We start from the raw sequence: 57,292 nt of genomic DNA, 5'->3' as shown, positions 1-57,292 counted from the left end.
ATAACTAATCAGAAATTGAGGTGCCACCTGACTGATCTGAATCAGGTGTTGTGCATATTGTTGTCTCATTTCATAAGGCAAGGCAATCAGCGCAGCACGATCATAAATCGCGTCGACTTGTCCCAATTGTTTGTGAGTCAGATCAAAAAAGTCACCGATGAAAATATCGATTTGTGGATGTGAATAATGAATCAAATTATTTTGTTCTGACATTTCAAAATCAAATCCAAAATCTGTGCTGAGTTGTTCAATTAAAGCAACCACTGCAATTTGGCTGAGTTCAACTGCAATCACACGAAAGCCTTGTTGGAGCAACCAACGAATATCGAGTGTTTTACCACTTAAAGGCACAAAAACACGTGAATTAGGCTTTAAATTTAATCCATTAAAATATGAAACCATGAGCGGACTTGGCATAAATTGGTGAAATCCGATTCGATTTTCCTGCCAGCGCTGGTGCCAAAATTCGTGTTGCATAGTTACCTCGGTTTAATTTTATAAAATTTACGATAGAGCCACCATGCACAAAAGCATAAGGTAATCGCTAAAATGATATAGCCAACGCGGTGCATAATCGTAAACATCAGTTCTTGATTTTCACCAAAATAAAAACCGATGCAGGCTAAAAATGTGGTCCAGATAATGGTACCTAAACTGCTATACAGCATGAACTTGCTAAAAGGCATTTGACTCATGCCGGCAGGAATACTAATTAAAGAGCGAACCGCAGGAATCATTCGCCCCCAAAACACGATACGATGTCCATATCGTTCAAACCAATTCAGCGCTTTCTCTAAATCTTTTGAGTGAATAAATAAGTATCTCCCGTAACGATCGACCCATCTAAACAGTGCTTTTTTTGGGATTTTACGACCAATGGCATACAAAACGGCAGCAGCCAATATCGACCCTATACTGCCTGCAATAATCACCCCGACGATCTGAAGCTGCCCACGAGATGCAGTATAGCCCGCGCTCGGCATAATCACTTCTGAGGGGATGGGAGGAAAAACATTATCCAGAAACATCAAAAAAGCGATGCCGAAATAGCCCAGACTCTCAATGATCTGGATGATCCAATTGTCCATAAATATATATTGGTAAATACATTGATATTAAAGATTAAGTCTCTGTTTTTAAATCTTTCTTATGTAAATAAGCGTATGTAATTTTTTCTATACATTTCCCTACATAATCAGGCATGTAACTTAAAGCAGCATCGCTTAGGATGGAATGATGATAATAAAAGGATCAGGCTATGCAACTTGGCATTACCATGTTCGGAGATTCGCGTTTTGATTTGGCGACCAATCAAATTCAGTCTCCTGAAATTCGGATGAAAGAAATTATTGAAGAAATTAAATTGATGGATGAGGTGGGGCTCGATTATTTTGGCATTGGTGAACATCATCGGGCGGATTATGTGGTTGCAGCGCCCGAAATTATTTTGGCGGCAGCAGCAACTCAAACCCAACATATTATTTTGGCAAGTTCAGTTTCGGTGATCAGTTCTGCTGATCCTGTAAAGCTCTTTCAGGATTTTGCCATGATTGATCTGTTATCTGATGGACGTGCCGAAATTATGGCTGGACGTGGCTCATTTACCGAATCATTTCCCTTGTTCGGTTATGACCTCGATCAATACAATGAAATTTTTGAAGAAAAACTCGATTTATTATTAAAAATTAATGCGAATGATCCGATTACTTGGAAAGGTAAATTTCGTCCAGAACTCAACAATCAGGAAATTTATCCACGGCCCAAACATGGAAAATTACCGATTTGGATCGCTGTCGGAGGCACCCCGCAGTCTGTCGAACGTGCTGCACGTTTAGGTTTACCTGTCATGTTTGCGATTATTGGTGGTCATTATCATAACTTCAAGGCTTTATTTGATTATTACCGACAAGCGTATCAGGCCTATGGTCACGATATGCAGAATTTTCAGGTCGGCGTACACATGCATGCTTTTTTTGTCGATGATAGCCAGCAACTCATGAACATTCATTATCCCACTTACGCCGCACAAATGAATCGTGTAGGCGCGACACGCGGTTGGCCCAGTTATAAACCCAAACAATACGAGCAGGGACGTAGTCAGGCAGGTCACCTGATCGTAGGTGATACAGCCTATGCGGTGGATAAGATTATTGAAGTCATTGAGACTTTTGGGCTGACTCGATTTGCGGCTCATCTAGATACTGGAGCGATGGAGCATCAGCATATGATGCGCGCTATTGAAATTTATGGAACAAAAATAGCACCAGAAGTGAGAAAAGCGGTGAATAAATCCGTTTGAAAAAGGATGCATCATCAACAAAAAAGTGAGGCAGGGACATGACACCGATCAAAATTAGGCAAGCGACTCAGCAAGACAAAGACTGGATGATTGAGCTATACCACCATAATTCAAAACAACAGCTTCATCAAAATGGACGAAATCTGGATGCGGGTTTTGTACAGGACAATCCACATTTTAATCAATTAACGCAACACTGGATTGAGCTATCGGCTATTTCTGTGGCTGAAATAGAAGAGCAAGCTGCTGGTTTTTTAGTGATACAACGTGAAATTGAGTCTGAAAGCCCAGAGATTTTGGCGTATATCCAAGAACATGCCAATATTTTAATTTTACAGGAAACCCCTTTGGCAGATTTACGCTATGCAGCTTATGGTCCGATTTTGGTCGATGATCAGTTTCGTGGCAAAGGCGTTGCCAAAACCTTACATGATCAAGCCTTAAAAGAACTAAAAGCTCAAGGATTCGATGCCATTGTGGCTTTTATTGATGCGGATAATCCTATTTCGCTTAAAATTCATGATGCTTTGGGCATGCAAGTTTTAGATAAAGTGGTTTTGGCTTCGGGACAATTTTTTATCTTAGGGCAAATGGCGTAAAACCATAAAAAAGCCGAAATACGAATTTCGGCTTAAATCTATTCGTGAATGCATAGAAATCTTAAAGGCGTTTACGTTTTGCTGCGGCAATTTGTGACTGACGCATACGAAAACCTTCTTTTTGTTTCTCAGAAGTTTTGTCGATACAGTACACGCATGACACGCCATGTTCATAACTTGGTAAAGCTGATTCTTCAGGGGTTAAAGGCCAGCCACAGGCATGACATTTGATATTCTGACCTTCTTCCACGCCATGTGTCACCGCAGTACGACCATCAAATACAAAACATTCGCCTTCCCATAAACTTTCATCGGCAGGTGTTTCTTCCAGATATTTTAAAATACCGCCTTTGAGATGATAAACCTCGTTAAAACCTTCTTGCAAAAGTAAAGAAGTTGATTTTTCACAGCGAATTCCGCCCGTACAAAACATGGCAATTTTTTTGTCTTTGTGCTGTTCCAGATTTTGTCTGACATATTCTGGAAATTCACGAAAAGTTTCAGTTTTTGGATCAATCGCGCCTTTAAATGTTCCCGCTTTATATTCATAATCATTACGGGTATCGACTAAGATCACATCGTCACGGCTAATCAGTTCGTTCCATTCTTTGGGATCAAGATAATGGCCGACTAAATCACGTGGTTTGACCTCAACACCCAAGGTCACAATTTCTTGTTTAAGTTTGATCTTCATTTTACGAAACGGTTTTTCAGAGCTTAGTGACTCTTTGTATTCCATCGCCTGAAAACCTTCATTCAATAAAAACTGACGAATCGTATCGATGGCCTGACGATCACCCGCAACCGTACCGTTAATTCCCTCACTTGCAACGATTAGAGTTCCACATAGATTAATGGTTTTGACTAGATCCAGAAGACGTTGCTGTAAATCGGCAGCATCATTAACTTCTTTAAATTGATATAGCGCGGCAACAACCCAATCAGTGGTCGCTTGCTGTTCTACAGGTGCAAGCTGTTCTACAGTAGCGTTCATGGAAAACTCCAAAAGATGAGAGAAAAATTCTGGCGCGTATTTTAGCGCGAAATATAGAATTAGGCGAGAAAGTAATACATTTCATAGGGATTATTTCAAAATCTAAAAAAGTATTTAGCTCATCATAAAATCTTTCTGATTACAGTGAGATATCAGCGGTGTGAAGATATACATCAAATAACTGTCGTATTTCTATTCAAAATACCAAGTATTGTGGTTAAAATTTCATTGCATACAAGATATAGTATAAGCAGATGACCTAGAATAAACGAAGCTCCATTTGATTGGGGCTTTACGCAGAGAGACAAATTTTGAGTAATGATCGCCGCATCCCCACAATAACCCCATGTGCAGGACGTTGTTCGACCACGTTCGGGGACAACGTATGTCGTGGCTGTCGGCGTTTTAATCATGAAATTATTCGTTGGAATACCTTCACTCCCGAACAGCAGCTGACGATATGGAAACGCTTGGATTCGCAATTGGATCAAATTTTGATTCCGATGTTGCCAAATGCCAATTTAATTGTGGTGATACAATTTTTAGAGTTAAAGCGTGTTCGTGTACTTGAACATGCTACAACTGGACGTAAGCTTTATCATGCACTGAAATTATGTGAAAAAAATAAGCATCTGGCTGATGAAAGTGGACTAGTAATTACGAGTGATCAGGTTAAACCGTTATGGCTGGAGTTTGAAAGACGAATTCTGTCATTAGCACAGGCCAGTTATGATTTTGCATGGTTACGTGCAGACGGGATGCGGACTCATTTTTTGAAAATAGTTGAAGAGTCCTAAAAAGCCCCTAATAAGGGGCTTGAAGTCTTAAATATGATGTTCCATTCGATATTGAACTAACTCTTCAATGGTAATCACGGTGAGGTGATGGGTTTGAGCATAAGCTAAAACCTGAATACCTGCTGCCATTGTCCCGTCTGGATTCGTAAGTTCACACAACACACCTGCTGGTTTTAAACCTGCTATTCGAGCTAGATCAATAGTTGCTTCAGTATGCCCCCGACGTGTTAAAACGCCACCATTACGCGCACGTAAAGGAAATACATGGCCAGGACGATTGAGGTCACTGGCAACAGCTCCATCTTTAATCGCGGTATGAATTGTAGTGACGCGATCCTGTGCAGATACACCCGTAGTTACGCTTTGAGCCGCTTCAATCGTCACAGTAAATGCAGTATGAAACTGACTTGAGTTATTTTGTACCATTGGCGGTAAGTCTAAATGGTCGGCAAGCTGTTCCGTTAAGCAAAAACAGACAATTCCAGAACCATCACGGATCATGCGTGCCATGGTGTCTACATTTAATGTTTCTGCGGCAATGATCAGATCTGCTTCATTTTCGCGGTCAAAATCGTCCATCACCAAAACAGGTTTGCCTTGACGTATATCTTCTAAGGCTTGTTGAATTCTTTGTTCGGCAGGGGATAGAGCTGAAAAGAAAATTTCAGGTTGAATTAAACTAGACATGTGAAATGCTCTCGTAAAGTTACGGTTAAACATTTCAGGACTGATGCAGAAATAGGGTCGTGACAATAGAACAGAAATGTTCTACTGTGAAACGTCGTCTTCTTTCATCCGGACTATACCGTCGGCTTTGGATTTGCACCAAATCTGCGTTTGACCAGATACAGCCAAGCGCTCGCGGGCTTACTCATGTTGAGTTTACCGCCGGTGGGGAATTACGCCCCGCCCTGAAGCGATGTTCAATAATTATAGTCTTTTTCAACTAAAAAACGAGTACTTTTTTAGAACAATAGGTTCAAAGCTTATTTCAAATAGGCATAAAAAAGCCCGCAAATGCGAGCTTTTTATTCATTTCTAATTTTTAAGCCACTTGCACTGGGATACAGTTTGCAGTGTGATTTACAGTGTTATCTGGATTCGCATAAACTAAACGTGGTTTATGGGCATTTGCTTCGGCTTCAGTAAAGTCCCCAAATGTTGCAATAATCACAAGATCACCCACATCAGCCTGATGTGCTGCGCCGCCATTGACTGAAATAATACCCGAATTGTCTTCACCACGAATCGCATAAGTCGCAAAACGTTTACCGTTGGTGACGTTCCAGACATGAATTTCTTCGTATTCGCGAATTCCTGCTAAATCCATTAATACGCCGTCAATTGCACAAGAACCTTCGTAGTGAAGTTCGGCATGCGTAACCACTGCACGGTGAATTTTGCATTTTAATAAACGAGATAGCATGGCTAGCGTCTCCTGAGTTGACCTAAGCGTATGATCTTATGGTTGAAACCTAATCTGACTTTTTGAGTCGGCATTTGCATGCGCATTTTGCTCTTAAAAGATGCGTATGGCAAGCAGCAATATTCGACAAATCATATTAATTGGGTTTATAGGCGTTGATTTGATTCATTGCCTGTGAAATTTGTCCATCGACCATCAATTTCACTTTGCTTAATGCATGATGAATTGCATCATCCATCAATTGTTGTTCATCTTTAGGGGCTTTACCCAGTACATGTCCTGAAACACGTTCTTTCGAACCAGGATGACCAATACCAATGCGTAAGCGATGGAAATTTGAACCAATATGCGGAACAATGTCACGCAGACCATTGTGACCACCATGACCACCACCACTTTTTAGGCGAATGACACCAGGATTCATATCCAATTCGTCATGAGCAATTAAAATGGATTCGGGGGCAATTTGATAGAATTTGGCAAAGGGAACAACACTTTGACCAGAGCGGTTCATGAATGTGGTTGGAATCAATAGACGGACATCATGTCCTTGTATTGTACCACGCCCAGTATAACCGTTAAATTTTGGATCTTTTTTGAGGGTAATACCATATTGATCTGCAAGTTGTTCAACAAACCAGAAACCTGCATTATGGCGGGTTTGAGCATATTCCGCACCGGGATTGCCCAAACCAACAATTAGCGAAATATTTGACACTAATTTACGCTCAACACAACTTACGCGCGTTTAAAGTCTGCGTGCATTGGTGTGTTTTTAGCAGGATGACGTTGCAACGCTTGGATTTTAACGTTTTCAACTTTGTCACCAATTTTGATTTCAACAACTTCTTCAAAGAATGAATTGTTTTCTAACGCTTTAACAAGTTCACGAAGTTCTAAAGTGACTGTTACAGGCTCTGCATTACCACCATAGATGATAGCAGGAATTAATGCTTCACGACGAAGGCGGCGGCTCGCACCTTTCCCTTGTTTGTCGTCAGCACGCGCTTGAGCGTTTAATACGAAATTTGCCATGAGTAAATCCTCATTAAGGTTTAAATAAACTAAACTTGCGACCAGTTTAGTGATAGAAAACCCCAGCCAAAGCTAGGGTTTAGAAAAAAAAGCTGCGCTATTATAGATAACTATCGAACATTGCGCTAATAGATTCTTCGTTATTAATACGACGAATTGTTTCAGCAACCATGCCCGCAACTGAGACTTGACGAATCTTGCCTAAGTTCTGCGCTTCTACAGAAAGAGGAATGGTATCTGTCACAACCAGTTCATCAATCACAGAATTTGTAAGGTTTTCAATCGCTTTACCTGAAAGAACAGGGTGAGTGGCGTATGCAATCACACGGCGCGCACCAAATTGCTTAAGTGCATCGGCTGCTTTACACAATGTACCTGCTGTATCGACCATGTCATCAACAATGACGCAATCACGGTCTTTTACATCACCAATCAAATGCATCACTTGCGATTCATTGGCTTTTTGACGACGTTTATCGATAATTGCTAAGTCAATGTCACCCATTTGCTTGGCTACGGCGCGCGCACGAACAACACCACCAACATCTGGCGAAACGACCATTAAGTTGTGATGCTGTTGTTGACGTAAGTCAGCAAGCAATGCAGGAGTACCATAAATGTTATCGACAGGAATATCAAAGAAGCCCTGAATTTGGTCAGCATGTAAGTCAATCATTACCACACGGTCAATGCCAACTGTAGTTAACATATCTGCAACTACTTTTGCAGTAATGGGTACACGCGTTGAACGTGGACGACGGTCTTGACGAGCATAACCAAAATATGGAATCACAGCCGTAATACGTCCCGCACTGGCACGACGCAAGGCATCTGCCATCACCAGAATTTCCATCAGGTTATCGTTGGTGGGTGCACAGGTAGGCTGAACAATGAAAACGTCTTTGCCACGCACATTTTCAGTAATTTCGACAGTGATTTCACCATCAGAAAATTTACCTACAGCAGCGGCTCCCAGAGGGATGTGCAAATGACTAACGACTTTTTGAGCAAATTGTGGATGAGCAGTTCCACTAAAAACGACAAGATTGGGCATGAAGCACCTGAGCGAGGATTACGTGAAGCAACGCTTCACCCGAGCGCAAGGGAAAAAAGCATGATTTTCCAAAGGGGTAAAGCAATGCTTTGCCCGAGCGCAAAAGAAAAATGTTTCATTTTTCTAACGGGTAGTTTAAGGAACAATCTGTTATATGGCAGGGGCGGCTGGATTCGAACCAACGGATGCCGAGATCAAAACCCGGTGCCTTACCACTTGGCGACGCCCCTAATGCGGCAGAACTTTAATATTTTTACCTGTTTATGTCAAGAAAATTCAACAAAAAACAAAGTAAAAACCAGTCTGACTTTCATGATGTAAATGGCAGGGGCGGCTGGATTCGAACCAACGGATGCCGAGATCAAAACCCGGTGCCTTACCACTTGGCGACGCCCCTAATGTGAAATCTGTAATGGCAGGGGCGGCTGGATTCGAACCAACGGATGCCGAGATCAAAACCCGGTGCCTTACCACTTGGCGACGCCCCTAATACAGAAATCTCAGATGTAATTGGCAGGGGCGGCTGGATTCGAACCAACGGATGCCGAGATCAAAACCCGGTGCCTTACCACTTGGCGACGCCCCTATCTTCAAAGTTGAAAATCATAGAGTGGAGATTGTTTTAAACTATTCACCACATAAGCTTTACATGGCGCATTTTCAACAATTTCAGCAATATTCATTTCAGCATTGATATCAGTAAAAACACAAGCACCTGTTCCTGTAAGCTTTGCCTGACCAAATTGATCTAAATAATGCATTGCTTCATCAACCTGTGGATATAGACTTCTAGCGATAGGCTCAAAGTTATTTCCAAAGCTGGATGGCTTTAACTGATAGGCGCAAAATGTAGTAGGCTTGGAATCTCTTGTCAATGTTTTTTGCGAAAAAAGTAATTGAGTGCTGATAAAACAGTCAGGTTTTAAAATGATGTATTGTTTTTGAGCTAAGTCTATGAATGATAAATGTTCACCGACACCTTCTGCCCATGCATTTTGACCATGCACAAACACAGGAACGTCAGCGCCCAACTGTAATCCAAGCTCTGCCAGTTGCTGAATATTGAGACCACATTGCCAGAGTTGATTGAGCACGATCAGCGTTGTGGCAGCGTTGGATGAACCTCCACCTAGCCCTGCACCCATCGGGATATTTTTCTCGATTTCAATCTTTAGGCCGCATAATTTTTGGGCATAAGGTTTTAATATTTCTGCGGCACGATAAATTAAATTATTTTTCAGATCGACTTGTTCAAGCCCTGCGATTTCTATGGCTGAATCATCATTTGGATAAAAGTTCATCCAGTCATATAAATCAATCAACTCAAAAATGCTTTGCAATTCATGATAACCATCTGCGCGACGACCTGTGATATGCAAAAACAAATTAAGTTTGGCAGGAGAGGGAACCCGAATCATTATCTTCACTTGACTTAACGATTTTGAATGACCATTGTAATACGGTTTTCTTTATTATCTTCAAGTGGCTGCTTTAAAATAAGTTTATTCGGTAATTTTTGCTCTGCATCATAGCTGAGATCAACATTCCAATCATCTTCTTGGATATGGTTTATTCGACCATTGGCATCTTGAGTGGTTTGAGCCTGTGTAGTTGCAGGTCTGGCTTGTACCCAACTAATAATGTGGGTAATCGGAGCTTGCCATCCTGTTGCACGTTCAAGTAACTCTTCTGGAGAGGATGCTGTAATAAGTCCCGTTTTTGCACTATTCAGAGTAACTTTGCCATTTTTTCCCTGAATTTGAGTTTTACCCATCCCCAAAATGCCAGTTAATTCGATATCAAAGTTTTGCTGTTGTTGTGCCCACGTAAAAAAAGCGCTGCCTGTTTGTTGTGGGGTTCGTACGCCAATTTTACCTTGTAGGTTAAATTGATTTTCGCTTTCTTGAGTGCTCTTTGGTAGTTGTGGTTGGGTAAAATGCTGACAACCTGTTAAAAACAACGCGCTGGAACAACAAAGTGCAATACAGGTTTGAGAAAGCGTATTCATAAATTAACTCTTTTTGGTACTTAACGGTAAGATTAATCCATCAAGCTGTTGTAATTGTGGATCATTTGCATGCTTTTGTTTCAGCTGTTGTAACACTTGAGTGTATTTGTCCAGATCACCTTGCATGTACAAGGCTTTGGCAAATCGAACTCCGATATTGACGTTCTGACTTAAGTTATATGCTTTCCCCAATGAATCAGCCGCGGCAGGAAAATCATTTTGTAAAAAGGCAATATAGCCCAGCGTATCCAATATTGAAGCTTGTTCAGGTGCATATTCCAGTGCAAGTTCAGCGTATTCTCTGGCTTCGTTCAGTCGGCGATTTTGCAAGGCAAGGGTATAGGCATAGGCATTTAAATAGGTCGGGCTATTGGGTTCAATCTGTAATAATTGCTTTAATGCCCGATCAAGTTTATCCCGATCCATATTCGGATCGAGCATCAGCACTTCGGCGTAGATCAGTTCAGGGTCATCTGTAATGCTTTTGATCGCTTCATCTAATAGGCGAATGGCTGCTTTTTTATTGCCCATTTTTCTGAGAATTTCAGCCTGAGCCTGATATAAAAAACTGGCATGTTGTGGGTAATTGACGCGTTCTTGAGTGAGAAAGCGTAAACCATCATTTAGGTTATTTTGTTTTTCAAAAATGGCAATCATATTGCGACGTGAAACGACATAGAGGCTACCATCGACCAGCCGATAATAGGCTTTTGCTGTTTCAAAATGCTGTTTGCGTTCAGCATTCACAGCCAGATAATAATAGGCTTCATTTTGATATTTGGCTGAATAGCGTAAATCGACCAGATATTGCTCGGCTTTTTCGTATTGTTTTAAATCAATGCTGGTTAAGCCTGCAATAAATTTGGCTTCTTCTGCATCTGGCCAGTCTTTAATAATGCTTTGTAGTTTTTCCAGTGCCAGTTCTGGTTCATTGTTTTTGACTAAAAAACGTGCTTCAGCCAAACGAACCTCCAGATTATCCTTGTGACGTCTGCTTGATTTTGCATACCACTGTTGAGCGCCTTCCAGATCATTTAAGCCAATCAATAAATTGGCTTTCATTAAAATAAAACCTGTGACTTTGGGGCGTTTTCGCAATGCTCGATTAATGGTCGTAAGCGCCTGATCGAGTTCGCCATTTTGTGCTTGTAATCCTGCGATCAAAGCCAACACCGAAGGGTTATTTTTCTCTTTACTAAAATTCAGAATATTGAGTAAGTCAGCACGATCGGCAGCTGACTCGGGTGAAATGCCCGCGACAATTTGTTCCAAATCCGCATTAGGATCGATATTTAAAATTTTATCCAGTGTATCTGCTGCAAGCTTGTATTCATGTGCTTTTAAGGCAATATGGGCCAGATAAAACAGTGCGGGAACATCTTCTGGCTCTTGTACCACCCAATGCGTGGCAATATCCAGTGCCGCTTTCATGTCATTATATTCGAGTGCAATATCCAAAGCCCGTTGTTTAATGGCGGGTGAATTGCTCTTAATGGCTAAAACGGTGTAGTTATGGATTGCGGTTGGAATGTCGTCATAAGCCAGTGCAAACTCAGCAATCATACTTTGCTTAAGTGCTTCTGTATTGGGTTGAATTGGATAAAAATCAGTCACAGCACGTACATGCGCTGATGATGCCATGCTTCCTAACAGTAAGAATGTGGTAGAATATTGTCTAATCGACGTACCATTAATTCGGCAATTCATTTGACGCAATTTTAGTAATCCATTTTTCCGTAATCTAAGTATGCTTTTTATGACACCGTTATTGCACAATAGCATAAATTTAGCGAAATGATGATCTGATATGTCCTTCTTTGCATTGGGTGTCAATCATCAAACAGCTTCCGTAGAGTTGAGAGAACAAATCGCTTTTAATGCAGAGCGATTGAGTGCTTTGCTTGCCGAGCAGCGAGATCATCACCATTTAAATGATATGGTGGTGGTCTCGACCTGTAATCGTACTGAAGTGTACGCCATCGCAGATAATGCGGACATGGTACTAGACTGGCTTGCCCAATCAAATGATATTGAAGTAAAACAATTACTTCATCATGTTTATCGTTACGAAAATGCGCAAGCGGTTACACATCTGATGCGGGTGGCCAGTGGGCTTGATTCACTCATGCTCGGTGAGCCACAAATCTTAGGACAAGTCAAAAGTGCGCTGAATTTGTCTAAAGAAGCGCACACCATTTCACCTAGTCTAAATCGAATTTTTGAATATGCGTTTTATGCTGCCAAGCGGGTGCGTACAGAGACCGCGGTGGGTAGTCATGCGGTGTCGATGGGCTATGCCGTTGCCCAATTGGCTTTGCAAGTATTTAGTCATCCTGAACAGTTGACCGTGATGGTGGTTGCTGCTGGTGAAATGAATAGTCTGGTGGCTAAGCATTTGGCAGAAATGGGAGTTGCGAAAATTATTATTTGTAATCGGAGTCGTGAACGTGCTGAAAACCTATCACAGGAAATTGCTCAGCAGGTTGATGTCGAGATTATAGAATTTAATCAGTTAGCAGATCATTTGCATCGCGCAGATGTCGTGTCGAGTTGTACGGGTAGTTTGCATCAAGTCATTCATTATAAAGATGTCCGTGCTGCGCTGAAAAAACGTCGTTACAAACAGATGCTCATGGTGGACTTGGCTGTACCACGTGATATCGATCCGAAAGTTGAAAGTCTGGATGGCGTTTATCTGTATGGTGTCGATGACCTGCAAAGTGTGATTGATGAAAATCTGGCACAACGTCGTCAGGCAGCAGTTGAAGCTGAAGTGATGGTCAATCAGTTGGCGACTCAACTGGTCACACAGCAAAAAATTCAGCAGGCAGGGAGCACCATACAAGCGTATCGTGAGCATGGCGAGGCACAACGTCGGTCAGAGCTTGCACTTGCGCTTGAAGCCTTAAAAACAGGGCAAAATCCAGAAGATGTGTTAAAAAACTTTGCACATCGTTTAACGCAAAAAATGCTGCATCCGACTTCAATTTTATTGCGTGAAGCGGCGCAAAATGAAAGTCCTGATTATTTTGAATGGATACAGAATGAATTGGCTGACGTGTTTGCCAAAGAACGAAAGCCTAAAAAATAATCTATTAATATCGCTAAGATAATAATCTTAAACCAATCTGCTTGGTGAGTTCATTGAGCTGTTGACGTAAGTTACGCGATTCCAATAGAGAGATCGGTGCTTTTAATTTTTGCCGCAAGTATTTCTCTTGTAATCCTAAAGAATATTCTTTGGCAAGTTTATCCGCAATTTCGGGAGCTTGTGTCAGGCTTTCGATATTGGTTCTTTGCATGATGTCTGCAATTTCATGACAATAGGCACTGCATGCGCCCAGCACATAATAAGTTGCCAATTCTTGATCATCGGGTAATTCATCAAAAATACGATCGAAAATAGCCAAAGTTTTGCCAAGCAACTCATTGGAATCGATGACTGCGCGGAGGGCCTCAAAGTGAATATATAAATAAGGATGGTGCATCAAAATCGCCAGTGCAAAATCTTCATCTTTGGTTTGAATATTAAAAGACAAAGATGCATCATGGCTGATTTGTGGCGTCCATTTGCGCCCTAAACCTAACTTTTCTCTAAATGACTGGGTAAGCAAATAGCGAAACGAGCCATGTTTAGGTAATAACTCAGTCAGTGCTTTCAGTTCGCCCATCACCAGACTTTTACCTTCTGGACTGGAAATGTCGTGCTGTCCTGTTAAATGCGCAAAGACAAAGTCAGACAATAACGGAGCCTGATCCAGTAGACGATTAAAACTTTCTAAGCCTTCACGACGAATCAATGAGTCTGGATCGTGTTCATGGGGCAATACAAAAAATTTAAGTTCACGTCCATCATTTAATAAAGGAAGTGCAATTTCCAGCGTGCGTCGAGCGGCTTTTTGACCTGCGGCATCTCCATCAAAGGCAATGGTAATCCGCGGATTTTGCTTAAATAAGGTCGTGAGATGATCTGCATTACTGGCAGTTCCAAGTGTCGCAACAGCACCATAAACGCCATATTGTTGTAAGGCGATGACATCCATATAACCTTCAACCATCAACCAGTCATGGGCTTTGAGTTTTCGTCCTTCATAGAGTCCATAGAGCAATTGATTTTTATGAAAAATATCGGAGTCTGGTGAATTGATATATTTGGGTTTGATTTCATCATTCAGCGCACGGCCGCCAAAACCCACTACACGACCCTTTTGATCACGAATCGGGAAAATCACCCGTTCACGCAATAAATCAAAATCCCGTCCGTTATCACTGGAACGAATTAAGCCGACTTTTTTTAGACCGTCAATATCCTGTGGAAATGCTTTTTCCAGATGTTGCCAATCTTCAGGTGCATAACCTAACCGCCAGAACTGAATGGTTTCAGTTGTTAATCCACGTTGCTTAAAATAGCTCTGTGCTTTTTTACTGTGAGGAAGTTGTCGTTCATAAAACTGCGCTACATTTTCAAGTAAGTCGTATAAATTTCCTTCTTGCGGGATATCCTCAAAAGGAGAAAGGGTGCTATCAAACTGTGCAAAAGGATCATCTAAATAGACAGGCATTGCCAGATTTGCCGCGTCGGCAAAAGCCTGATTGGGATCTTGGTCTTGCTGTGTAATTGCTGGTGATGTGACTTCTGGTGCAGCAATCGCTTTGGGCTCAAGTTTTTGTGGTGTGCGTTTATAAGACAGTTTTTTATTATCAAAATTATCTTTGGGTAATTCGATTCCTGCTTTGCTAGAAAGCTCCTGCATAACATCGATAAAATTACGGCTATCAATATCCATTAAAAAGCGAATCGCATTGCCATTGGCCTGACAGCCAAAGCAGTGGTAATAGCCTTTGTCACGATAGACGTGGAAAGAAGGGGTTTTTTCCTGATGAAATGGGCAACAGCCCGAATAGCTTCGTCCAGTTTTCTTAAGCTTTACCCGCTGACCAATCAGTTCGACCAGATCTGTACGATCCAGAATTTGATCAATCGTATGTTGTGGAATCGCCATAATAAAATTACCGTGTCTGGACGAAAAATATTGCTGTCATTGAGACCACTTTACATGATGCAGTCTAATGGTGATGATTTCAATGCGCTCAAAATGAAAAAAGGCAAGTCAGATGAACTTGCCTTGCTGTGTAACGAAACCAGTTTAGTTGGCAGCATCATCATCATTGGTTTGTGGCGCGACCGTATCTGGTACAACACTCATACTCGGAACAGTTTGTTGTACTGGTGGTGCGGAAATAGGCGCAACTTCATGTTGTTCAGGTTTATCCAGTAAACCAAAACTCAAACGATTGGTCAGGCTGCGTTTTTCAGTTGGATGATCCGATGTTGCTTCTTCAACACCTGAGGTTTTCGATCCACGACCTAAAATACCCAGTGTTGCACGATTCCACCAGCTTCCCTCATGACGCGCTGCGCGCAAATCAACTTTACCATTAGATTTCACTAAATCTGGGTAGTTTAGTTTTAATACATTGGTGTATTGTTGACTAAGCTCTTGATCACCTAATTTGTCATAGGCATACGCTAAAGTTGCGAGTGCTTCAGGAGTTTGCGGTGTTTGTGGATAATGTTCAACAACCCATTGTGCGCGTTCAGCCGCCGCAAGCCAAGCCTGACGTTTTAAATTAAAACGTGCTACATTAATTTCATTTTCAGCAAGTTCTTGCTGAATATATTTCATGCGCTGTGCTGCATCGACCGCATATTCACTACTTGGGAAACGACGAATAAAGTCAACAAAATTTTGATAAGCCAGTTTTAAATAACTCACATCGCGATGTGACTGTTGTAATGAGGTATAGCGCAACAAGCTATCGTAATTGAGTTCCATGTTGGACACGCCACGTACATAGTAGGCATAATCGACATTAGGATGTTGTGGATTCAAGCGAATAAAACGCTCTGCAAGTGCAATCGCACCTTCATAATCTTTTTGTTGAAATTTGACGTACAGCAGATCAAGTTGCGCTTGTTGGGCGTATTGACCTGTAGGATAATAGGTATCGATTGCTTCTAAGGACTTTGCTGCGTCTGAATATTGTTTGCGACTCAGTGATTTTTCGGCTTTTTCAAAATAAACCAGTTCACTTGACTTAGGCCCAGTATCGACTACTTCTTTTTTTGGATTACTGCTACAACCCACCATTGCAGTCGCTACACCAAGAGAAAGGGCAAGCATGGTAATCTTATAATTTGGTAGCGACATAAAAACTCCTCTGTTATATACGGGCAATGAGCTACAATTGCGCTATTAAACCACTTTTATCAATTTGAGCAAATGACTTCAGCACAATCTTCTCATTCAAATCTCTCAGAAACAGACTTCTTACTTGAAGATTCTGAGGATGCAGATAATCATAATTCTGACACAACTGCAACACGTTTATCGTTGCAACAGCAGCTTGATGAAACTTATCTGGGACAACGCATTGATCAGGTCGCAGCCAGTGTGTGGAGCGACTTTTCCAGAGAACGCCTCAAACAGTGGATGAAAGATGGCCATTTGTTGGTAAATGGTAACATCGTAAAGCCCAAATATCGCTGTGAAGGTAATGAGTTATTGACCTTAAATGTCGAGCTTGAGGCTCAGACTACTAATCAGCCTGAAAATATTGCACTGGACATTGTCTATGAAGACGATGATATTTTAGTGATTAATAAACCTGTGGGCATGGTGGTGCATCCCGGCGCAGGCAATAGTTCAGGGACACTGGTTAACGCCTTGCTATATCACTATCCAAAATCGGCTGAATTAGCGCGAGCGGGACTTGTGCATCGTATTGATAAAGATACGAGCGGTTTATTGGTAGTGGCCAAAAATCTCGAAGCACAGTTTTCCTTAAGTAAACAACTGGCAGATAAATCGGTTTACCGCATTTACGATTTAATTGTTTATGGCAATATTGTGGCGGGAGGTACTATTGATGAACCGATTAAACGTCATCCAGTTGACCGTATTAAAATGGCTATTCTTCCGGGCGGGCGTGATGCGGTAACGCATTATAATGTCAAAGAGCGTTTCCAAAACTTTACGCGTGTACAGGCACAACTTGAAACGGGGCGGACGCATCAGATTCGGGTGCATTTTAGTTATATCGGCCATGGTTTGGTGGGCGATTCTGTCTATATGAATCGAGTTCGTGTTCCTGCGGGAGCAAGTGAACGTTTAAATATTACCTTACGTGCTTTCAAGCGTCAGGCTTTACATGCTTCCAAACTGGGTCTGGTTCATCCGCGTACTCGCGAAAATATGATGTTTGAAGCACCGTGGCCAGAAGATTTTAGTTATTTGGTTGAGGTCTTGCGTCAGGACAATGCGGCTTATTAGGTTTCTTTCGTAACTATTTAAGCCCTCTTTATTTTTTTCTAAGGAGGAAATAAAAGGGGCTTATGAAAAACTCCATTCAAGATTAAAGGAATCAGTTCATGAATTTTGTGCAGGGTTTACCACAAGGTGTTTATGTGGGACAGACCACCATTCAACATGCTGGAGCGCTGCCAAGTATTCATGCTGATTTAGCTGGATTTAATCTGGCTTTACATGTCAATGACGATCCTGAGCGTGTTCAGCAGCATCGCATGATATTGCTGAATGAGTTTGCCGAATATGGGGTTAATAAAATCACATGGATGACCCAAACCCATAGCACTATTTGCCATACTGTTAATGAACAAATAACATTTGATGCACTGGTTGGAGATGGATTAGTTACTCAAACCAAAGGTCATGCGCTGATGATGATGACGGCTGATTGTCTGCCTGTGGTTTTGGGCAATCGGGATGGTACAGAAGTTGCGAATTTACATGCAGGTTGGCGTGGTCTTGCGGGTGGAATGATTGAAAATACCATTGAAGCCATGCAAAGTGGCGCGACATGGGCTTGGCTGGGTGCTGCGATTAGTCAGCCCTGTTTTGAGGTAGGGATTGAGGTCAAGAAAACGTTCTGTGAAAAATACCCAGAACTGGATATAGCTTTTGAACAAGGCAAACAGGATGATAAGTTTTATGCGGATCTTTATGCCATTGCGCGTTATATCTTGGAGCAACATGGAATAGAGTTAATACTTGGCGGTGATCAATGTTCTTATCGTCAACAAGATGAATACTATTCTTATCGGCGTAATGCCAAAACAGGACGCATGGCGACATTCGTTTTTATCCGATAAAAGTGGTAAACTTTCAAAGTACTATCAGTTTGATTGATTTATGTCACTGCTCAAAAAATCACTTTGTATTGTTTATCATAGCCCTTATGGACATACTGCCAAAGTTGCGTCGTATATTGCACAAGGTGCAAAAACCTTAGCTATTGATGTGCATTTAATGTCGATTGAACATATTGACTGGGATGCTCTGGATGCGGCACACGGGATTATTTTCGGGTCCCCCACTTATATGGGAAGTGTTTCGGCTGATTTTAAAAAGTTTATGGATAGTACATCTAAGCGTTGGAAAAATCGTCTCTGGCAAGGCAAACTTGCCGCTGGCTTTGCAAATTCTGGTGGTCTAAGCGGTGATAAACTCGCAGTCCTTCAACAACTTAATATTTTCGCGATGCAGCACGGTATGCTTTGGTCTGGATTGCCATTAATGGCAACGGGTTCTACAGAAACAGATTTAAATCGACTTTCGAGTTGTTTAGGCTTGATGACTCAATCCGATAATGCTCCTGTTGAGATTACCCCGCCTAAAGGTGATCTTGATACTGCAATATGGTTTGGGGAGTATATTGCGGGTGTGCTCTATCGTTTAAATTGTGCAGAGAAAGAAAAAGCCTCCAAAAAGTAAATTCAGAGGCTTTTGTATTCATTTAATTGTTAATGCATCAAATTATTTATGCATTAACCTTGCCTTATCACGCTGCCAGTCACGGTCTTTTTCAGTCGCACGCTTATCGTGTTGCTGCTTACCTTTTACCAATGCAATTTCCAGTTTGACCAGATGACCTTTCCAGTAACAGGCTAAAGGTACACACGAATAACCTTTCTGATTGACTGCACCCATCAATTGTTCAATTTGTCTACGAGACAATAACAATTTACGGGTACGCGTTGCTTCGGGAACGATATGTGTGGATGCAGAAAGTAAAGGTTGAATCTGTGCACCAAACAAATAGGCTTCACTATTTTTAAAAATAATATAACTTTCGGTCAGGCTCATGCGGCCTGCGCGTAAAGATTTTACTTCCCAACCTAGCAGCGCAATGCCTGCTTCAAATTTTTCTTCAATAAAATAATCGTGGCGCGCGCGTTTATTCTGCGCAATGGTGCCGCCGTTATTTTTCTTCACTACTACTGCTTTCGCCATAATCTTAAAAATTCCAAAGTTAAGCTATTGTGCCTGAAACAGTGACAGAGGTGAAGTTTTTTCATTTTAATCAGGTGGCTTATTGATACGATGTCTTCGCTAAGAAATCAAGATTTGCTAGAATACAACTCTCAGAAAATAAACTAGAGTAAAAATGGATGACTAAAGCACGTGTTATCTATCCAGGTACATTTGACCCAATCACCAATGGACATATTGATTTGGTCACTCGCGCCTCACGAATGTTTGATGAAGTTGTGGTCGCCATTGCGATTGGACATCATAAGAACCCAGTCTTTAGTTTAGAAGAGCGTGTCGCGTTGGCCAAAGCCTCTTTAAGCCATTTACCCAATGTTGAGTTTGTTGGATTTGACGGCTTATTGGTCAATTTTTTTCGCGAACAAAATGCAACAGCAGTATTACGAGGTTTACGCGCTGTATCTGATTTTGAATACGAATTTCAATTGGCAAATATGAATCGTCAATTAGATTCACATTTTGAAGCCGTGTTTTTAACCCCGTCTGAACAATATTCCTTTATTTCATCGACTTTAGTTCGTGAAATTGCGCGTTTAAGAGGAGATGTCGCCAAGTTTGTCCCGCAAGCTGTGGTGGAAGCCTTCGAACGCAAACATCAACAAGGTTGGTAGAGTGTCACTCATTATTACTGATGAATGCATCAATTGCGATGTCTGTGAACCCGTATGTCCAAATGAGGCCATTTTTATGGGCGACGTGATTTACGAGATTCATCCAGACTTATGTACTGAATGTGTGGGACATTTTGATGAACCGCAATGTCAGTTATTTTGCCCTGTTGATTGCATTCCTAAAGATCCTGACCATGTTGAAACACATGGGGAGCTTTTGCAAAAGTATCAAAAACTAATTGATCAAAAAAGCACAAGCAATTAATCCAAATCTTTGCTACTATGCGCTCCTGAAGTGGACTGGACGGTCGCTGCTGTGGAGGTCTTCGTGACTGAAGCAGGGGAGGAAAGTCCGGGCTTCATAGGGCAGGGTGCCAGGTAACGCCTGGGCGGCGAAAGTCGACGGAAAGTGCAGCAGAGAGTAGACCGCCTCATTCGTGAGGTAAGGGTGAAAGGGTGCGGTAAGAGCGCACCGCGTGTCTGGTAACAGTTCACGGCATGGTAAACCCCACCAGAAGCAAGACCAAATAGGAATCCTGAGGTACGGCCCGTACTGGATTCGGGTAGGTCGCTTGAGCGTATGAGTGATTGTACGCCTAGAGGAATGATCGTCCTCGACAGAACCCGGCTTACAGGTCCACTTCACCAATTTTATGAAAAATTTGCTTGACGTATCTCAGATAACTTTGGATAATGCGCGCACAGTTTTCGGCTATGTAGCTCAGTTGGTTAGAGCACAGCACTCATAATGCTGGGGTCACAGGTTCAAGTCCCGTCATAGCCACCATTTAACAGACCATGCTCCTGCATGGTCTTTTTTTATGTCAATTTTCTTGGTTTATGTGAAAATTATTCAAATAATATTTATGGCGATCTTTTAAGTTATTGAATCTATAAATGCTTGTAAATTAATCAGGATGTCAATTTTCTGTGATTTTTTGTAGCAAATATTATTACTTTTGATTATCATTCTCATTTAAGTCTATTCATTCTTTATTTCTCCTGCAATTTATCAGGCCTAAAACTGCATAAATTAATTTATTGAATAGTAATTATTATCTTTAGTTTTATCATTTATTGGTGGGTTATGTATCGTCCTCAGAATCAGTTCACGTCCATAAATAAGGTCAATCCGCAAATTCGATTGAAACCGCACTATTTAGCGGTATGTCTTGGCATGTTGATGGTACCAGTCTCCACGAGTCTCTTGGCGGCAGAAGAAAGTAAAACGGCTGATTCAAATCACTATACTAAGCTTTCTGTTATTACGGTGTACGCTGAAAAGGAAGACAAAGTTCCCTCTTCTGTGACGAGCATTAGTCGAGATAATTTAGATCGCACAGGTGCAACAGATATGGCCAGTATTGTGAAATATTTGCCTTTGGTGAGTGCGCCATTTGCAGCCAACGGGGCGAGTGCTTTTTATGCAGGCTCAGGTACCAGTAGTTATAACATTCGTGGGATTGATGGTAATCGGGTAGGGCTAGATGTTGATGGTATTGATATCGCAGATGCAACTGTTGCGACTTGGACAGGTGCAAGTATGCGTAATAGTGCCGCAGGCCGTGATTATATTGAACCTGAAATGTTTCAAACAGTGAATATCCAATCAGGTACAACGGGTGCTTCAACAGATGGGATTGGTGGACGTGTTTCATTCAAGACTAAATCACCTGAAGATTATCTGATAGATGGGAAAAATGTAGCCGCTACTGCGAAAGCGGGTTATAGCTCGGCAGATGAAGCGTGGTTAAGTTCGGTTACAGGTGCTGTTGGGAATGATACGCTTAAAGCATTGATTGCTTATGCGCATCGTGATGGTAAAGAAATTCAGGGTAATTCGGATACCAAACAATTTCCTGCTGACTGGAAATCTGATGCCATTTTAGGTCGTATCATCTGGGACATTAATCAACAACATCAACTGGGTTTTACCGCGGATTATTATAAAAAGAAAAATGATATTAGTAAGTTGGATGGTTCTACCTATACAGGGATCACGTATGGAGATGGTACACAAAACCAAAATATTGAACGCGAACAATACAGTCTGGATTATCGGTTTAAGCCAAGTAACTTTAGTTTATTCGATCAGTTGAAAGCCAAAGCTTGGTATCAGGAATCACATAATGATACCCGTACGGGTTATAAAGCCGCGACTTATTATCGTGATGTCAATAATACCTTTAAAGAAGAAAATACGGGCATCAAACTCGATGCCGAAAAATATCTTGATGTGCATCATTTTGAATATGGTCTGTTAGTAGATCAAAAGAAATATTCAAGTGATCGTAAAGAATTGCGTAATGGTGCTCCAACTTCATCAACTTTATATCAGGGAAGTTATTTGTCTGATTCTAAAGTCAATCGTTACGCTGCCTATGTGTCAGATAGCATGACTTTTGATGTGTTCGATCGTGCTTTAAGATTGACCCCGTCTTTACGTGCAGAACGCCAAGAAATTAAACCAGAGAATTCAAATTATTCAGGTTTTTCTGATAAAGATTTCAATTATTTATCGCCGGGATTGTCACTGAGTTATCAGTTAACGCCTTACAATTATACTTATGCGAAATACACTCGTGGTACACGTGTTCCAAGTGCAACAGAGTTAGGCAGTTATTTCCAGACCACGTCTACCAATTCATATTATTTGGCTGGTAATTCTGATTTAAAAGAGGAAACCAGTGATGCATTTGAGATAGGGCTAAGAAATGATTCGATTGAAGGGATAAAACTGGATTTAACTGGGTTTTATACCAAATACGATAATTTCATTGATTATAAATCTTTACCAGCATCTGAATGTACCGTTTCAGGCGTGTTTTTATGTTATGAAGCAGAAAATCTGGCACAAGCTGCAATTTGGGGCGGGGAGCTTTCTACACGTGTAGATCTTGGACATTTTATTCATGATGCAGATGGTTTTAGTGTAGCCTTGGTTGCAGGTAAAACCAGAGGCCGCGCCAAAGATAACGATGGCAAAAAGAGTGGGGTAAACTCTGTTACTCCTGCGAAAGCCAGTCTAACACTTGCTTATGATGATCCTGAGCATGTCTATGGTCTTGGGTTTACAACGACTGCTGTGGATAGTAAAACCGCATCGCAGGATGTGAGTACCTATTCAACCAACTCAAACTATATTCCTGTGAAAGGCTATACCGTATTTGATTTGTCCGCTTATTGGAACGTCAATAAAAATATGAAATTCAATGTCTCTTTAAATAACATTTTTGACAAAACCTATTGGAATTATTCAAGTGTAGGCACATTAAATACCGCGACTAGTACCAGTGGAAGCATTAATACGTTGCGTGATCGTTCTGCTGAGGTAGGCCGTAATGTGGTCGCAAGTGTTGAATTTAAATATTAATTATTATCAGAAATCGTTTAGGACATCATCATGAAACACATTAAATTTACCCTCTTGGCTTGCAGCATTTTTAGCTCATTTGTAATGGCTGCTCCAGATCATCAGATTGAAGCACAGGCTTATGGCCTTTATGCCTTGTACCATCCACAAGATAAAAATCCAGACAATGTAACCTTTGTTAAAAACTACGCGGCTGATTATGCAGATTTATTTAAAACCCAAAAGCAAGTGAATCAACAACAATACGTGCAGTATGAACAAGCCAGACTGGAGCCTGTATTAAAGCAGCGCCGTGAGATGTCGTTGAAACAGGCACATGTTCGTTTTGGTGTATTAAATACCAATAAAGACGACAAAATTACCTTAAAGGAATATCAGGAAATTGGCCATAAAACCTTTAATCAATTTGATAAAAATCAGGATGGTATTATTACTGCCGAAGATGCCAAGAACGAGGCCACCGCAACAGGGACACATGATGGCTTTAAAGTAAAATCTCCATTGTCGATGCCAATGGCAGCGGATGTGAATGAATTTATTCAAATGTATGCCAATAACAATAAAAACTATGTGACCTTAGGCGACTATTTAACCCATCGTGATCAACAATTTTTCTTAACGGATAGTAATAAGGATCTCAGCCTATCTGAAGATGAATATGTGGGTGAATTTACTCAGCGTTATGACGAGCATTTGGCTCAGGCACGTAAACAATATAACGAGTTTTTTAATCAGCAATTCCAAAATATCAGTCATGGCAAAACCACAATTCAGGACAAAGATATTAAAACTTTTGCAGCTCGTGTATTGAAAGGAATTTAACTGAAAATATCATTTTGTGATGTTTTGAGAATCAATACTTGGCCGTTTTTGTAGATTAGTTTAAGCAAAAACGGTCAAAAAATTGTGCTGTAGATAAAATTAAGCTGAACCAAAAATAAAAAAAGATAAATAGACGAACTGGAACATAAGAATCGAATTACTCTTGAATCGCATCTAAGATTAAATTGACGTTTAAACGATCACGGCATTGTCCGACAAAATCTTCAATTTTCTCAGTTTTATATTGTTGAAAATCAAAACCCTGATAATCATTACAAATTGAATGTAAGTATTGCGTACGAAACGTATTGTGATCAAAGATTTGATGAATAAACGTGCCCTGAATATATTTATCTTGAAAATACAGTGGATATTTGTGGCTTACCCCATGATGCATTTCAAATCCTTCAATCTGCATACCAAAAATTGGATAGGACTGTTTGCTTAGAATTTTATCTTGAGTGAAGTGAATATCATCATTTATCAAGCTTAGACCTGTCGCGATGGTTGGCTGTGGGTTTTCAATCTGATGAGGATCATATAGCTGTTGAAATAGCATTTCATAACCACCGCAAATGGCAAAAATCGCTTTTTTACGTTGTTGCAGTTGTTCAAATAAGCCATTTTGTTTTAACCAGTTTAAATCCTGAATTACTAATTTTGAGCCGGGAAGTATCACCACATCAAAACGTTCTAAAGAAATCGGGCTATGAATAAATTCCAGTAAAACCTCATCATCGGCAATCAAGGGTTCAAAGTCGTTATAATTACTCATATAAGGATAGGCAATGACGCCAATCGAGATTTTCTGCTGACCAGATTGCTGTACAAAATTTTGCAGACTGGCATTGTCTTCAAAACCCAGATTAAACGGCATATAGGGCAAAACGCCTAAAACTGGAATTTTAAATTGTTCCTGAATAATATCGATGCCCGCATCAAATAAAGACAAATCACCACAAAATTTATTGACGATCACACCAATGACGTTGTTACGTAGGTGAGCGGGGAGTAAGTTATAAGTCCCCCAGATTGAAGCAAATACGCCACCTTTTTCGATGTCAGCGATTAAAATAATTTTGGTTTGATAGGTTTCAGCAATAAAAATATTAGAAAGATCTTTGTCCATTAAGTTAAGTTCGACTGGACTGCCTGCACCTTCTGCGACCACGCAATCATAACGGTCGGCCAGATAATCAAAACAGCGTTGTACCGCAGGTTTGAGTTGATCCAGATCGCGGTAATAGTCGAGTACATGCTGCTGTGAAATAACTTTGCCTTCCACGATGACCGAAGCACGACCATTTGAGCCAGATTTGAGTAATACAGGATTAAGGTGATGCGATGTTGCAATACCCAGAACTTCAGCCTGAAACGACTGGGCAATCGCAATTTCACTGCCATCATCACAGACTCTGGCATTATTCGAGACATTTTGTGCTTTAAAGGGCGCAACCCGTAAACCTGTATCTTGTAAGATTTTGGCAATCACAAAGGTCATGGTGGATTTTCCAGCATCGCTAGAAGTTCCAAAAATTGAAATATGTCTCATGCTGATATGCTTATCAATAAAATCGGGTAGGCAGAAAGGGGTAGCCTACGGCATAATACGTTATTTTTACGATCAACGTAGTGGTCAAATGCAGGCTACACTGTATGTTTTGTATATGATTAAATCAGATATACATATGAAAAAACATGCAAAGTAAGTATTGTTTAAATCACTATAATGAATATCTATTTCCAGATCTAGCATAAGGCCAATCTGGAGAGCTATGTCGAATTTTCAATTTGGAGTTGTTATGGCACTCGTTCCTCCATATGGTGGCGCAAGTTGTGACGAAAAACTACTTGGCGGCTTAATGATTAAAACGGACTGGAAAGGAGATGCACATGACTGAAGATAGATTAACCCATCTCAAGCAGCTTGAAGCTGAAAGTATTCACATTATTCGTGAAGTTGCAGCCGAATTTGAAAACCCAGTGATGCTTTACTCGATTGGTAAAGATTCTGCGGTGATGCTGCATCTAGCACTGAAAGCCTTCTATCCTGCAAAACTTCCATTCCCTTTATTACACGTCGATACAGGCTGGAAATTTAAGGACATGATTGCCTTTCGTGACAATATGGCTAAAACCCATGGCTTTGATTTGATCGTGCATCAGAACAAAGAAGGTCGTGATGCGGGCATCAATCCATTCGATCATGGTAGCTCGAAATATACCGACATCATGAAAACACAAGGCTTAAAACAGGCTTTGGACAAGTATCAGTTTGATGCGGCTTTCGGTGGTGCGCGTCGTGATGAAGAAAAATCACGTGCCAAAGAACGTGTTTATTCATTCCGTGATAGTAAGCACCGTTGGGATCCTAAAAATCAGCGTCCAGAGCTTTGGAATCTTTACAATGGTAAAGTAAACAAGGGCGAAAGTATTCGTGTATTCCCATTGTCAAACTGGACTGAACTGGATATCTGGCAGTATATCTATTTAGAAAATATTCAAATCGTTCCTCTTTATTTCTCTGCGGTTCGTCCTGTGGTTGAGCGTAGTGGTACGCTGATCATGGTCGATGACGAGCGCATGCGTTTAAAAGAAGGCGAAGTTCCACAAATGAAATCGGTACGTTTCCGTACGCTCGGCTGTTACCCATTAACGGGTGCGGTGGAATCTGAGGCAGATACCTTGCCTGAGATTATTCAGGAAATGCTTTTGGCCACAAGTTCTGAACGTCAAGGTCGTATGATTGACCATGATGAAGCGGGCTCAATGGAAAAGAAAAAGCAGGAAGGTTATTTCTAATAAATCTCCCCCAACCCCTCTTAAAAAGAGGGGAGCTTAGGAAAAGATTTCAGAATTTGTGGAGTTAGAGCATGTCTCATCAGTCAGATCTTATTAGTCAGGACATTCTGGCGTACTTAAAACAACATGAGCAAAAAGACTTATTACGCTTTTTGACTTGTGGTAATGTCGATGATGGTAAAAGTACCCTTATTGGGCGTTTGCTTTACGATTCAAAATTGATTTATGAAGATCAATTGCAGGCGGTGACCCGCGACAGTAAGAAAGTCGGTACGACAGGTGAAGCACCTGATTTAGCGTTACTTGTCGATGGTTTACAAGCTGAACGTGAGCAGGGCATTACTATTGATGTCGCGTATCGTTATTTCTCGACCGAGAAACGCAAATTCATCATTGCTGATACCCCGGGACATGAGCAATATACCCGTAACATGGCCACTGGTGCTTCAACAGCAGACCTCGCGATTATCCTGATTGATGCCCGTTATGGTGTTCAAACTCAAACCCGTCGTCATACTTTTATTGCCAGCTTATTGGGTATTAAAAATATCGTCGTTGCCATTAATAAAATGGACTTGGTTGAGTTTTCTGAAACGCGTTTCAACGAAATTCAGGTTGAATACGATGCTTTTGTCAGCCAGTTGGGTGATCGCCGTCCAGAGAATATTTTATTTGTCCCAATTTCAGCTTTGAATGGCGATAATGTCGTAAATCCATCGGAAAGTACGCCGTGGTACAAGGGTCAAACCTTGATGAACATTTTGGAATCTGTGGAAATTAAACGTGAATCCAATAAACACGAATTTCGTTTCCCTGTTCAATATGTAAATCGTCCAAATCTGGATTTCCGTGGTTTTGCCGGTACGATTGCACTCGGTGAAATCAATGTAGGCGATGAGATTGTTGCATTGCCATCGGGTAAAAAATCGACGGTCAAAGAAATCGTAACTTTTGATGGCAATCTAGAACAGGCGATTGCAGGTCAAGCCGTTACCTTGACGTTAAACGATGAAATTGATATTTCTCGTGGGAACATTTTAGTCCGTGCTGGTGAACAGCCATTGATTTCACGTAGTGTACGTGCCTCTGTGGTGTGGATGACTGAGCATCCTTTAGTCAAAGGTAAGCTGTACAATGTCAAAATTGGAACACAGACTGTTCCTGCTAAAGTGACTGAAATTCATTATCGTGTCAATGTGAATACCCTTGAGCATACTCAAGTGGAAGAGCTTGAGCTGAATGCAATTGCAGATGTAACAGTCGAGTTTGATGCACCAGTGGTCTTTGATCGTTATCAAGATTCCCGCTATACAGGTTCTTTCATCTTTATTGACCGTTTAAGCAATGTAACGGTTGGTGCTGGTATGGTTGAAGCGGCGGTGGAATGGACTGCGAGCAACAATCCTGTGACTGCCGAAGACCGTGCAGCGCGTTTGGGTCAAAAACCTGCGGTGATTGGTGTTTCAGCGAAAATCCTTGAAAAAGCACAAGCACTTGAAAGCTTGCTGATTCAGCAAGGTGTCGTGGCGATTGCCAAATCAGATTTGACTGCTGATCAAATCAACTTACTTCGTGAAACGGGTATTGTGGTGATTACAACCGTTACAGAAGCGTCAGATGCAGATGTTACGGCTGAGACTGTAGAAGAAGTAGTCGATCAGGTGGTGGAATTGGTTCGTTTGTAATGAAACCAATTTGAAATTGATAAACCCGCGTAAGCGGGTTTTTTATGATCAAAATTGAGCTCAATTAAATTATTGTATATACAATAAAAAAAGTCCAAACAGGAATAAAATATTGATAGATTCAGCAAGAGAAAACTGACATTTTAATTCTGCTTTGACATCGCTTTTATGCGACAATAGTTCTTTCATTTTTGCAGAGACTTCCATGACCGACCAATCTCCTGAATCTTTAACGGATATCGAAATTTTAGATATTTTACAGTCAATGAAAAAAGATGAGCTTGATGTTGAAGCGAAAGAGATTATCCGTAATGGGGGCAAAGCGGGTCGACAAGAAGCACATAAACAAGCACTTGTAGCTTTAAACCATAGTTTTGAAGAAAAATTTGTAGAGGCTGTGACGCTGGCATTGGAATTGAATCCTGCACAAGCAAAGAAAATTCGTTATAAGAAAGACCGTATTCGTATTTTGAAAGCACGTGGTATAGATTATATGGCGATTGATGGTGCCGAAACAGCACAGGTTTTAGCACAAATCGCACAAGCCATCACTCGTGAAGATGCGATTGTCACCAAAGATTTGCATAATATTTTCCCGTTCTGGAAAGAAGGCTGGCCGATGGTGCAATTTGATAGTGCTTACAAAATTTTGTCAGAAGATATTCAATTACACTATGGGGCATTAATTAATGCATTGATTGCGCATTGATTGAAAAAAGTGAGAGAGATTCAATATTTTCTCTCTCACGAATTAGTCTTCAATTAAACTTTGATCTTCCAGTTTTTCCAAAATCCGCGTAACCAGTAATTGGTCAATTTTGTAATGATCGACATCGACAACTTCAAATTTGAAACCACTAAACTCGACACTATCGGCAGGGCGCGGAATTTTACGCAGTTGATACATCATAAAACCTGCCAGCGTTTCATAGTTTTCTTCATCTGGCATTTCATCAATTTCGAGTGCATGTTTCAGGTCTTCGATTGGCGTACTGCCATCAATCAGCCATGAATTATTATCACGCTTAATGATCTGCTGATCTGCTTCAATAGGGGTAACCCAATCGCCCATCACCGTAATCATAATATCGCTTAAAGTAATCACCCCGACGACTAAGGCATATTCATTAATGACCACTGCAAATTTTTCTTTGGTCGAACGAAATCTGTCTAAAACCTCAGAAAGCGTTAGCGTATCTGGAATAGTCAATACAGTACGGATGGTATTTTCTTTGAGCTGAATCAAGGACTGGCTATTGAGAATACGCACCAAAATATCTTTAGCATCGACATACCCAATCACCTGATCAATATTATCATTACACACCAAAAACTTGGAATAAGGATATTCTGCCAGTTTTTGACGAATACTTTCATCGGACTCATCAAGCGCAAAATACACGATATTTTCACGTGTCGTCATACTTGAAGGAACGGTGCGCTCTTCAAGTTCAAATACATTTTCGATAAAATGATGCTCTTGTTTTTGCAAGACACCCGCTTGAGCACCTGCTTCCATCACCGCAGAAATATCATCAAAGGTAATATTATCATCACGCGTGGTATTCACTTTAAATAAACGAAATAGCAAATTGGCAATCGCATTGATAAACCATGCTAAAGGTTTACAAATTTTGATAAATACCTGAATCGGATTGATGACCGAGACTGCAATTTTTTCGGGTGCAATCATCGCCAGACGCTTTGGCATCAGATCGGCAAATAAAATAAATAGGGAAGTAACAAAGGTAAAGGAAAGTACAAATCCAATCGTTTCTGTCCACGGCCCATCATAGAAACGGTCGACCAGATGGACGAAAAATGGACGAAAAGCTGCTTCTCCCAAGATACCGCCAAGAATAGCGACGGCGTTGAGACCGATTTGAGAAGCTGCAAAGAAATCAGCCGATTGATGCTGAAGATCAAGGACTTTTTGTGCGCGTTCATCGCCCGATTCAGCAAGAATTTTTAATTTTACTTTACGAGCACCCGCCAGCGCGATTTCAGTTAAAGATAAAAAACCCGCCGCGATAATCAGTATGGCAATGATAACGACGTTTTGAAAGAGGCTCACAGTTCACCTGTAGTCATTCGTTATTATGAGAAAGTTTTAACACAACAAGAAAAAGCGAGGTAGTCGAAACTACCTCCGTACGAAATTAAGTATAAGCTTGAAAATAGAAGAAATTAACAAAAATTTATTTTAATAATGCGAAAACTGCGAATTATTTGTTAAAAACTCACGATTTTCTTCTTCAATCATCTGACGCGCCACAAATAAAATCAATTGGCGCAACCAGCGATGCGCAGGATGATGATGCAATAGAGGGCACCATGCCATCTTAAGTTCAAACTCAGGAATATAAAATGGAGGGTCTTTGATGAGTAATTTAGGATTATTGGCTTGTAGGCGCGCCATACGAGTAGGTAAGGTAGCAACTAAATCTACGTTTTGAGCCAATAAAGCTGGCATTTGATAATGTCGGGTAAACACTGAGATTTTGCGTTTTTGTCCAATTCGCTCTAATGCCTGATCAATCCAGCCTAGACCTGCCTGTTTATCAGGATTAATCCCAAAGCCAACGCCCATGCCTGTTTTAGAAACCCAGATATGTTGGGCATCCAAATAATTTTTGAGGTTGAGGTGCTGTGCTGCTGGATGTTTATCATTGAGTAAACAACTGAAGCTATCTCGCCAAACTAAGACCTGATGGAAACTTTGTGGAATTTCATTAAATCGATTAATCGCAAGATCAACTTTACCCTGTTCCATATCGCGATAAGACACATCGCTTGGGGTTAGAAAATCCAAAACAACGTTGGGTGCTTCTGAACGCAGGGCTTTGACCAGACGAGGAACCAGTGTTGCCTCCGCATAATCGGAAGTCATAATCCGAAACACACGATTACTGGTATAAGGACGAAATTCGGTACGAGGCTCCAAAATCATCGAGAGATCAGAAAGCGCATCGCGAATACGTGGTTGTAGTTCAAGCGCACGTTCAGTTGGAGTCATGCCTTCTGAGGAGCGGATCAAGAGGGGATCATTAAATAAATTGCGAAGTCTACGCAAAATATTACTCATCGCGGGTTGGGTAACGCCCAATTGTTCGGCTGCACGAGTGACATTTTTTTCGCGAAGAAGCACGTCAAGATAAATTAATAGATTAAGATCTACCCGCTCCAGATTCATAAAAAAAATACCGAAAATAAAATTATGAAATTGCGAATGATTATGCCATAGATGAAACTATTTGTGTAAAAAAACGCTGCAAAAAACAGCACCTCATCTCGCTCAGCCTAAACAATAGTGAGGCTTTAAAAAATTCAAGCAAGAGATGAAAAACATTGCATGGCCTTTTCATTCAAATTAGAAAATCTGAATGAATATCTGATTTTCATTCTTTAGCTTTCGACTGTAACAAGCCTGATTGACCTTCACATTGGCAAATTTTTACTATTTTTTACATTTATCGATGCTTCAATGAGTAGCAAGATCTCAGTTGAAGACATTAAAAAACGCTTAAATTATTTGGTTTAAACAGTTTTATGAATCTTTGATTTTTATTTATTCTAATAAAATCAAAATCTTAATATTTTGAAATATAATTATAATACGACTTTAATCTATATATTTTTTTAAAAAATACTGAAGATTAATGGAGGATATTGGATTAATTTTTTAGCTCAGACTAAGCTGTGAGCATATTGATGAAGTGACTGAATTATAGTCGAGTCAAATAAACATGACTGTTCAGCATGACATCTTTTCGATGAAATCCTAAAAAGGAATATATCATGACATATCAATCAGCTCTTGAGCACGTACGTGCCGTAAAAAATAAATTAGGTGGCACTTGGGATGCGATTCGTCCTGAAGACGCTGCTCGCATGATCGTTCAAAACCGTTTCCATACTGGTTTGGACATCGCTAAATATACAGCTGCTATCATGCGTAAAGATATGGCTGAATATGATGCTGACAACAGCAGCTATACTCAATCTTTGGGTTGCTGGCATGGTTTCATCGCGCAACAAAAAATGATTGCGAACAAAAAATATTTCGGTACAACCAACAAACGTTATATCTACCTTTCTGGTTGGATGGTTGCTGCACTTCGTTCTGAATTTGGTCCACTTCCTGACCAATCTATGCACGAAAAAACTGCTGTGCCTAAGTTGATCGCAGAAATCTATACATTCTTGCGTCAAGCGGATGCAAAAGAACTCAACGATTTGTTCCGTGCTTTACAAAAAGCTGAAGCGGCTGGTGATTCTGCAAAAGTGAAAGAAATCGAAGCGTCTATCGACAACTTCGAAACTCACGTTGTGCCAATCATTGCCGACATCGATGCTGGTTTTGGTAACGAAGAAGCAACTTATTTGTTGACTAAACAAATGATCGAAGCGGGTGCTTGTGCAATCCAAATCGAAAACCAAGTTTCTGATGCGAAACAATGTGGTCACCAAGCTGGTAAAGTCACTGTTCCACACGAAGACTTCCTTGCAAAAATCAATGCTGTACGTTATGCATTCCTTGAGCTTGGTGTTGACGAAGGTGTAATCGTTGCACGTACTGACTCTGAAGGCGCTGACTTGACTCAAAAGATCCCTGTATCTAAAGAGAAAGGTGACTTGGCTTCTCAATACATCAGCTACTTAGACACTCAAGAAATTGATATCGCTGATGCTCAAGAAGACGAAATCCTGATCAAACGTGATGGTAAATTACACCGTCCAACTCGTTTAGCTTCTGGCTTGTATCAGTTCCGTGAAGGCACTCAACATGACCGCGTTGTACTTGACTGTGTAACGAGCTTACAAAACGGTGCAGACATGATCTGGATCGAAACACCAACTCCAGACGTTGCTGGTATTGCTGGTTTCGTAAATGACATCAAAAAACAAGTTCCAAATGCAAAACTTGTTTATAACAACTCTCCGTCATTCAACTGGACGTTAAACTTCCGTCAACAATCTTATGATCGTTGGGTTGCTGAAGGTAAAGACGTTTCTGGTTATGACCGTGCGAAGTTGATGAGCGCTGAGTACGATAACTCTGAATTAGCTGCTGATGCTGACGAAAAAATCCGTACTTTCCAAGCTGATGCTGCACGTGAAGCGGGTGTGTTCCACCACTTGATCACTCTACCGACTTACCACACTGCTGCTCTTTCTACGCATGAGCTTGCGAAAGGTTACTTCGGTGAAGAAGGTATGTTGGCTTATGTTGCTGGCGTACAACGTAAAGAAATCCGCGGTGGTATCGCATGTGTTAAACACCAAGCAATGGCTGGTTCTGACATCGGTGATGACCATAAAGAAATCTTTGCTGGTGAACAAGCGCTTAAAGCAGGTGATGCGAGCAAAAACACCATGAACCAATTCGCTCACTAAGTCGAATGGTTTAAAAAAAACCCTGCATTAGCAGGGTTTTTTATGAGATGAAAAATGAACTAAATTATTAAAAAATAAAGAATAATCAATCTATTAAACGATTCAAACGTTGCTGAATAATTTCGTGTGCTTCAGTCATAATGCCTTGAATGAGATCATGGCAGCTTGGAATATCATGAATTAGACCTAAAACCTGACCTGCGGAAAGTAAGCCTGCATCGACATCACCCGTTTCTAAAGCCATACGACCTTTTGCACCAGACACATAAGGACGAATTTCTTCAAATTGAATATCAGGTTTTTGACTCAGTTCTACCACTAGATCGGAAATACTGTTTTTTGCCACTCGAGTGGTATTACGGAACTTTCTAAAAATCAGGTTGGTTGAGCGTTCGTCCTGATTTAAATAGTACTGCTTAATTTTTTCATGAATGGGTGCTTCCTGCGTCATACAAAAACGCGTTCCCATATTGATGCCTTCTGCACCCAATGCCAAAGCAGCCACCAAACCACGACCATCGGCAAAACCACCACTAGCGATCAGCGGAATTTTGACTTGATCGGCAGCGGCTGGGATCAAGATCAGTCCAGGAATGTCATCTTCACCCGGATGCCCAGCACATTCAAAACCATCAATTGAAATGATATCTGCCCCCATACGCTGGGCAGAAAGCGCATGCCGTACCGACGTACATTTATGCAGCACCGTAATATGATGCTTTTTAAAATCTTCAATGTGTTCTTGAGGTTTATTGCCCGCGGTTTCTACAATCTTGACGCCACTTTCGATAATGGCTTGACGATATTCGGCATAAGGTGGCGGATTAATCGCGGGTAAAAAAGTCAAATTCACTGCAAAAGGTTTATCCGTCATGTCGCGGCAACGCTGAATTTCTTTGAGTAGGTCTTCAGGGCTTGGTTGAGTCAGGGCTGTCAATGTGCCAAGCCCTCCTGCATTTGAAACAGCACTTGCTAATTCAGCTCGTCCGACCCACATCATCCCGCCCTGAACGATAGGATATTCAATACCAAGTAATTCGGTTACACGCGTTTTCATTGAAGAGAATCCTTGTTTTTACTTCGATTTGATTGATAGTTTGATCTTACTATAGTGTTTTGTTTTTTATAATTGAATATGTATTTTTAGAAACTTTATTTCATTATGCGGTATTTGTAAAAATACCAATCACTTAGGATTGGTATTCAATATTTTATAAATCAGGACGTGTTAATGGCTTTCTTTTTTAAGAACATAAAGACCAGCCATCGCACCTTCGATTTTATTACCTTCCATATCTAAAGCAGTCGCGGTGTTTTCACCAATAAAGAATTGACGCTGATCTGGTTGAGTATCCAAAACAATTACTGAAGGTTTTTGTTCATCAAATTTAAATGTGCCTTTAGTTTCGATTGGCTTACCATCGCTTTTGCCACCTAGATAAGTTTCTTTTAATTCAAAAGTTTTATCCGCTTTTAATTCGAGCTCTGTTTGGATGCCTTCACAATCCGCACAAGGTAATTTGCCTTTATAATCACCCGCCCAATCTAGAGAGTTTTCAGCTGTATGGGCTGTATCAACAGCCGTTGCTGTTTCAGCAGGAGCGGAGGCAACAGGAGTTTGGTCAGCAGCAGAGGTCGTTGTTTCAGTCTGATTTTCTTTTTTTGAACATGCCACTAATAAAGTACTGGCAATTGCAATCGCAATAAGTGATTTTTTCATATCGATTTATCCAAGTTTTTTTAAATCAGAGATTAGCCTACAAAATTACACGTTCTGTAAATAGTAGCGATATGTAAGTAATTTGAACAAAATCATTGTTTTAGTATCAATTTAGTTGTGTTGTGTAGGCTTTCATCAATTGATGAGGCATCAGTCAGACGTGACACCACCTAAAGATTGGCATGCAGATTTATATAGTTGATATTGCTGTTCAACAACCTCATCAAGCGGCATATCAAACAGGCTTTCCCCTTGCTTATATTGTTCAATATAGTGGCTGGCTTTTTGTTTACTTACTGCTAAAGATTGCTGATGAAAAGTGTTGATATTACTTTGAGGCATCTCATGAACTTCAATATTTTTGCACTGAAAATGTTCAAGCATTTTTTCGGCACGTTTAATTTCACTCGAACTTCCAAGTAAGCAGCCAAATAATAAGCTACACGTGGCGATCACCAAGAAAAGTTTCATAAAAATTGAGTGAAAATAAAAGAAGCAAATAGTTTATAAGGATTTTAAAGTAAAAAAGTTGGCATATTTAAAAAAACTGCTTAATTTTTGGCTAATTAAGCAATTTTATCTCGATCGGAAAAATTAGTTTTTTACCAGACCGCCATCTACGATTAAATTTTGTCCTGTAATAGCACGTGACCACGGCGATAAGAACAGTAAAACAGCATCGGCAAATTCTTGTGGTGTGGTGGTACGTCTGAGCGGAGTCGATGCTGCAATTAAATCAAATACCGCATCAGGTGTTGCTTTACTGGCATCAGTCGTTTGGAGTAAACCACCTGAAAGCATGTTGATATTGATTCCATATTGACCGAGTTCATGCGCACTGGTACGTGTGAAAGCCAATAAAGCTGCTTTGGCAGCGGTATAGTCATGATAGGGCACTACAGGATTTTGTACCAGATTGGTTCCAATATTTACCACACGGCCGAACTGCGCTGCTTTCATATCCTCAAGTCCAGCCTGTAGGGTATTTATTGCGGCTTTTACAGCACCTTCAAATTGTTGCTGCATATCGTCCCAATTTAAGTTTTCAATATGCGGACGCGCTTCCCCATTAAATTCAAATTTGATTAATGCATTATTGACTACAGATGTAATTCCATTACCAAAATGATGTTTCGCGGCTTTAAACATTGCTAAAACCTGATCAGCTTGAGTGATATCTGCCTGATAGATCAAAACCTGATTTGGAAATTGTTGTTGCAAATCTTGTGCGGCGCTATGGCTATTGAGATAGTTGACTACAACACGAGCACCTTGTTTGAGTAAAGCTTGAGAAATGGCTAAACCTAGACCACGCGCTCCCCCTGTCACCAGCACAACTTGTTCTTGAATTTCCATGTCAAATCACTTTTTAGAGAGTACCAAGATGACTTAAGATTAGGAAAAACCCAGTCTGAAATCAAACCTATATTGTTTTAGGATTGATGATAAACAGAGTATATAGTTTGCAAAAGCATCATTTGCAAGTTATTGGTGCAATTTTTGCATTATAACAATACCCTTCATATTTCGTTATAAAAGGAATGCAATGAATCAACCACAGGACTTTACAGCCCAAAGGTCTAAAGCTTTGTGGTATGCCGAGTTGGAACTAGGATTTAAATATGATGGTCAACGCACCATTATGAGTCATCGTAAACATTATGGTCCTGTTCGGGTGCAAAAAATGCTGTGGCCTGAAAAGACAGGGGTGTGCCATGCCATTATTGTGCATCCACCTGCTGGAATTGCAGGGGGTGATCATTTAACGTTTCAAATTTCTACTCAAGAAAATGCCCATGCGGTAGTGACGACACCTGGGGCGGGGAAATGGTATAAAACCAACGGTAAACAGGCATTTCAACATATTCATTTACAGGTAAAAGACCATTCGATACTGGAATGGCTTCCTCAGGAAACCATGCTATTTGATGGTGCCAATGCCCATTCAGAAACCCGTATTCATCTGGGTCAAACTGCGAGTTTCATTGGTTGGGATATGTTGGTACTTGGTCGACAGGCCAGAGCTGAAACCTTTCAAACCGGCGCCTATGCCAATCAGTTTAAATTGTATCGTGAGCAGAAACTTTTAGTGGCAGATACATTGCGTTTTAAAGGTCAGGATCGTTGGTTATCTTCCTGTTTAGGCATGAACGGTTGTGCGGTCATGGGAAGTTTTTGGGCGGTGGCTCCTGAACAATACCGTGCAAGTTTTTATCTAGAACAACACATTGAATTGATCCGTGAATTGATGGTACGTATGAAAGTGCCTGTTAGATTAACATTACTGGACGATGTGATCTGTGCGCGTTTTTTAGGAGATGACGTGCGTGTGTGTCACGATGCATTTGCAGCTATTCGAGCCAGACTGCGCCGCTACTGGTTTAATCTGGATGAGGAATTTCCGCGTATTTGGCGCACTTGATATATGGCTTATTCAATACTGCTGATGAGTCGCATGACATATCAAGATCATTATCGCAAATTGTGCATATATTTTGCTTAAATTAAACCACCAAGATTAGGAAGAATTCATGGAACTTAATCCGACCGAAAAAGACAAAATGCTGATTTTTACTGCGGGATTGGTGGCAGAGCGCCGCAAAGCCCGTGGGTTGAAATTGAATTATCCAGAAGCGGTGGCTTTTATTTCAGCAGCTTTGCTTGAGGGTGCGCGCGATGGGATGAGTGTGGCTGAATTGATGCACTATGGCACCACACTGTTAACTAAAAATGATGTGATGGACGGTGTGCCTGAGATGATTGCCGAAGTACAGGTGGAAGCGACTTTCCCTGATGGTTCTAAATTAGTTACGGTTCATCAACCGATCGTATAACAATAATAAGGAGAACAAGATGATTCCTGGTGAAGTAATCACCCCTGACAGCGAAATCGAGTTAAATGTCGGACGCCAGACTTTAAAAGTCAGTGTCGCCAATACAGGTGACCGTCCGATACAGGTGGGTTCGCATTTTCATTTTGCTGAGGCCAATGATGCCTTGCAGTTTGATCGTGAGCAAACTAGGGGCTATCGATTGAATATCGCCGCAGGAACAGCGGTACGTTTTGAGCCAGGGCAAAGCCGTGATGTGGAACTGGTGGCATTGGCAGGGAAACGCGAAGTATATGGTTTTGCAGGTCGTGTGATGGGCGTATTGGATTAAAAAGATAAAATATTACAGAGAAACTTATTATGAAAATGTCACGTCGTGCATACGCTGAAATGTTTGGGCCAACGGTGGGTGATCGAGTTCGTTTAGCCGATACCGAACTATTTATTGAGGTTGAACAAGACTTAACCACCTATGGCGAAGAAGTCAAGTTCGGTGGCGGTAAAGTGATTCGTGATGGGATGGGCCAATCGCAAATGCTGGCTGATGCCGTTGCCGATACGGTCATTACCAATGTCCTCATTGTCGATTGGTGGGGCATTGTCAAAGCTGATGTGGGTCTTAAAAATGGCCGAATCTGGAAAATTGGTAAAGCAGGGAATCCTGATATTCAGCCAGATATTACCATTCCGCTTGGTGCAGCAACCGAAGTGATTGCAGGTGAAGGGCAGATTCTCACCGCAGGAGGTATCGACACCCACATCCACTGGATTTGCCCGCAACAAGTCGAAACAGCGTTGATGTCTGGTGTGACCACGATGGTCGGTGGCGGCACTGGCCCAGCAGCGGGAACATCGGCAACCACGGTCACACCAGGGCCGTGGCATATTGCGACCATGTTACAGGCGATTGATGATTTACCGATGAACATTGGATTGTTAGGTAAAGGCAACTTAAGTTTGCCCGATCCGATTCGAGAGCAAATTAAAGCAGGTGTGGTAGGACTCAAACTACATGAAGACTGGGGTTCAACGCCAGCAGCCATTGATAATTGCTTAAGTGTTGCAGATGAATTTGATGTACAGGTGGCGATTCATACTGACACTTTAAATGAAAGTGGTTTTCTAGAAGAAACGCTGGCGGCATTTAAAAATCGTACCATCCATACTTACCATACCGAGGGCGCGGGTGGTGGACATGCACCCGATATTTTAAAAGCGATTGGTCAGGCCAATGTTTTGCCATCTTCAACCAATCCGACTCGTCCCTATACCATCAATACTATCGATGAGCATCTGGATATGTTGATGGTGTGTCACCATCTTGATCCAGCAATTGCCGAAGACGTGGCATTTGCCGAGAGTCGGATTCGCCGTGAAACTATCGCTGCCGAAGATATTTTGCAGGATTTGGGTGCAATTGCGATGATGTCTTCTGACTCGCAAGCGATGGGACGTGTCGGTGAGGTGATTATTCGGACTTGGCAAACTGCGCATAAGATGAAAATTCAACGCGGTGCTTTAGAGGGCGATAATGCCACGCATGATAACAATCGGGTGAAACGCTATATTGCGAAATACACGATTAATCCTGCGATTACGCATGGCTTAAGTCATGAAGTCGGTTCGGTAGAAGAAGGTAAATTGGCAGATTTGGTACTGTGGAAACCCGCTTTTTTTGGGGTAAAACCGTCCATGATTATCAAAGGTGGCATGATTGCAGCAGCACCAATGGGTGATATTAATGCCTCCATTCCAACGCCACAGCCTGTACATTATCGTCCGATGTTTGGTGCTTATCCGCGTGGCGTGCATAACACCTGTATTACTTTTTTATCACAAGTCGCTATTGAAAATGGTGTGGCTGAAAAGTTAAAACTGAAGAAATTGATTAGCCCTTGTAAAAACACCCGTAATATCACCAAAGCGGATATGAAGCATAATACCTATTGCCCAGTGATGGATGTTCATCCTGAAACTTATGAGGTACGTGCAGATGGTGAGTTATTGACCTGTGAGCCTGCGGATGTGTTGCCGATGGCACAACGTTATTTCTTGTTTTGATGATTAAAAATAAGTACGAGGAATTGTATGAAAATCTACACCCAGCGTCTTGATGAAATTGCATCAGATCGAGCCTTTGAAACGGTTGAACTGAGCTTTGATACACGTCAAAAATCACGCTTTCGTGCCACTTTAAGCAACGGCACTGATATTGGTGCGGATTTGCCACGTACTGGCATTTTACGTAGTGGCTCTTTTATTGCCACAAATGAGGGTGAGGTGTTGCGTGTTGATGCTAAACCTGAACAACTGATGCAAGTGACTGCCAAGACTGATTTTGAATTGCTTAAAGCGGCTTATCATTTGGGTAACCGCCATGTGCCATTAATGCTTACTCCTTATGAGCTGTATTTTGAACCTGATCATGTACTGGCAGAAATGGTCGAAGGCTTAGGCTTGCATGTAAAACTGGTCGAACATGCGTTTGAACCTGAAAGTGGTGCATATGCACAACATGCCCATGATCATCGTTTAAGCCCAATCAAGTCTTTACATCATGTCCATTAATGCTGCGCAACTGCTTAAGCTATTGACTTTATCCTCAACGGCGTTACCTGTCGGTGCATATTGCTATTCGCAAGGTGTAGAAAGCGCGATTGAAATAGGACTAATTCAGGATGAGGCCAGCAGTATGGCGTATTTTGAAGAAGTCTTGGAAATGCTACTGGTTAGATTTGAACTGCCTGTGCTTAAGCGACTGGTGCAATCTTATGCCGATGATACAGAGTTTTTACATTGGGCAAATTTATATAAAGCCAGTCGTGAAAGCAAAGAGCTTTTAGCCGAATCGCAGCAGTTGGCATTTTCTTTAAATGCATGGATTAAAGATGTCCTGAAAATGCCCGTTGAGGTCAAAAAGCAATTTGGTTTTGTTCCTGTCTATGCACAACTCTGTGGTCGATTGGGTTTAAATGAAGCTGATGTTTTAACCGCATATAGCTTTAGTGTGTTGGAAAATCAGGTGTTGGCAGCGGTAAAAACTGTGCCTTTGGGGCAGATGAGTGGACAGCGCATTTTATGGCATTTGCATAGCCTTGTACCACAGGCAGTTGAGCAGGCTTTGGCATTACAGGATGATGAACTCAGCAGTGCTTTACCACGTTATGCCATGTTGAGTATGCAACATGAAACGCAGTATTCCAGATTATTTAGATCATAAATGTGGGGGATCTTAGATAGGTTTTTCATCATTATTTGGACTTTCTTTATTTTCTTCCTCAATGAGAATTAAGAAGGCCCAATGAAAGAAATCTAAGATGTTCTCCCAAAAAAATTTAACCCAGTTATAGCAATAGGAAATAATTATGACAGAACGTAGTCCTTTACGTATCGGTATCGGTGGGCCAGTCGGATCAGGTAAAACCGCTTTGACCTTAAACCTATGCCGTGCATTACGTGATAAATACAATATGGCCGTAGTGACCAATGATATTTATACCAAGGAAGATTCCAACTTTTTAACCCGTAATGAAGCCATGTCACCCGACCGTATTGTGGGTGTAGAAACAGGTGGCTGTCCGCATACTGCAATTCGTGAAGATGCTTCGATTAATCTGGCAGCTATTGATGATTTATGTGAAAAGTTTGATGGTTTGGAACTAATCATTATTGAAAGTGGTGGCGATAATCTGGCGGCGACCTTTAGTCCAGAACTCTCTGATTTGACTTTATACGTGATTGATGTTGGTGGTGGTGAAAAGATTCCACGTAAAGGCGGGCCGGGCATTACCAAGTCTGATTTGCTGATTATTAACAAAACCGATCTTGCACCGATGGTTGGGGCGAATCTGGATGTGATGGAGCAGGATGCCAAACGTATGCGTGGCGAAAAACCATTTTTATTTTCAAATATGAAAACTGAAGATGGTTTAAATCAGATCATCGAATTTATTGAAAAACAGGGCTTATTTAAAGCTTAAGGAGGCGCTATGCGCGCATTCAACAAACACGTGTTGGCTATGATTTTTGGCTTTTTACCAATGATGGCGATGGCACATCCCGGGCATGATCAGACGCATGTGGGTTTTTGGGAAGGTCTGATTCATCCATTTACGGGACTTGACCATCTGGTGATGGCGATTGGTTTTGGTGTTTTGCTCTGGACAGTTGCTAAACAATGGCGAGTCTTGGGGATATTGGGTTTAAGCCTAAGCTTGGTAGTTGGTTTTGTTTTAGGTGCCAATCAGATTGTGCCTGCAAATATGGCTGAATATGGCATTGTTGCTTCGCTGATAGTATTAGCCGTGGCGTTATGGAGCAAATCCTATCGTGTTTTACCCCTAGCTGCGGCATTAATGGCGAGTTTTCATGGTATGGCGCATGGTGTTGAGCTTGCGCCACAAGGTCATGTGGTCGGATTGGTATTAGGCATGATTTGTGGTATGGCAATCCTCTATGCGCTAGGACTTGGCTTGGGTGCATTGATCAATCGTTATGTGCCTTACGGTCGTAAGATCATGGCAGGATTGGCTGCGATTGTTGCTGTGATCGGCTTAACTTAGTCGTTTGTATTTATTCAAGTTTAAAGGTAGCGTATGCTACCTTTTTATTGGTTATTTTCATCAGATCATGAGTTTTCAGTACATCATTTTGGGGTTGTTGGTCGTCGGTGGAATCACATGCTTATCCAATGTTTACGCCTATGATTTTTTTGCAGAAAATAACCAAGAACAGATTGTTGACGACCAGCATCATCCTGAAAATACCGATCTGAATCAAATCCAAAAACATCTAGCTGAGCAGCACGATCAAGAAGAAAATGATTATGAAATCCTGAAAAACCCTTTTTATTCGAATGAACGGATCAACATTTATAATTACACTGCCTATAATACCGATGCCTTAAAAAATAAAATGATCAATGCTGGCTCAGAGCATATCAGTGCCCATGATTTATCCATTTCATTTGGTTATGGGATGACTTATAAAATTAATGCTGATCATAAAATCGGTTATGAATATATTTCAAGTTTTCCTTATGATCGTGGTCAATTGATTCGTATTTTCTGGATTTGGTCTTTTTAAGATTGTAGTTAAATTTATTTACCGTTTTAACAGAAGAGATATCGAACAAGTATACATTGCTTGTCTTTTCTTCAAATTCATCGATGCAGTTTCAGGCAGACTGATTGCAGTTTGAGAGGCAATGCGGTGACTGAGAATGAAAAAATTTCGTTCAATACTCTTGGTTATACTGAGTCTATTGGGATGTATATTGAGTGTTCCGATTCAGGCACAAAGCAGTTTGGCTAGTGCTAATTTATTGTCAATTCATCATATACAACATTGGAGCTTACAACCTCAACAGCAAAATGACGATGATGATGTACGTGAGCGCCGTGAAGAAGAAATAGTGCGCGATATACGACCCGTTCGGTTAGATCGTCCGTAAGCGTCCGCTGAACACACCTTATGAATTCGTCCTATAAGCCTTAATTTAGTCCTCACTTAAAAACAAGTGGGAACTTAAATTTATGACTACAAATAACCAGACATCCATCGCATCTCTTACGATAAAACGAAGAACATATAGTGCTGAATTTAAACAGCAGATCGTTCAGGCGTGTAAAGCATCGGAGGTTTCAATTGCTTCGGTCGCTTTGCAACATGGATTGAATACAAATCTTGTATCCAAATGGATTCGCTTAATTGATGCTAAGCTAGGGAATGATCGCTCACCACTACCGAATAAACCTGCATTTATTGCCTTATCTTGCTCTGCACCATTAGATCCTATTTCTACTGGCATGTTAACGGTTCAAATTACTTTACCCCACTCAAAAGCAAAAATTGGCTTGAAATGGCAAGTATCAGAAATATCTGCTTTAGCAGAATTACTCAAGGCACTTACAACATGATCCGTATCGATGAAATCTGGTTGTCTACCCAGCCCATGGATATGCGAGCAGGAATGGATACTGTCATGGCTCAGGTGGTGAGAGCCTTTGGCTACATTAAACCGCATTGTGCTTACCTGTTCTGTAATAAACGTGGCCATCGCATGAAAGTGCTGGTACATGATGGACTGGGCATCTGGCTGTGTGCTCGGCGGTTGGAACAGGGAAAATTTCACTGGGCTAAAGTTCATCAGGGTGAAACCCTGGCACTCAGTCCAGAACAGTTACAGGCACTGATCCAGGGTTTGCCTTGGCAGCGCATTGGACGACAGCAAGTGGTCACAATGCTCTAAACTAGCTTGGTCCAAGTTGCTATTCTCCAAACGTTCTATTTCATTCTTCTCATGACCTCAGGCATACTGCGGTCATGAATACACTGCCTGATTTAAGCCAACTGACCCATGAACAACTGCTGGAATTTACTAGACAGTTGGCAATGCAACATCAGTCTCTAGCACAATCAAACCAGCAATTAGATGCCAAAGTTCAGCATCTTGAAGTATCCAATCTGCAATTAGATGCCAAAGTTCAGCATCTTTCCATTCTCAATCAAAAATACGAGCATGAACTTGCGCTGTTTAAAAAGCACAAATTCAACAGTAAAAACGAACATCTCACCGCAAAACAAATCCATCTGTGGGATGAAGCGGTCGAAGAAGATATTGCCGCTGTTGATCTGGAACTGGAACGGCTGAATGCAGATAAAACTGATGCAGCGACACACAAAGCCACAGTCAACAAACCTAAACGTCGACTGCTGCCCGATCATCTACACACCATCCGTATCGAGCATGAACCAACATCAACCCAATGTGCTTGTGGCTGCACCTTGCGTCGTATCGGCGAAGATATCAGTGAAAAACTACATTTCAGACCGGCACAGTTCTATAAGGAACAGCATGTGCGTGGTAAATGGGTCTGTGATCAGTGTGACACTCTGACTCAGCAAGCGATGCCCGCCTATGTGATTGATAAAGGCATTGCTTCACCTGAATTGCTCAGCCATGTGCTGGTATCGAAGTATGCCGATCATTTGCCGCTGTACCGTCAGCGCCTGATCTATCAGCGGGCTGGCATTGATCTGTCCAGATCCACTTTATCTGACTGGATAGGTCGCTGCGGTGTAGAACTGGAACCTCTGGCCAATGCCTTAAAAGAGGTGGTGCTGCAACAGCAGGTGCTGCATGCAGATGAAACACCAGTCACCATTATGCGGATGGGTGATGATGAGAAAAAACCGAAGAAAGGTTATGTCTGGGCCTATGCCACTACACAGTACAATCCAGTTCAGGCAGTGATCTATGACTTTCAAGATAGTCGTTCAGGCCAGCATGCTGAAGAGTTCTTGAAAGGCTGGCAGGGCTATCTGGTCTGTGATGATTACAGTGGTTATAAAGCACGCTTTAAATCAGGCCAGGTCATTGAGGTGGGCTGCATGGCCCATGCACGTCGTAAATTCCATGAACTGCATGTGACCGGGAAAAGTCAGGTCGCTGAACAGGCATTGGTGCTGATTCAGAAACTGTATGCGATAGAAGCAGAACTCAGGAAAAAGACCGATGGTACGGCAGAACAGCGCCGCGAATACCGACAACAGCATAGTCAACCGGTGATGCAACAACTGTATGAATGGCTTAACCAACATCAACTGACTGTGCCATCGAGTTCTCCAACCGCCAAGGCCATCAATTACACTCTGAAGCGTTGGCCAGCTTTAAGCCGCTATCTGGATGATGGCAATCTACCTATAGATAATAATTGGGTGGAAAACCAGATGCGACCTTGGGCGTTGGGACGTAAGAATTGGCTATTTGCAGGTTCGCTGCGCAGCGGTCAGCGAGCAGCCAATATCATGACATTAATCCAGTCAGCAAAGCTGAATGGGCTGGATCCGTATGCCTATTTAAGTGATGTTCTGAAAAGGTTGCCGACACATAAAGTGACCCAAATAGAAGAATTACTGCCACACCGCTGGAAATCCAACTCAAATTAAAAAATAGGCATGGGATTCAGCGGACGCTTACGATCGTCCACAATAAATTAAATGTTAAATCACAGTTGAAATTACTAAAAACGTACCTGAGGCAAATAATAAAGACAGCACGATATGCTTAAATTGTTTTTCTGAAACTTTATAAAATAGCTGTGAACCCAAGATTGCAGGAATGGTGACGCTGATCATTAATATCATAATATACGGCCATTGATTGAGCTGTACCGTTCCCTGAAATATATAAACTGCAAAAGTAAAAAGCTGAATCGCAAAATTAAAATGCCTGAGAATGTATCGTTGTTCAATTTTATTTAAACCCTTGAGCATCACCCATGCAGAGGGTAAAGATCCACAAAAACCACCGAGTCCACCCAATACACCACCCAAAAAGCCAATTACGGCATCAGTTTTTTTGCCTAAACGTTTTAATGACTTAAATTCTGGAGCTAAGTACATGATAGGGCACCAGATCAGCAAAAAAACACCTAAAATCAGTTTAAATGTTTCCGCATTGATCTGATGTAAAAGATAACTTCCTAAAGGAACACCAATTAAACCTGCGATGATATAAGGAATAACCAGAGAGATAGCAAGCTGATGTGGACGTTCCTTACTTAGCGCAATGATATGACACCAAAGGGAAGCAAATACCACCAATGGAGCAGCGAGTTGAGGTGGCAAAGCCCATACCCAAAAAGACATGGCGACCAGTGCAAAGGCAAAACCTGTCAGGCCCTGAATAAAACCTGCAATACACGCACCGACTAAAAACAATGACCATGATTGCATAGCTGTTTTATCTCATTTTCTATTTCTATAAGAATAAATTATGTTTTTTGGAAAAGTCCTGCGCGAACGGTGCCTGCTTTAGTGGATTTAACTAATTGCCATGAAGCGGGAAGTTGTAGCTGACGAAGATCACGGTCCGCCTCGACATAAATATAGGCCTGATCTTTTAATAGCCGATCTATCAAAATAGAAAGTTCTTGCCAGAGTTCCAGCGCATAGGGTGGATCAAGAAAGACCACATCAAACTGTTGATTGAGCTTGGGTAAGATGTACTGTGCAGTCGCTACTTTTAATTCACAATGCTGTGCATTGAGAAGCTGAATATTTTGTTTGAGTATTTTAGCCTGAGTTGAATCAGGTTCAATCATCAAAACAGAACTCGCGCCGCGCGACAAAGCTTCAAATGCTAATGCACCTGAACCTGTACAGACATCTAAAACCGTAGCATTTGGAATATCCCACATTAACCAGTTAAAGAGCGTTTCACGGACGCGATCTGGTGTAGGGCGTAATCCATTTATACTCGCAAAAGGTAATACACGACGTTTCCATTCACCGCCAATAATTCTGAGCTGATTTTTCATTATTCAGTCACCTCAGCGTTATTGACAACAGGTGTAGGTGTTGGCACGGATGCCGCTGGTGATGGTTGCTCAGGCTTTTTCTTGTTTGGATTGGCATTTGGATCTGCTTCAAGTAATGCACCACTTGGAAGTTCACCCGGCTTAATGCCAGCGGTCATTAAACCGCCACTGATTTGATGATTTGCGGGACGAATCTGCTCTTTTTTACGATTGACCAACCAATAATCAAACACAGGCTTGGCAAGTTGCGCAGCTGAACCACCGTGACGACCATTTTCCCACACCACAGCAATGGCAATTTCAGGATTCTCAGCAGGGGCAAACCCAACAAATAAACCATGATCCAGTTGGCGCTGTGTCAGTATCGATTCGTTATAACGTTTACCCTGTGCAATACTCTTAACCTGAGCTGTACCTGTTTTTCCTGCAATTTGATAAAGCGGTGTACGAATCCCACGACCTGTACCTGATTGCACGACATCAATCATGGCATCGCGCATGTTGAGCCAGTCTTGTTCGGTACCGTTAAAATTAATCTTTCCATCAGGCGCATTATGAACTTCATATTTTTTTGCACCACGTGTGGCACGTAATACATGCGGCGTGACATGCGCACCATGATTGGCGGTAATTGCAGTTGCCATCGCTAACTGAAGTGGGGTCGCTGTAAATGCCCCCTGACCAATACTGACGGAAATGGTTTCGCCTTTTAGCCATTTGCTTTTTCGAGTGCGTAGCTTCCATTCAGGACTTGGGTATAAACCAGTACTTTCGCTGGGTAAATCAACCCCAGTTTTTTCACCGAAACCAAATTGGCGCATCCAGTCATTCATACGCTCGATGCCCATTTGGTAGGACAGTACATAAAAATAGGTATCGCACGATTGAATAATGGCTTTGTGCATATTCACTACACCATGACCTGTTTTTTTCCAGTCACGGAATTTATGCGAATCGCCAGGAAGATGGAAATAACCCGGATCATTAATGGTGGTTGCCCAATCGACTAAACCATAGTGAATGCCACCCATCGCTTCCATGGGCTTAATGGTGGATCCCGGTGGATAAGCACCTTGAACTGCACGGTTATAGAGGGGCTGATCCAGATTATCACGTAGAGCACTATAATCTGTACTGCTAATGCCTGTAACAAAGAGGTTAGGATTGAAACTTGGACTTGACACCAGTGCCAGAATTTCACCAGTACGCGGATCGATTGCCACAATTGCACCACGTTTATCTGCCAGTTGTTCGGCAGCAACCACTTGTAAACCATAATCTATAGATAAATATAAATCATTGCCACGAGTCGATTCTTTGCGACCTAAATGTCTGAGTACATTACCATGAGCATCGGCTTCGATCGATTCATAACCGGGAGTTCCATGTAGCAAATCTTCGTAGGTTTTTTCTACCCCGATTTTTCCAATCAGGTTGGTTCCTGCGTAAATATCACTATTAATTGATTTTAATTCTTTGTCATTAATTCGTCCGACATAACCAATCACGTGCGCAAATAAATCGCCATGTGGATAATAGCGCGTCATTTGCGTTTCAATGCGCACCCCGGGGAATTTGTATTTCACTTCACTGAATTTGGCGATATCAGTTTCAGTCAGATTCAGCTTAATTGAAACCCGTTCAGTTTTACGTGCAGTTTTGATACGCGACTTAAAGCGGTCTACATCTTCTTGGGAAAGATTTAAAATGGGGATCAGTTGTGCAACTGTACCATCCATATCTTCAATATCTGCTTTACTTAGCGTTGCCGTAAATACAGGGTAATTATCTGCGAGCAAAACGCCATTGCGGTCATAAATATATCCCCGCGCCGGTGCAAGAGGCTGTAAGCGGATACGGTTTTTATCAGAAGCCGTTGAAAACTCATCGTAATGTACAATTTGCAAATAAGCATAACGACTTAAGAGCAATAACAAACAGCAGCAAACCAGTCCAATGGCAAAAAAGATTCGCCCTCGATAAATGCGCTTTTCTTGCTGATTATCTTTTAAAGGAAAGTGCTGTTTCATACCTAACTGACTTGACAAAGCAGACCACAAAAATAGCCGACAAGTTTAACCCATTCGTCGTCAGAATTTTGGATATTTTTAAATTATTCACGAAATAAATTTAGTGACGTTTTTTGACCTTGTAGACATTAAAATTGTAATGTGCTGTATATAAGAACGAAAATAATTCTGTTAAAGTCACCAAACGGATGAGCGGAATCCCCTAAATCAGATAATTAGGGACACATGGAGAAAATAATGAAAAAAATATATCCCTTGGTCATGCTTCTTGCACTTAGTCAGTTTTCCTTTGCCGATGACAGTCGTTTTAAACCTGAAGCAAAACTTACCGAGGGAAGTGCATCAACATGGAATGCAGGTGCTGGCTTTACACAAAAGCTAGTCCATCTAAATGGTGAATGGGTCAATCCTTATGGCATTGCCTATGCAAAACTGGGTGCTTATCTCAATAATGACCATAATGTGGGTGGACAGATTGGATTTAGATATCCTTACTATCTGACTGGCGTGAACAAAAATGGTTATTATTTTGGCGTTTATGCAGGGTCAATCGAAAGCAAAGAAATTGATGGTGATGATAAAACCCGTTTAGGTGGCGGTGTTGATCTTGCTTACGTCTGGTTGGATAAAGAACGAATTAGTACCTTTAGTGTCGGTATTGGCACTGGAGAGAAGTTAAAGAATGCCAATGGTGATGTGGTGGCTGATATCGAACCTAAATTACAAGTTTCCTATACCTTAAGTATTGGTTTGTAGTGTTTAATCATAGCTTTAAAAAATGTAAAAGCCCATAAAGTAGAACGAAATATGAGAGTAATGGATGTTAGATTACGTCAGTGAATTATGGCAAACCTTTTTGAACCGACCTGATCATCTGGCGGTCTTGAGTATTATCCCTGTAACTGCATTTGTGACGTGGGCGCACGTGTGGATGGCTTTAAAAATGGTGTTTTACCCAATTACTTTTTGGGGCTTTCATCTAGGGCCGATACCCGTAGGTTGGCAAGGCATTGTTCCACGCAAAGCGGGGCGTATTTCTGGCATTATTACCGATAATACTTTATCCAAATTAGGTTCGTTACGTGAATTTCTGGAAGCAATGGATCCAGAAGATATGGCAAGAATCATTGGTGAACAGGTGGGATTTGAACTTGAGCATCTGATTGATGAAGTCATGATTGATCGTAATGCTGTACTTTGGGAAAACCTGCCTTATTCGATTAAACGTCGTATCTATGCTCAAGCACATAAACAATTACCAGGTGTATTAAAAGAATTAGTGACTGAGCTGACCATGAACGTCGAGTCACTTGTGAATATGCGGGAAATGGTGGTCAGCCAGATGGAGGGTGACCGTCGTTTAATGGTACGTATGTTCCTAAAAGTCGGTCAAAAAGAAATCAATTTTATCTGGCATATTAGTGCCTTGATTGGGATGTTTTTTGGTGTGTTCCAAATGCTGGTCTGGTTTCTGGTACCGTGGCACTGGACGGTACCTTTCTGGGCTGCAATCTGGGGCTTTTTAACCAACTGGATCGCGATCTGGATGGTGTTTAACCCAATAGAACCGCACTACGTACGCTATCCACAGTTTTTCCGTTTAACCCAAGATCGTAAGTTTCCATGGATTGTTCCCATCCTGCCGCGCATTGGCACCTACAATGTTCAGGGTGCTTTCATGAAGCGTCAGGAAGAAGTCTCGGATGTCTTTGCCAGTGTCGTGACAGAAGATCTGATTACACTCAAATCCATCATGACTGAAATGATGTATGGCCCTAAGAAGGACAAAACCCGTCGAATTGTCAAGCGGCATATTAATGAAATTATGGAAACTCCATTGGTAAGAACTTCATTACAACTTTCCTTGGGGCCGCGTGAATATGCTAAACTTAAGACAGACTTGATTGATCGATCAATTGAAATTACGATGGTGCCTGTATGCGACCCTGCGTTTAATGCAAGCCGCGCACAGAAAATATTTCAAATGTTTCGAGATCGTATTCGTGAACTAACACCGAAAGAGTTTCAAAATCTATTGCGCCCTGCCTTTCAGGAAGATGAGTGGATTTTGATTGTGTTAGGTGGGGTCACAGGTTTTGTTGCTGGTACGATCCACTTATTTGTTGCTTTCTTATAATTTAATTAGATGTTGGTAGGTATGGTCTATACAACCATAGTCCAAGACATTCTGAAAATTGTTCTTAATGAGGATTTTTTGTTATGCGCATTATTTTACTCGGACCACCTGGAGCAGGTAAAGGTACTCAGGCTCAGTTGATCTGTAAGCGCTACGATATCCCACAAATTTCAACCGGTGATATGCTCCGTGCTGCAATTCGTGAAGGTACTGAACTCGGCCTTAAAGCTAAAAGTGTAATGGAATCTGGTGGTTTGGTATCAGATGAATTAATTATTGGCTTAGTAAAAGAGCGCATTGCACAACCTGATTGTGCGAATGGCTGTATCTTTGATGGTTTCCCGCGCACTATTCCACAGGCAGAAGCTTTGGAAAGTGCAGGCATTACCATTGATCACGTGATTGAAATTGCGGTACCTGATGAAGAGATTGTAAAACGTTTATCTGGACGTCGTCAGCATCCTGCATCTGGTCGTGTTTATCATATTGAATATAATCCACCAAAAGTGGACGGTAAAGATGACGTGACAGGTGAAGATTTAGTTCAACGTGCCGATGATCAGGAAGAAACCATTCGTAAACGTTTGGCTGATTATCATACTTTGACTGAGTTGTTGGTTGGTTTTTACGAAGAGCGTGCAGCTTCAGGCGAAAATGCACCGACTTATGACAAACTGGATGGTTTACGTAAAATCGAAGACGTACAACAAGATTTGTTTGCAATTTTAGACCAAACCCAATAAGTCTGATTATTCGTTTTGGAAGAGCTCTGTTATGATAGGGCTCTTTTTGTTTTTTTAGGTCGATAATTTTGAAAATCGCTTTAGCACTTTTGGTGATTTTAAGCTTAATTGGACTCAGTTATTTAGTCTATATCAGCTATAAAATGCTGCGACGTGTCCAACAGCAGGAAGCACAGGAAAAATTACCAAGTCCGTCTGTGCAAAAAGATCATTTGCGATCCCCTCAAAACAAACAAACCAAATAAGTCTTATGGCTTCATAGCACTGTTTTTGGCGGCGCCAAATTCAAACCGCTCAGGCCAGTTGCAGACATCTGACACCACACACTCATTACATTTAGGCTTACGAGCTATACAGCAATAACGACCGTGTAAGATTAACCAGTGATGCGCATCGACTATAAATTCTTTAGGAATCACCTTAATCAATCGATGCTCTACTTCAAGTACATTTTTTCCAACGGCCAAACCTGTGCGATTGCCAACGCGAAAGATGTGGGTATCAACTGCCATTGTAGGCTGACCAAAAGCTGTATTTAAGACGACATTTGCGGTTTTACGTCCAACACCAGGCAGTGCTTCTAATTCAGCTCGTGTTTGAGGAACTTCGCCTTGATGTTTTTCCAGTAAAATTTGACAGGTCTTAATCACATTTTCAGCTTTGGCATTATATAAACCAATGGTTTTAATATAGTGCTTCAGCCCCTCAACGCCTAATGCATAAATTTGTGCGGGGGTATTGGCAACAGGATAGAGTTTATCGGTGGCTTTATTGACACTAACATCTGTCGCTTGTGCCGAGAGCATCACTGCAATGAGCAATTCAAAAGAGGAAGAATAGTTTAGTTCCGTTTGCGGATGTGGTCGTTGCTCACGTAAACGTTCAAAAAAGGTTTGAATCTGCTTTTTTGTCATGTTCTTCACTGGCATTTAAAGCTCCTGAATTTCATCTAAGCGTTGTTGCAATTGATCCAATTGCTGCTGTTTTACTGGATCTGGGCGGACGCTGAGTTGTTTTTCCAGCTTTTTGATTTGAGTGCGTAGTTTTGCTAGTTCGATCGTGGTTTTGGCATCTAATGTGGGAGGTGTTTTTGCCTGATCTTCAATTAATTTAATCACAGGTACTTCTTCAACAGCACTGGAAAACTGAGCAAAAAGTTCAGTATCAATTTCAGCACGAACAATAGGTCCTTTACGGGTTAAACGTTGCTGCTCTTCGCGTTGAATATGTGCATAGTAACGTTGTCGTAGATCGTTTTGCTCTTGTTGTCTCTGGATATCTGTTAATAAGGGCTGAGTATCTTCAACCAGATCGATACAATCGACTGGGCACGGTGGAATACAGAGTTCGCAACCTGTACATAAGTCACTGAGGACACTATGCATGAGTTTTCCACTGCCAATGATCGCATCTACAGGGCAGGCATTAATACATTTGGTGCAGCCGATACATTCATCTTCACGAATAATCGCTTTCATGCGTTGCGGACGCCCGTCTGCCTGAATGGGCCAGATACTGGCTTCTGCTTGCAATCGAGGGCGTTTTAGTTGCATCGCAAGCGCATCTGCGACAGGCTGTCCGCCTGGAATACATTTATTGGCATCCTCACCTTCTACAATGGACTTTGCATAAGGTAAACATCCATCACGATGTCCACATAAACCACACTGGGTTTGGGGCAAAAGGGCATCGACTTCGCGGATTAGCGTAATAGCAGCATTCATGGATTTGGCAAACTAAAGAAAAAGATAAAATAGGTGCAGTAAATGTGGTGTACAAACCAGCGCAATATTTTAGCATGAAATATAGGTGAGTATATTGATCTATTTTAGCGCCATAAATGCACTAAAATAATTCAAATTTATTTTGGAGTGATGTGGCTTAAAGTTTAATTCCAACCATAATGCTTTGAATTAAAATATTTTAATAATTTATAAAATAAAGATTGAGATTATTTTATAAACATTATTTAATCAGTTGCTCTAAAATTTATCATCTTTTGAGAAATTTGCACAATATTGAATCATTTATTACTGAGGATGAAGCGTTGAAATATACTAGCCTTAACGACTTCCTAAATGCCGTAAAAGTACGGGATCCACACCAACCAGAATTCTTGCAAGCTGTAGAAGAAGTCATGATGAGTGTGTGGCCATTTATTGAAAAAAATCCAGAATATGCAAATTATGCTTTGTTAGAACGTTTAATTGAGCCTGAACGTGCCATCCAGTTTCGTGTGGCTTGGATGGATGATCAGGGACAAACGCAAGTTAACCGTGCTTTTCGTGTGCAATATAATTCTGCGATTGGACCTTTTAAAGGCGGTATGCGTTTTCATCCTTCGGTGAATTTATCTATCTTAAAATTTTTGGGTTTTGAGCAGACATTCAAAAATGCATTAACCACACTTCCAATGGGAGGCGGCAAAGGCGGTTCAGATTTTGATCCTAAAGGAAAATCTGAAGGTGAAATTATGCGTTTTTGTCAGGCACTCATGATTGAGCTTTATCGTCATTTGGGGTCAGATACCGATATCCCTGCGGGTGATATTGGGGTTGGTGGCCGTGAAGTCGGTTATATGGCAGGCATGATGAAAAAGCTGAGTAATAACACCTCATCTGTATTTACAGGCAAAGGTGTTTCTTTTGGCGGAAGTTTGATGCGTCCTGAAGCAACAGGTTATGGCACGGTCTATTTTGCAGAAGAAATGTTAAAAACTCAGGGCACACATTTTCAGGGTAAAACGGTTGCGATTTCAGGATCAGGTAATGTTGCGCAGTTCGCTGCCGAAAAAGCCATGTTCTTAGGGGCAAAAGTAGTGACGTTGTCTGATTCTAACGGCACAGTTTATCTAAAAAATGGCTTTAATGATGAGTTGCTTGCTGAAGTCATGCAACTCAAAAATATAAAGCGTGGTCGTATTTCTGAGTTTGCGTCTAAACATGGTTTTGAATATTTTGAAGGAAAAACACCGTGGCATATTCCAGTCGATATTGCTTTGCCATGTGCCACTCAAAATGAATTAAATGCTGAGGATGCCGTGACTCTCATTCAAAATGGGGTCATCTGTGTGGCAGAAGGCGCAAATATGCCTTCAACACTGGGAGCCGTGGAAAAATTTATCCAAGCTAAAATTTTATATGCCCCGGGTAAGGCCTCAAATGCGGGTGGCGTTGCAACCTCAGGCTTAGAGATGTCGCAAAATGCGATTCGTCTATCGTGGTCACATGCCGAAGTTGATGAGCGTTTACATCTAATTATGAAAGATATTCATGCCAACTGTGTCAAGTATGGAACCAGAGAAGATGGTTCAGTGAATTATGTAGATGGCGCCAACATTGCAGGTTTTGTAAAAGTGGCGGATGCCATGCTGGCACAAGGTGTCTTTTAAAATAATCCACATATTTTAAATGAAAAATCCGATGCAAAGTGAAGTGCATCGGATTTTTTGAATCCATTATGGATTTATGGTTTCTTTACGATTTCTTGTTCAACGGTCATATCATGCACATAAGCATATTTTGACTGATCAGCCGCAGGGTTTTTGCGTTCGTAACGTTTAACACGAATAATCACACGTTGATCATCACGGTGCTGATAGCCTTCGATCTGATCATAAAATAAAGTCCAATCTTTATCGACTTGAGTTTTAATGCCTTTGTTGTCGTATTTAATTTCACGAACCTGTAAGCAGGTTTGTGGACCTACGCCAGTACATTGTTTGGTTTCTGGAGAAATTTCCAAGAAAATAATTTCACCTTGAGACTGATATTTAGTCTCAGGCGTCATGCTGCCTTCAAACTCATATTTCTGACCATTCGATGCAATAATGGTTAAGCGTGGCTGTTCAACCGATGCAGTATTGAGTTCAAATTTATTCTGTTGATCGTTAAATAAGTTGCTTGAGAATTGCTCATTCTTCATCAGTGCAGGTTCACAGGCTTTCATGGTTGAAACAAGCGAGGAAGTGATCAATTGGTGATTTTCGACTTTCCAAGAGCCACCTTGATTATTACAGCCTGTAATAATATTCAGACGATTTTCTGAGAAATTTAACTGAATTGGGCGAGGCGTACCTTCAGGCTGGTAGCTCCAAGTATAAGCACTCAAAATTTTATTTGCGTTCATTTGTTTTTCTGCATTCACAGTGACAGGAGCAGATTTCTGATGTACAGATTGACATGCCACAATTGAAAAAGGTAAAAGAGCAAGGATTAAGTATTTGATTTTCATGCAAGTGTACAATATTTACT

The 57,292-nt window shown here is 41.3% G+C and carries 60 protein-coding genes, 5 tRNA genes, 1 other RNA gene and 1 riboswitch (1 of these 67 running past the window's edge); of the genes, 35 read left to right on the top strand and 31 right to left on the bottom strand.

The genetic code is table 11. The features are described 5' to 3' along the window. Positions 1 to 477 carry the 5' portion of a thiopurine S-methyltransferase gene (gene tmpT / locus EGS47_RS03415; RefSeq protein WP_005003045.1) on the bottom strand. 177 nt of this gene lie to the left of the window's left edge, so 477 of the gene's 654 nt are visible here — the first part of the coding sequence; its start codon is at positions 475 to 477; its stop codon lies beyond the left edge, outside the window. A 2-nt stretch (positions 478 to 479) separates the two neighbouring features. Beyond that, positions 480 to 1,088, bottom strand: coding sequence for a DedA family protein (locus EGS47_RS03410; protein WP_125269185.1), 609 nt, complete (start codon positions 1,086 to 1,088; stop codon positions 480 to 482). A gap of 170 nt (positions 1,089 to 1,258) precedes the next feature. Here EGS47_RS03410 and EGS47_RS03405 point away from each other — a divergent pair, with 170 nt between their 5' ends. Next, on the top strand, positions 1,259 to 2,299 hold the full coding sequence (locus EGS47_RS03405; RefSeq protein ID WP_005003049.1) for an Atu2307/SP_0267 family LLM class monooxygenase: 1,041 nt from the start codon (positions 1,259 to 1,261) through the stop codon (positions 2,297 to 2,299). Between the two features lie 38 nt (positions 2,300 to 2,337). Continuing rightward, positions 2,338 to 2,898 (top strand): GNAT family N-acetyltransferase, encoded by a 561-nt coding sequence (locus tag EGS47_RS03400; protein WP_005003051.1) that lies wholly within the window; start codon positions 2,338 to 2,340, stop codon positions 2,896 to 2,898. A gap of 61 nt (positions 2,899 to 2,959) precedes the next feature. Here EGS47_RS03400 and EGS47_RS03395 read toward each other — a convergent pair whose 3' ends face one another. Beyond that, positions 2,960 to 3,892 (bottom strand): rhodanese-related sulfurtransferase, encoded by a 933-nt coding sequence (locus EGS47_RS03395; RefSeq protein WP_005003053.1) that lies wholly within the window; start codon positions 3,890 to 3,892, stop codon positions 2,960 to 2,962. Between the two features lie 311 nt (positions 3,893 to 4,203). Here EGS47_RS03395 and EGS47_RS03390 point away from each other — a divergent pair, with 311 nt between their 5' ends. Beyond that, on the top strand, positions 4,204 to 4,689 hold the full coding sequence (locus tag EGS47_RS03390) for a DUF1289 domain-containing protein (RefSeq protein WP_005003055.1): 486 nt from the start codon (positions 4,204 to 4,206) through the stop codon (positions 4,687 to 4,689). A 27-nt stretch (positions 4,690 to 4,716) separates the two neighbouring features. Here the strand turns inward: EGS47_RS03390 and ribB are convergent, their stop codons facing one another. The 12 genes from ribB to EGS47_RS03330 form a co-directional block, all read right to left on the bottom strand. Further along, positions 4,717 to 5,376, bottom strand: a complete 660-nt coding sequence (ribB, locus tag EGS47_RS03385) for a 3,4-dihydroxy-2-butanone-4-phosphate synthase (RefSeq protein ID WP_125269184.1) — start codon at positions 5,374 to 5,376, stop codon at positions 4,717 to 4,719. A 92-nt stretch (positions 5,377 to 5,468) separates the two neighbouring features. Continuing rightward, a riboswitch (FMN riboswitch) is annotated at positions 5,469 to 5,611 on the bottom strand. 123 nt (positions 5,612 to 5,734) lie between these two features. Then, on the bottom strand, positions 5,735 to 6,115 hold the full coding sequence (panD, locus tag EGS47_RS03380; RefSeq protein ID WP_004990637.1) for an aspartate 1-decarboxylase: 381 nt from the start codon (positions 6,113 to 6,115) through the stop codon (positions 5,735 to 5,737). A 136-nt stretch (positions 6,116 to 6,251) separates the two neighbouring features. Beyond that, positions 6,252 to 6,833, bottom strand: coding sequence for an aminoacyl-tRNA hydrolase (gene pth / locus EGS47_RS03375; RefSeq protein WP_004996304.1), 582 nt, complete (start codon positions 6,831 to 6,833; stop codon positions 6,252 to 6,254). 20 nt (positions 6,834 to 6,853) lie between these two features. Continuing rightward, on the bottom strand, positions 6,854 to 7,150 hold the full coding sequence (gene rplY, locus EGS47_RS03370; RefSeq protein WP_004990631.1) for a 50S ribosomal protein L25: 297 nt from the start codon (positions 7,148 to 7,150) through the stop codon (positions 6,854 to 6,856). Positions 7,151 to 7,250: 100 nt separating this feature from the next. Beyond that, entirely contained in the window at positions 7,251 to 8,204 is a 954-nt protein-coding gene (locus EGS47_RS03365) for a ribose-phosphate pyrophosphokinase (protein ID WP_004990629.1), read from the bottom strand. A 155-nt stretch (positions 8,205 to 8,359) separates the two neighbouring features. Then, positions 8,360 to 8,434: transfer RNA gene (locus EGS47_RS03360), tRNA-Gln, on the bottom strand. 92 nt (positions 8,435 to 8,526) lie between these two features. Beyond that, positions 8,527 to 8,601, bottom strand: a tRNA-Gln gene (locus EGS47_RS03355). A 16-nt stretch (positions 8,602 to 8,617) separates the two neighbouring features. Further along, a tRNA-Gln gene (locus EGS47_RS03350) sits at positions 8,618 to 8,692 on the bottom strand. A 23-nt stretch (positions 8,693 to 8,715) separates the two neighbouring features. Continuing rightward, positions 8,716 to 8,790, bottom strand: a tRNA-Gln gene (locus EGS47_RS03345). A 4-nt stretch (positions 8,791 to 8,794) separates the two neighbouring features. After that, positions 8,795 to 9,622 (bottom strand): 4-(cytidine 5'-diphospho)-2-C-methyl-D-erythritol kinase, encoded by an 828-nt coding sequence (ispE, locus tag EGS47_RS03340; protein ID WP_005003061.1) that lies wholly within the window; start codon positions 9,620 to 9,622, stop codon positions 8,795 to 8,797. Between the two features lie 14 nt (positions 9,623 to 9,636). Beyond that, complete coding sequence (gene lolB, locus EGS47_RS03335) at positions 9,637 to 10,212, bottom strand: lipoprotein insertase outer membrane protein LolB (RefSeq protein ID WP_125269183.1); 576 nt, start codon at positions 10,210 to 10,212, stop codon at positions 9,637 to 9,639. A gap of 3 nt (positions 10,213 to 10,215) precedes the next feature. Beyond that, positions 10,216 to 11,919 (bottom strand): tetratricopeptide repeat protein, encoded by a 1,704-nt coding sequence (locus EGS47_RS03330; RefSeq protein WP_080633051.1) that lies wholly within the window; start codon positions 11,917 to 11,919, stop codon positions 10,216 to 10,218. Positions 11,920 to 12,019: 100 nt separating this feature from the next. On the opposite strand from EGS47_RS03330, the gene hemA reads away from it, so the two are divergent. Further along, on the top strand, positions 12,020 to 13,303 hold the full coding sequence (hemA, locus tag EGS47_RS03325) for a glutamyl-tRNA reductase (RefSeq protein WP_004990620.1): 1,284 nt from the start codon (positions 12,020 to 12,022) through the stop codon (positions 13,301 to 13,303). Between the two features lie 13 nt (positions 13,304 to 13,316). Here the strand turns inward: hemA and EGS47_RS03320 are convergent, their stop codons facing one another. Together EGS47_RS03320 and EGS47_RS03315 are read right to left on the bottom strand one after the other, a co-directional pair. Next, a complete protein-coding gene (locus tag EGS47_RS03320) occupies positions 13,317 to 15,215 on the bottom strand; it encodes a DNA primase (protein WP_004990618.1) in 1,899 nt (632 codons plus the stop codon). 144 nt (positions 15,216 to 15,359) lie between these two features. Then, a complete protein-coding gene (locus EGS47_RS03315; protein WP_004990617.1) occupies positions 15,360 to 16,424 on the bottom strand; it encodes an outer membrane protein assembly factor BamD in 1,065 nt (354 codons plus the stop codon). A gap of 72 nt (positions 16,425 to 16,496) precedes the next feature. On the opposite strand from EGS47_RS03315, the gene rluD reads away from it, so the two are divergent. The 3 genes from rluD (at position 16,497) to EGS47_RS03300 (ending at position 19,007) form a co-directional block, all read left to right on the top strand. Further along, complete coding sequence (rluD, locus tag EGS47_RS03310; protein WP_004990616.1) at positions 16,497 to 17,546, top strand: 23S rRNA pseudouridine(1911/1915/1917) synthase RluD; 1,050 nt, start codon at positions 16,497 to 16,499, stop codon at positions 17,544 to 17,546. A gap of 98 nt (positions 17,547 to 17,644) precedes the next feature. After that, positions 17,645 to 18,385: a peptidoglycan editing factor PgeF gene (pgeF, locus tag EGS47_RS03305; RefSeq protein WP_125269182.1), complete on the top strand. Its 741-nt coding sequence runs from the start codon at positions 17,645 to 17,647 to the stop codon at positions 18,383 to 18,385. A 40-nt stretch (positions 18,386 to 18,425) separates the two neighbouring features. Next, a complete protein-coding gene (locus EGS47_RS03300; RefSeq protein ID WP_004990614.1) occupies positions 18,426 to 19,007 on the top strand; it encodes a flavodoxin family protein in 582 nt (193 codons plus the stop codon). 42 nt (positions 19,008 to 19,049) lie between these two features. Here the strand turns inward: EGS47_RS03300 and smpB are convergent, their stop codons facing one another. After that, entirely contained in the window at positions 19,050 to 19,526 is a 477-nt protein-coding gene (smpB, locus tag EGS47_RS03295; protein WP_004990613.1) for an SsrA-binding protein SmpB, read from the bottom strand. A 158-nt stretch (positions 19,527 to 19,684) separates the two neighbouring features. Between smpB and coaD the strand changes: the two genes are divergently transcribed. The 6 genes from coaD to EGS47_RS03265 all read left to right on the top strand — a co-directional run bounded on the left by coaD (position 19,685) and on the right by EGS47_RS03265 (position 24,371). After that, entirely contained in the window at positions 19,685 to 20,176 is a 492-nt protein-coding gene (gene coaD / locus EGS47_RS03290; protein WP_004990612.1) for a pantetheine-phosphate adenylyltransferase, read from the top strand. Position 20,177: 1 nt separating this feature from the next. After that, positions 20,178 to 20,441, top strand: a complete 264-nt coding sequence (locus EGS47_RS03285; protein ID WP_010588836.1) for a YfhL family 4Fe-4S dicluster ferredoxin — start codon at positions 20,178 to 20,180, stop codon at positions 20,439 to 20,441. Positions 20,442 to 20,468: 27 nt separating this feature from the next. Continuing rightward, an RNA gene (gene rnpB / locus EGS47_RS03280) (RNase P RNA component class A) lies at positions 20,469 to 20,824 on the top strand. Positions 20,825 to 20,886: 62 nt separating this feature from the next. Next, a tRNA-Met gene (locus EGS47_RS03275) sits at positions 20,887 to 20,963 on the top strand. Positions 20,964 to 21,263: 300 nt separating this feature from the next. Next, the gene (locus EGS47_RS03270; RefSeq protein WP_125269181.1) at positions 21,264 to 23,549 is read left to right on the top strand and encodes a TonB-dependent hemoglobin/transferrin/lactoferrin family receptor; all 2,286 of its coding nucleotides are present in this window, start codon (positions 21,264 to 21,266) and stop codon (positions 23,547 to 23,549) included. Between the two features lie 30 nt (positions 23,550 to 23,579). Then, a complete protein-coding gene (locus tag EGS47_RS03265) occupies positions 23,580 to 24,371 on the top strand; it encodes a hypothetical protein (RefSeq protein ID WP_125269180.1) in 792 nt (263 codons plus the stop codon). Positions 24,372 to 24,528: 157 nt separating this feature from the next. Here the strand turns inward: EGS47_RS03265 and EGS47_RS03260 are convergent, their stop codons facing one another. Beyond that, positions 24,529 to 25,923: a cobyric acid synthase gene (locus EGS47_RS03260; RefSeq protein WP_026039948.1), complete on the bottom strand. Its 1,395-nt coding sequence runs from the start codon at positions 25,921 to 25,923 to the stop codon at positions 24,529 to 24,531. Positions 25,924 to 26,264: 341 nt separating this feature from the next. On the opposite strand from EGS47_RS03260, the gene cysD reads away from it, so the two are divergent. The 3 genes from cysD (at position 26,265) to EGS47_RS03245 (ending at position 29,567) form a co-directional block, all read left to right on the top strand. Continuing rightward, complete coding sequence (gene cysD, locus EGS47_RS03255; RefSeq protein ID WP_004990602.1) at positions 26,265 to 27,173, top strand: sulfate adenylyltransferase subunit CysD; 909 nt, start codon at positions 26,265 to 26,267, stop codon at positions 27,171 to 27,173. Positions 27,174 to 27,244: 71 nt separating this feature from the next. Next, positions 27,245 to 28,858 (top strand): sulfate adenylyltransferase subunit CysN, encoded by a 1,614-nt coding sequence (gene cysN, locus EGS47_RS03250; protein ID WP_005003074.1) that lies wholly within the window; start codon positions 27,245 to 27,247, stop codon positions 28,856 to 28,858. A 205-nt stretch (positions 28,859 to 29,063) separates the two neighbouring features. Further along, entirely contained in the window at positions 29,064 to 29,567 is a 504-nt protein-coding gene (locus EGS47_RS03245; RefSeq protein ID WP_005003075.1) for a hypothetical protein, read from the top strand. 42 nt (positions 29,568 to 29,609) lie between these two features. Here the strand turns inward: EGS47_RS03245 and EGS47_RS03240 are convergent, their stop codons facing one another. Together EGS47_RS03240 and EGS47_RS03235 are read right to left on the bottom strand one after the other, a co-directional pair. Then, positions 29,610 to 30,932 (bottom strand): hemolysin family protein, encoded by a 1,323-nt coding sequence (locus EGS47_RS03240; RefSeq protein WP_005003078.1) that lies wholly within the window; start codon positions 30,930 to 30,932, stop codon positions 29,610 to 29,612. A gap of 129 nt (positions 30,933 to 31,061) precedes the next feature. Further along, complete coding sequence (locus EGS47_RS03235; protein WP_004990560.1) at positions 31,062 to 32,051, bottom strand: LysR family transcriptional regulator; 990 nt, start codon at positions 32,049 to 32,051, stop codon at positions 31,062 to 31,064. A 605-nt stretch (positions 32,052 to 32,656) separates the two neighbouring features. On the opposite strand from EGS47_RS03235, the gene EGS47_RS03230 reads away from it, so the two are divergent. Beyond that, a complete protein-coding gene (locus tag EGS47_RS03230) occupies positions 32,657 to 34,255 on the top strand; it encodes an isocitrate lyase (RefSeq protein WP_004990558.1) in 1,599 nt (532 codons plus the stop codon). Positions 34,256 to 34,340: 85 nt separating this feature from the next. Here the strand turns inward: EGS47_RS03230 and EGS47_RS03225 are convergent, their stop codons facing one another. The 4 genes from EGS47_RS03225 to EGS47_RS03210 form a co-directional block, all read right to left on the bottom strand. Then, positions 34,341 to 35,312, bottom strand: a complete 972-nt coding sequence (locus tag EGS47_RS03225; RefSeq protein ID WP_005003079.1) for an NAD(P)H-dependent flavin oxidoreductase — start codon at positions 35,310 to 35,312, stop codon at positions 34,341 to 34,343. A gap of 171 nt (positions 35,313 to 35,483) precedes the next feature. Continuing rightward, a complete protein-coding gene (locus EGS47_RS03220; protein ID WP_005003081.1) occupies positions 35,484 to 35,975 on the bottom strand; it encodes a copper resistance protein NlpE in 492 nt (163 codons plus the stop codon). Between the two features lie 150 nt (positions 35,976 to 36,125). Next, the gene (locus EGS47_RS03215) at positions 36,126 to 36,446 is read right to left on the bottom strand and encodes a hypothetical protein (protein ID WP_005003083.1); all 321 of its coding nucleotides are present in this window, start codon (positions 36,444 to 36,446) and stop codon (positions 36,126 to 36,128) included. A 123-nt stretch (positions 36,447 to 36,569) separates the two neighbouring features. Further along, positions 36,570 to 37,331: a 3-oxoacyl-ACP reductase gene (locus EGS47_RS03210; RefSeq protein WP_005003085.1), complete on the bottom strand. Its 762-nt coding sequence runs from the start codon at positions 37,329 to 37,331 to the stop codon at positions 36,570 to 36,572. Between the two features lie 190 nt (positions 37,332 to 37,521). Between EGS47_RS03210 and EGS47_RS03205 the strand changes: the two genes are divergently transcribed. From EGS47_RS03205 to tnpC, 13 genes are all read left to right on the top strand, one after another. Then, positions 37,522 to 38,397 carry an urease accessory protein UreD gene (locus EGS47_RS03205; protein ID WP_005003086.1) on the top strand — a complete coding sequence of 292 codons (876 nt, stop codon included), beginning with the start codon at positions 37,522 to 37,524 and terminating at the stop codon, positions 38,395 to 38,397. 109 nt (positions 38,398 to 38,506) lie between these two features. Then, positions 38,507 to 38,809: an urease subunit gamma gene (gene ureA, locus EGS47_RS03200; protein ID WP_004996355.1), complete on the top strand. Its 303-nt coding sequence runs from the start codon at positions 38,507 to 38,509 to the stop codon at positions 38,807 to 38,809. Between the two features lie 19 nt (positions 38,810 to 38,828). Continuing rightward, positions 38,829 to 39,137, top strand: a complete 309-nt coding sequence (locus tag EGS47_RS03195; RefSeq protein ID WP_005003087.1) for an urease subunit beta — start codon at positions 38,829 to 38,831, stop codon at positions 39,135 to 39,137. A 29-nt stretch (positions 39,138 to 39,166) separates the two neighbouring features. Then, positions 39,167 to 40,867, top strand: coding sequence for an urease subunit alpha (gene ureC, locus EGS47_RS03190; RefSeq protein ID WP_005003088.1), 1,701 nt, complete (start codon positions 39,167 to 39,169; stop codon positions 40,865 to 40,867). Between the two features lie 27 nt (positions 40,868 to 40,894). After that, positions 40,895 to 41,374, top strand: coding sequence for an urease accessory protein UreE (gene ureE, locus EGS47_RS03185; RefSeq protein ID WP_005003090.1), 480 nt, complete (start codon positions 40,895 to 40,897; stop codon positions 41,372 to 41,374). Continuing rightward, entirely contained in the window at positions 41,364 to 42,026 is a 663-nt protein-coding gene (locus EGS47_RS03180) for an urease accessory protein UreF (protein ID WP_005003093.1), read from the top strand. Before ureE ends, EGS47_RS03180 begins: the two co-directional genes overlap by 11 nt. Before the next feature lie 145 nt (positions 42,027 to 42,171). Next, the gene (gene ureG, locus EGS47_RS03175) at positions 42,172 to 42,786 is read left to right on the top strand and encodes an urease accessory protein UreG (RefSeq protein ID WP_004996365.1); all 615 of its coding nucleotides are present in this window, start codon (positions 42,172 to 42,174) and stop codon (positions 42,784 to 42,786) included. A gap of 9 nt (positions 42,787 to 42,795) precedes the next feature. Beyond that, positions 42,796 to 43,368 carry a HupE/UreJ family protein gene (locus EGS47_RS03170; RefSeq protein ID WP_005003095.1) on the top strand — a complete coding sequence of 191 codons (573 nt, stop codon included), beginning with the start codon at positions 42,796 to 42,798 and terminating at the stop codon, positions 43,366 to 43,368. Between the two features lie 67 nt (positions 43,369 to 43,435). Then, positions 43,436 to 43,891 (top strand): hypothetical protein, encoded by a 456-nt coding sequence (locus tag EGS47_RS03165; RefSeq protein WP_005003097.1) that lies wholly within the window; start codon positions 43,436 to 43,438, stop codon positions 43,889 to 43,891. Between the two features lie 136 nt (positions 43,892 to 44,027). Further along, entirely contained in the window at positions 44,028 to 44,258 is a 231-nt protein-coding gene (locus tag EGS47_RS03160) for a hypothetical protein (RefSeq protein ID WP_125269179.1), read from the top strand. 82 nt (positions 44,259 to 44,340) lie between these two features. Continuing rightward, entirely contained in the window at positions 44,341 to 44,724 is a 384-nt protein-coding gene (gene tnpA / locus EGS47_RS03155; protein ID WP_125269178.1) for an IS66-like element accessory protein TnpA, read from the top strand. Continuing rightward, the gene (tnpB, locus tag EGS47_RS03150; protein ID WP_171455410.1) at positions 44,721 to 45,056 is read left to right on the top strand and encodes an IS66 family insertion sequence element accessory protein TnpB; all 336 of its coding nucleotides are present in this window, start codon (positions 44,721 to 44,723) and stop codon (positions 45,054 to 45,056) included. Before tnpA ends, tnpB begins: the two co-directional genes overlap by 4 nt. 74 nt (positions 45,057 to 45,130) lie before the next feature. Further along, positions 45,131 to 46,756 (top strand): IS66 family transposase, encoded by a 1,626-nt coding sequence (gene tnpC, locus EGS47_RS03145; protein WP_125269176.1) that lies wholly within the window; start codon positions 45,131 to 45,133, stop codon positions 46,754 to 46,756. Positions 46,757 to 46,810: 54 nt separating this feature from the next. On the opposite strand, the gene EGS47_RS03140 is transcribed toward tnpC, so the two are convergent. From EGS47_RS03140 to mrdA, 3 genes are read right to left on the bottom strand one after another with little or no spacing between them, the layout of a single operon-like run. Beyond that, positions 46,811 to 47,545, bottom strand: coding sequence for a sulfite exporter TauE/SafE family protein (locus tag EGS47_RS03140; RefSeq protein WP_005003100.1), 735 nt, complete (start codon positions 47,543 to 47,545; stop codon positions 46,811 to 46,813). A 38-nt stretch (positions 47,546 to 47,583) separates the two neighbouring features. Then, positions 47,584 to 48,129 carry a 16S rRNA (guanine(966)-N(2))-methyltransferase RsmD gene (rsmD, locus tag EGS47_RS03135; RefSeq protein ID WP_005003104.1) on the bottom strand — a complete coding sequence of 182 codons (546 nt, stop codon included), beginning with the start codon at positions 48,127 to 48,129 and terminating at the stop codon, positions 47,584 to 47,586. Further along, positions 48,129 to 50,159 carry a penicillin-binding protein 2 gene (gene mrdA, locus EGS47_RS03130; protein ID WP_005003106.1) on the bottom strand — a complete coding sequence of 677 codons (2,031 nt, stop codon included), beginning with the start codon at positions 50,157 to 50,159 and terminating at the stop codon, positions 48,129 to 48,131. Before mrdA ends, rsmD begins: the two co-directional genes overlap by 1 nt. A gap of 237 nt (positions 50,160 to 50,396) precedes the next feature. On the opposite strand from mrdA, the gene EGS47_RS03125 reads away from it, so the two are divergent. The 4 genes from EGS47_RS03125 (at position 50,397) to EGS47_RS18345 (ending at position 53,284) form a co-directional block, all read left to right on the top strand. Beyond that, complete coding sequence (locus tag EGS47_RS03125) at positions 50,397 to 50,915, top strand: hypothetical protein (RefSeq protein WP_005003108.1); 519 nt, start codon at positions 50,397 to 50,399, stop codon at positions 50,913 to 50,915. A gap of 64 nt (positions 50,916 to 50,979) precedes the next feature. Further along, entirely contained in the window at positions 50,980 to 52,296 is a 1,317-nt protein-coding gene (locus tag EGS47_RS03120; protein WP_004990497.1) for a hypothetical protein, read from the top strand. Between the two features lie 83 nt (positions 52,297 to 52,379). Next, positions 52,380 to 53,039, top strand: a complete 660-nt coding sequence (adk, locus tag EGS47_RS03115) for an adenylate kinase (RefSeq protein WP_005003109.1) — start codon at positions 52,380 to 52,382, stop codon at positions 53,037 to 53,039. 68 nt (positions 53,040 to 53,107) lie between these two features. Further along, positions 53,108 to 53,284 carry a hypothetical protein gene (locus tag EGS47_RS18345; protein ID WP_171455409.1) on the top strand — a complete coding sequence of 59 codons (177 nt, stop codon included), beginning with the start codon at positions 53,108 to 53,110 and terminating at the stop codon, positions 53,282 to 53,284. Positions 53,285 to 53,287: 3 nt separating this feature from the next. Here the strand turns inward: EGS47_RS18345 and nth are convergent, their stop codons facing one another. Further along, positions 53,288 to 53,968 carry an endonuclease III gene (gene nth, locus EGS47_RS03110; protein ID WP_125269175.1) on the bottom strand — a complete coding sequence of 227 codons (681 nt, stop codon included), beginning with the start codon at positions 53,966 to 53,968 and terminating at the stop codon, positions 53,288 to 53,290. Further along, positions 53,969 to 54,763: an RnfABCDGE type electron transport complex subunit B gene (locus tag EGS47_RS03105; RefSeq protein ID WP_125269174.1), complete on the bottom strand. Its 795-nt coding sequence runs from the start codon at positions 54,761 to 54,763 to the stop codon at positions 53,969 to 53,971. It lies immediately after the preceding gene. A 263-nt stretch (positions 54,764 to 55,026) separates the two neighbouring features. Here EGS47_RS03105 and gdhA point away from each other — a divergent pair, with 263 nt between their 5' ends. Continuing rightward, positions 55,027 to 56,430 (top strand): NADP-specific glutamate dehydrogenase, encoded by a 1,404-nt coding sequence (gene gdhA, locus EGS47_RS03100; RefSeq protein ID WP_227613859.1) that lies wholly within the window; start codon positions 55,027 to 55,029, stop codon positions 56,428 to 56,430. Between the two features lie 74 nt (positions 56,431 to 56,504). Here gdhA and EGS47_RS03095 read toward each other — a convergent pair whose 3' ends face one another. Further along, complete coding sequence (locus EGS47_RS03095; RefSeq protein ID WP_125269173.1) at positions 56,505 to 57,272, bottom strand: META and DUF4377 domain-containing protein; 768 nt, start codon at positions 57,270 to 57,272, stop codon at positions 56,505 to 56,507. Positions 57,273 to 57,292: the final 20 nt, after the last annotated feature.

It is taken from the genome of Acinetobacter sp. FDAARGOS_515, assembly GCF_003938865.1.
GTDB lineage: Bacteria > Pseudomonadota > Gammaproteobacteria > Pseudomonadales > Moraxellaceae > Acinetobacter > Acinetobacter ursingii.
Note: the sequence above shows the minus strand (reverse complement) of the source record. Positions and strands in the feature narration are given on the sequence as shown.

Bases quoted from the DNA above. Each gene is read 5' to 3' on its own strand.
- rsmD (WP_005003104.1), bottom strand. From the start codon at position 48,129: ATGAAAAATCAGCTCAGAATTATTGGCGGTGAATGGAAACGTCGTGTA.
- EGS47_RS03215 (WP_005003083.1), bottom strand. From the start codon at position 36,446: ATGAAACTTTTCTTGGTGATCGCCACGTGTAGCTTATTATTTGGCTGC.
- EGS47_RS03330 (WP_080633051.1), bottom strand. From the start codon at position 11,919: ATGAATTGCCGAATTAATGGTACGTCGATTAGACAATATTCTACCACA.
- nth (WP_125269175.1), bottom strand. From the start codon at position 53,968: ATGCCAGTGAAGAACATGACAAAAAAGCAGATTCAAACCTTTTTTGAA.
- EGS47_RS03120 (WP_004990497.1), top strand. From the start codon at position 50,980: ATGTTAGATTACGTCAGTGAATTATGGCAAACCTTTTTGAACCGACCT.
- EGS47_RS03140 (WP_005003100.1), bottom strand. From the start codon at position 47,545: ATGCAATCATGGTCATTGTTTTTAGTCGGTGCGTGTATTGCAGGTTTT.
- EGS47_RS03315 (WP_004990617.1), bottom strand. From the start codon at position 16,424: ATGTCGCTACCAAATTATAAGATTACCATGCTTGCCCTTTCTCTTGGT.
- EGS47_RS03095 (WP_125269173.1), bottom strand. From the start codon at position 57,272: ATGAAAATCAAATACTTAATCCTTGCTCTTTTACCTTTTTCAATTGTG.
- EGS47_RS03365 (WP_004990629.1), bottom strand. From the start codon at position 8,204: ATGCCCAATCTTGTCGTTTTTAGTGGAACTGCTCATCCACAATTTGCT.
- tnpC (WP_125269176.1), top strand. From the start codon at position 45,131: ATGAATACACTGCCTGATTTAAGCCAACTGACCCATGAACAACTGCTG.
- EGS47_RS03235 (WP_004990560.1), bottom strand. From the start codon at position 32,051: ATGAATCTGGAGCGGGTAGATCTTAATCTATTAATTTATCTTGACGTG.
- panD (WP_004990637.1), bottom strand. From the start codon at position 6,115: ATGCTATCTCGTTTATTAAAATGCAAAATTCACCGTGCAGTGGTTACG.
- EGS47_RS03165 (WP_005003097.1), top strand. From the start codon at position 43,436: ATGAGTTTTCAGTACATCATTTTGGGGTTGTTGGTCGTCGGTGGAATC.
- coaD (WP_004990612.1), top strand. From the start codon at position 19,685: ATGACTAAAGCACGTGTTATCTATCCAGGTACATTTGACCCAATCACC.
- rplY (WP_004990631.1), bottom strand. From the start codon at position 7,150: ATGGCAAATTTCGTATTAAACGCTCAAGCGCGTGCTGACGACAAACAA.
- ispE (WP_005003061.1), bottom strand. From the start codon at position 9,622: ATGATTCGGGTTCCCTCTCCTGCCAAACTTAATTTGTTTTTGCATATC.
- ureC (WP_005003088.1), top strand. From the start codon at position 39,167: ATGAAAATGTCACGTCGTGCATACGCTGAAATGTTTGGGCCAACGGTG.
- EGS47_RS03105 (WP_125269174.1), bottom strand. From the start codon at position 54,763: ATGAATGCTGCTATTACGCTAATCCGCGAAGTCGATGCCCTTTTGCCC.
- EGS47_RS03220 (WP_005003081.1), bottom strand. From the start codon at position 35,975: ATGAAAAAATCACTTATTGCGATTGCAATTGCCAGTACTTTATTAGTG.
- lolB (WP_125269183.1), bottom strand. From the start codon at position 10,212: ATGAATACGCTTTCTCAAACCTGTATTGCACTTTGTTGTTCCAGCGCG.
- EGS47_RS03320 (WP_004990618.1), bottom strand. From the start codon at position 15,215: ATGGCGATTCCACAACATACGATTGATCAAATTCTGGATCGTACAGAT.
- rluD (WP_004990616.1), top strand. From the start codon at position 16,497: ATGACTTCAGCACAATCTTCTCATTCAAATCTCTCAGAAACAGACTTC.
- EGS47_RS03210 (WP_005003085.1), bottom strand. From the start codon at position 37,331: ATGGAAATTCAAGAACAAGTTGTGCTGGTGACAGGGGGAGCGCGTGGT.
- mrdA (WP_005003106.1), bottom strand. From the start codon at position 50,159: ATGAAACAGCACTTTCCTTTAAAAGATAATCAGCAAGAAAAGCGCATT.
- EGS47_RS03410 (WP_125269185.1), bottom strand. From the start codon at position 1,088: ATGGACAATTGGATCATCCAGATCATTGAGAGTCTGGGCTATTTCGGC.
- ribB (WP_125269184.1), bottom strand. From the start codon at position 5,376: ATGTCTAGTTTAATTCAACCTGAAATTTTCTTTTCAGCTCTATCCCCT.
- EGS47_RS03265 (WP_125269180.1), top strand. From the start codon at position 23,580: ATGAAACACATTAAATTTACCCTCTTGGCTTGCAGCATTTTTAGCTCA.
- EGS47_RS03300 (WP_004990614.1), top strand. From the start codon at position 18,426: ATGTCACTGCTCAAAAAATCACTTTGTATTGTTTATCATAGCCCTTAT.
- EGS47_RS03225 (WP_005003079.1), bottom strand. From the start codon at position 35,312: ATGAAAACGCGTGTAACCGAATTACTTGGTATTGAATATCCTATCGTT.
- EGS47_RS03270 (WP_125269181.1), top strand. From the start codon at position 21,264: ATGTATCGTCCTCAGAATCAGTTCACGTCCATAAATAAGGTCAATCCG.
- EGS47_RS03205 (WP_005003086.1), top strand. From the start codon at position 37,522: ATGAATCAACCACAGGACTTTACAGCCCAAAGGTCTAAAGCTTTGTGG.
- adk (WP_005003109.1), top strand. From the start codon at position 52,380: ATGCGCATTATTTTACTCGGACCACCTGGAGCAGGTAAAGGTACTCAG.
- EGS47_RS03400 (WP_005003051.1), top strand. From the start codon at position 2,338: ATGACACCGATCAAAATTAGGCAAGCGACTCAGCAAGACAAAGACTGG.
- smpB (WP_004990613.1), bottom strand. From the start codon at position 19,526: ATGGCGAAAGCAGTAGTAGTGAAGAAAAATAACGGCGGCACCATTGCG.
- EGS47_RS03160 (WP_125269179.1), top strand. From the start codon at position 44,028: ATGAAAAAATTTCGTTCAATACTCTTGGTTATACTGAGTCTATTGGGA.
- ureA (WP_004996355.1), top strand. From the start codon at position 38,507: ATGGAACTTAATCCGACCGAAAAAGACAAAATGCTGATTTTTACTGCG.
- cysN (WP_005003074.1), top strand. From the start codon at position 27,245: ATGTCTCATCAGTCAGATCTTATTAGTCAGGACATTCTGGCGTACTTA.
- cysD (WP_004990602.1), top strand. From the start codon at position 26,265: ATGACTGAAGATAGATTAACCCATCTCAAGCAGCTTGAAGCTGAAAGT.
- EGS47_RS03245 (WP_005003075.1), top strand. From the start codon at position 29,064: ATGACCGACCAATCTCCTGAATCTTTAACGGATATCGAAATTTTAGAT.
- ureE (WP_005003090.1), top strand. From the start codon at position 40,895: ATGAAAATCTACACCCAGCGTCTTGATGAAATTGCATCAGATCGAGCC.
- EGS47_RS03170 (WP_005003095.1), top strand. From the start codon at position 42,796: ATGCGCGCATTCAACAAACACGTGTTGGCTATGATTTTTGGCTTTTTA.
- pgeF (WP_125269182.1), top strand. From the start codon at position 17,645: ATGAATTTTGTGCAGGGTTTACCACAAGGTGTTTATGTGGGACAGACC.
- ureG (WP_004996365.1), top strand. From the start codon at position 42,172: ATGACAGAACGTAGTCCTTTACGTATCGGTATCGGTGGGCCAGTCGGA.
- EGS47_RS03180 (WP_005003093.1), top strand. From the start codon at position 41,364: ATGTCCATTAATGCTGCGCAACTGCTTAAGCTATTGACTTTATCCTCA.
- EGS47_RS03260 (WP_026039948.1), bottom strand. From the start codon at position 25,923: ATGAGACATATTTCAATTTTTGGAACTTCTAGCGATGCTGGAAAATCC.
- EGS47_RS03230 (WP_004990558.1), top strand. From the start codon at position 32,657: ATGACATATCAATCAGCTCTTGAGCACGTACGTGCCGTAAAAAATAAA.
- EGS47_RS03195 (WP_005003087.1), top strand. From the start codon at position 38,829: ATGATTCCTGGTGAAGTAATCACCCCTGACAGCGAAATCGAGTTAAAT.
- tnpA (WP_125269178.1), top strand. From the start codon at position 44,341: ATGACTACAAATAACCAGACATCCATCGCATCTCTTACGATAAAACGA.
- EGS47_RS03395 (WP_005003053.1), bottom strand. From the start codon at position 3,892: ATGAACGCTACTGTAGAACAGCTTGCACCTGTAGAACAGCAAGCGACC.
- EGS47_RS03405 (WP_005003049.1), top strand. From the start codon at position 1,259: ATGCAACTTGGCATTACCATGTTCGGAGATTCGCGTTTTGATTTGGCG.
- hemA (WP_004990620.1), top strand. From the start codon at position 12,020: ATGTCCTTCTTTGCATTGGGTGTCAATCATCAAACAGCTTCCGTAGAG.
- EGS47_RS03125 (WP_005003108.1), top strand. From the start codon at position 50,397: ATGAAAAAAATATATCCCTTGGTCATGCTTCTTGCACTTAGTCAGTTT.
- tnpB (WP_171455410.1), top strand. From the start codon at position 44,721: ATGATCCGTATCGATGAAATCTGGTTGTCTACCCAGCCCATGGATATG.